Here is a 54,940-nt window from a genome sequence, read left to right on the forward strand (position 1 = left end):
AGCCTCCGAGGCGCCGGCCGCCGAGGGGGCCAGCTCGAACTTCAGCAGCTTCGCCGCCTTCTCGGGGTCGGTCTCGCCGGTGCCGTAGGAGGGGCACCACCGCGCCACCGGGCAGGCACCGCAGGCCGGCTTGCGGGCGTGGCAGGTCCGGCGGCCGTGGAAGATCACGACGTGGGAGAGCATCGTCCACTCCTTGCGGGGGATGAGCTTCCCGACGACCTCCTCGATCTTGACCGGGTCCTCCTCCTCGGTCCAGCCGAACCGGCGCACCAGCCGACCGAAGTGGGTGTCGACGGTGATGCCGGGGATGCCGAACGCGTTGCCGAGCACCACGTTGGCGGTCTTGCGGCCGACGCCCGGCAGGGTGACGAGGTCCTTCATGCGCGGGGGCACCTCGCCGTCGAACCGCTCGACGATGTCGGCCGCCAGCCGGATCACCGAGTTGGTCTTGGCGCGGTAGAACCCGGTCGGTTTGAGGATCGCCTCCATCTCCTCGCGGTCGGCGGCGGCGAGGTCGGCTGCCGTCGGGTACGTCGCGAAGAGGGTGGGGGTGACCTTGTTGACCATGACGTCGGTCGTCTGCGCCGACAGCACCGTCGCCACCAGGAGCTGGAGCGGGTTCTCGAAGTCGAGCTCGCAGTGGGCGTACGGGTAGTGCTCGTGCAGGGCGCGGTACATCCGGCGCGCACGCCGGGTCAGCGCAACCGGCGACTCCTCACGGACATCAGCAGACACCCGCCCAGCCTACGGGGCAACGCTGACAGTTCCCTGTCGGGCGGCATGGCACACTGTCGCCCGTGGACCAGGACGTGGTGAGGAAAGCCCCGCTGTTCGCCGCCCTCGATGACGAGGCCGCCGGCCGGCTCATGCAGTCGATGACCCAGCGGCACCTCGAGCGGGGGGACGTGCTCTTCCACGAGGGGGACCAGGGCGACCGGCTCTACGTCATCCGCGAGGGGAAGATCAAGCTCGGCCGCCGCAGCAGCGACGGACGCGAGAACCTCGTCGCGATCCTCGGCCCCGGCGAGATGTTCGGCGAGCTGAGCCTGTTCGACCCGGGCCCGCGCACCATGACCGCCACCGCCGTTGCCGAGACCCAGCTCATGGGCATCGGCCACGAGGACCTCTCCGGCCTCCTCTCCGGCCGCCCCGAGGTGGCCAAGGTCCTGCTCGCGGCCCTGGCCAAGCGGCTGCGCCGCACCAACGAGAACCTCGCCGACCTCGTCTTCACCGACGTCCCGGGCCGCGTCGCCAAGGCGCTGCTCGACCTCGCCAACCGGTTCGGGCGGCCGGTCGAGGACGGCATCCTCGTCTCGCACGACCTCACGCAGGAGGAGCTCGCCCAGCTCGTCGGCGCCTCCCGCGAGACCGTCAACAAGGCGTTGGCCGACTTCGCCAGCCGTGGCTGGCTCCGGCTCGAGGCTCGCGCCGTGCTGATCCAGGACGTCGAGCGCCTCAAGCGTCGCGCCCGCTGACCCTCGCTAACCGACCTTCTCCAGGTACTCCAGCTGGGCGGCCACGCTGAGGCGGGCCGCCGGCCACACCTCGCGGGGCACGGCGGCATACACGCGCTCCACCACGTCCTCGACGCCCTGGGCGCCGTCGGCGAGCGCCTGCCGCACCTGCTCGAGCCGCTCGCGGCGGTGCACCCGGTAGAACTCGACCATCGCCGAGGCGTCGGGCACGACCGGTCCGTGACCGGGGAGGATGGTGGTCACCTCGCCGCCGCCGGTGAGGGCGGCGATCCGCTCCAGTGACGCCAGGTATGCCGCGAGCTCGCCGTCGGGGTGCGCCACCACCGTGGTGCCCCGGCCGAGCACCGTGTCGCCGGTGAGCAGCGCGTGGTCGGCGGGCAGGGCGAAGGACAGCGAGTCGGAGGTGTGCCCGGGGGTCGCGACGACGCGCAGCTCGAGGCCGCCGGCGCGCAGCACGTCGCCGTCGCCCAGGTCGTCGTGGCCGCGCCCGACGGCTCGCGTGGGGGCACCGGTGAGCTCGGCGAACCGCCGTGCCGACTCGGCGTGGTCGAGGTGGCCGTGGGTCAGGACCGTCTGCACCACCCGGGCGCCGCGTTCCTCCACCAGGGCCAGCACCCGGCGCAGGTGGGCCTCGTCGAGTGGGCCCGGGTCGATGACGAGGGCCTCGGTGCTCCCGGGCTCGAGCAGCACCCAGGTGTTGGTGCCGTCGAGGGTCATCGGGCCGGGGTTGGGAGCGAGCACGCAGTGGGCGCGCTGGGTGACCTGGCCCCCTGACCAGTGCTCGGCGGCAGGCGGGGCGGTCACCGGGGCAGGTCCGCCCGCATGACCAGGCCGTCCGGGGTCTCGGTGAGCACCGGCGTCACGGCAGCGACAGGGGGCTGCTCGGCGATGAAGGCGGCCGCGCTCGCGGCGGCGGCGACCTCCTCGACGCAGACGACCGTGGGCGGCAGCATCAGCGCCTCTCCCCTGCGGTGCGCCTCCAGCAGGTCGGCCGCGGCCACCCAGTCGGCGACGTCGGCCTCGCTGGTCCGGTCGTCGGCCGCCTGCCCCTGAGGCACGGCCGCGGCGAAGAAGCGGGTGTCGTAGCGACGCGGCTCGAAGACGGGTGTGATCCAGTGCGCGCGGTAGGTCAGCAGGTCCGAGCGCAGCACCAGGTCGTGGGCGATGAGCACCTCGGCCAGCGAGTGCGACCGGTCGAGCAGGCCCTGGCGCTGCTCGTGCCAGTGCGGCGTCGCGACGTCGGCGAGCACGGTGTCGTCGGACGGGCCGGCCAGCAGCACGCCGCACTCCTCGAAGACCTCTCGCACCGCCGCCGTCACCAGCTCGCGTGCGGTCGCCTCGTCGGTCTGCAGCCGCTCGGCCCACTCCGCCGGGCTCGGACCCGCCCACGGCAGCCGCGGGTCGGCGTCGCGCGGGTCGACCCCACCGCCGGGGAACACCATGGTGCGCGGGGCGAAGGCCATGGCGGCCACCCGGCGGAGCATGAAGACCTCCAGCCCTGCCGCGCCGTCGCGCACGAACATGACGGTGGCGGCCGGCCGCGGACGCGCGGGCTCTCCACCGGCCTGCCAGGCGTCGGCGTGCTCGCGCAGCACCGACGCCACCGGGAAGTCCCGGATCACGGCAGGCTCCTGGGCGGCAGGGTCCTCAACGGTCCTCAGTCGTCGGCGAGGGCGACGATGATCTCCACCTCGACGGGGGCATCCATCGGCAGCACCGCGACACCGACAGCCGAGCGGGCGTGGATGCCCGCGTCGCCGAAGGCCTTGCCGAGCAGCTCGCTGGCGCCGTTGATGACGCCGGGCTGGCCGGTGAACGACGGGTCGCTGGCGACGAAGCCGACGACCTTGACGACCTGCGCCACCTTGTCGAGGTCACCCACGACGGACTTCACGGCGGCGATGGCGTTCAGCGCGCAGACCTGGGCCAGCTCGGCGGCCTTCTCCGGTGCGACCAGGCCTTCGCCGTGGCCGACCTTGCCGATCGCGGCGAGCTCGCCGTTCACCATCGGCAGCTGGCCGGAGGTGTAGACCCGGCGGCCGTCGGCGAGCGCCGGCACGTAGGCGGCGACGGGCGTGGCGACCTCCGGGACGGTCAGGCCGAGCTCCTTCAGGCGGTCCTCGACTGCACTCATGCTCAGGCCTTCTCTCGCTTGAGGTAGGCGACCAGGTTGCCGCCGTCGGGTCCGGTCAGGACCTGCACCAGCTCCCAGCCGTCCTCGCCCCACTGGTCGAGGATCTGCTTCGTCGCGTGGACGATGAGGGGCACGGTCGCGTACTCGTACTTCTTCATGGGCGCAGCGTAGCGACCTTCCCCCTGAGTGCTGACAGGCTGCGTGCTGACCGGCGCTGACAGGATGGCGGTATGGCCGACCCCCAGCCCCCGGCGCCTCCCGCACGCGACCCCGAGGCGGTCCTCGACCGGCCGGCTCCCCCGCCGGCCCGCACCACGGCATACGGCCTCGACCCCGCCCACGTCTATGACGTCCGCCTGCCCACGGGCGCGGCGAAGGACGTCACCGTCGTCGTCGTGCACGGCGGCTTCTGGCGCGCGGAGTACGACCGCACGCACGCCGCCTGCCAGGCGCAGGCCTTCGCCGACGCCGGCTGGCCGGTGGCGGTGGTCGAGTACCGACGGACCGGTATGCCGGGGGGCGGCTGGCCGGGGACCAGTGACGACATCGCGGCCGCCGTGGCGGCGGTGCGGGCCGATCCCGACCTGCCCGACCTCCTCGTGCTCGTGGGGCACTCCGCGGGCGGGCACCTCGTTGCGTGGGCGGCCGGCCAGCCGTGGGGCGCCGGCCTGGCCGGTGTGGTGAGCCTGGCCGGCGTGGTCGACCTGCGGGCGGCGTTCGAGATGCGGCTCGGCGACGGCGCCGTGGAGGCGTTCCTCGGCGGCACCCCCGCCGAGCGAGCCGAGGCGTATGCCGCGGCCGACCCCGCGCAGCACACCCCCGTGGCGCCGGTGGTGCTGGTGCACGGCGCGGACGACGACGTCGTGCCGCCGGCCGTCTCCCGCTCCTACCGCGAGAAGGTGGCCGCCCTGCCGGGGACGGGGCCGGACCGGCCGGTCACGCTGCGCGAGGTGGCCGACTGCGACCACTTCGCGCTGATCGACCCCGAGCACCCGGCCTTCGCCGAGGTCCTGGCTGCGGTCTCCGGCATCGCCTCCTAGGCTGGCGCCATGCCCCCCGCCGCCGCCCCCAGCCACGCCGGAGTGCGGCTGCACGTCGTGACCGGCAAGGGGGGAACCGGCAAGACGACCGTCGCCGCGGCCCTCGCCCTCGCGCTCACCCAGCAGGGCAAGCGGGTGCTGCTGGCCGAGGTGGAGGAGCGCCAGGGCATCTCGCAGACGTTCGACGTGCCGCCGATCGGGCACGAGGAGACCCGCATCCTGCACGAGCGCAACGGGGGCGAGCTCTACGGCCTGAGCGTCGACGTGCGCGAGTCGCTCATGGAGTACCTCCAGAAGTTCTACCGGCTCGGCCGCGCGGGCACCGTGCTCGAGAAGGTCGGCGCGGTCGACTTCGCCACGACCATCGCGCCGGGCCTGCGCGACGTCCTGCTCATCGGCAAGGTCTACGAGGCGGCCGGCCGACGTCAGGGCGGCCGCCACAAGGACCGCCCCGTCTACGACGCCGTGGTGCTCGACGCGCCGCCGACCGGCCGGGTCGTGCGCTTCCTCAACGTCAACGCCGAGGTGGCCGACGTGGCCAAGGTGGGCCCGATCCGCACGCAGGCCGACTCGATCACCCGCATGATGCGCAGCCACACGACCGCGGTGCACGTCGTCTCCCTCCTGGAGGAGATGCCCGTGCAGGAGACGGTCGACGCGCTCGCCGAGCTGCAGAAGGCCTCGCTGCCACTCGGTGCCATCGTCATCAACCAGGTGCACGCGCCGATGGTGGAGGAGAAGGAGCTGGCCTCCGTCGAGTCCGACCGCACCGGCGTCGCGGCCGCGGTGACCTCCGACCTGAAGTCGGTGTCGGTGCGCACCAGCGCCGCCATGGTGGCCGGGCTGCTGGAGCAGGCGGGCGAGCACGCCGAGCGGGTCGCCCTGCAGCAGGAGCAGGAGGCCATCCTGCTCGCCCAGGGCCGGCAGGTCTACCGGCTGCCGCTGCTCCCGGAGGGCACCGACGCCGGCGGGATCCGCGTGCTCGCCGACGCCCTCACCGAGCAGGGGATGATCTGATGCCTCCCAGGACGAGGGCGACCCAGGACCGGTCCACCGACCCCGCCGGAGCCGCCCGCCTCGACCTCGATGCGCTGCTGCGCGACCGCAGCACCCGCATCATCGTCTGCACGGGTGCGGGCGGCGTCGGCAAGACGACCGTCGCCGCGGCCCTCGGGCTGCGGGGAGCCGAGCTCGGCCGGCACGTGGTCGTGCTGACGATCGACCCGGCCCGGCGGCTGGCCCAGTCACTGGGGCTGACCGAGCTCGACAACACCCCTCGCCCGGTGGCCGGCTTCGACACCGGCTCGGGCGGCACGCTCGACGCCATGATGCTCGACATGAAGCGGACCTTCGACGAGGTCGTCGAGGCCCACGCCACGCCCGACAAGGCGGCCCAGATCCTGGCCAACCCCTTCTACCAGGCGGTCTCGAGCTCGTTCGCGGGCACGCAGGAGTACATGGCCATGGAGAAGCTCGGCCAGCTGCGCAGCCGCGCCGAGCGCGAGGGCAGCTGGGACCTCATCGTCGTCGACACCCCTCCGTCACGCTCGGCCCTCGACTTCCTCGACGCCCCGAAGCGGCTCGGCTCGTTCCTCGACGGCCGCTTCATCCGCCTGCTCATGGCCCCCGCCAAGGCGGGCGGCCGGGCCTACCTGAAGGTGTTCAGCTCCGGGGTCACCATGGCCACCACCGTGATGTCGAAGATCCTCGGCGGGCAGGTGCTCCAGGACGTGCAGACCTTCGTGGCCGCGCTCGACACCATGTTCGGCGGCTTCCGGGAGCGCGCCGACAAGACGTATGCCCTGCTGAAGAACCCCGAGACGGCCTTCGTGGTGGTCGCGGCGCCCGAGCGCGACGCGCTGCGGGAGGCCTCCTTCTTCGTCGACCGGCTCGACCAGGAGGGTATGCCGCTCGCCGGGGTCGTGCTCAACCGTGTGCAGCGCCTGTCGGCACCGACGCTGACGGGGGCGCGCGCGCTCGCCGCCGCCGAGCAGCTGGCGGAGACCGAGGGCGGGTCGGGGACGGCACCCCTGACCGAGGGCCTGCTCCGGCTGCACGCCAACCTGGCGGAGACCGCGGAGCGGCAGGAGGCGCTGGCGCGCCGGTTCACGGCCGGGCACCCCGGCATACCGGTGGTGGAGGTGCCGGCGGCAGCCCAGGACATCCACGACCTGGAGGGCCTGCGGGAGGTCGGTCAGGCGCTCACGGCGTCCTGACGCCACGCAGGTGAGGCGCTCACAGCGGCCTGACCTGCAGGAACGTCTGCGCGGGTCAGGCGCTGACGGCGCTCTGGTCGCCCTGGGCGGCGCGGGCCTGCGCGAAGAGGGTGGCCCAGGAGGCGATGTTCGGCCGACGCTTGAGGAGCGCACGACGCTCGCGCTCGGTCATCCCGCCCCACACACCGAACTCGGTGCGGTTGTCGAGGGCGTCGGCGAGGCACTCGGCGATGACCGGGCACCCCTGGCACACGATCTTGGCGGTCTGCTGGGCCGCACCCTGCACGAAGAGGGCGTCCGGGTCGGACTTGGCGCATCGGCCGAGCGGCGCCCAGTCCTCGACCCAGTGGGCCCCGAAGGCCACCGGACGGGCGGTGCGGGACGGCGCGATGGTCATGACGGTCCTCCAGTCAAACGGGGGCAAACTGCGCCGAACCGGTTGCTTATGTCCGACTCGGGCACGACTGACGATAGAAAAGTTCACGCCTGTGAAGACATGGCCCATTCGTGTAGTTCTGCGATGGCCAAACGGACTAGTCACACCTGACTACGCTCTGGCACAACCCTTTTGGGCCATGCGGCGTGGCCCGGGTGAGCACATCGGAGCCGTCCTCCGGCCCGAACCGGCATCTCCCGCGCAGGGGTGGTGCGGGGACGACCTCGGGTGGGGCGGGTCAGCGGCAGCGACAGGGCGGCGACGGCGCTGCGGGAGGGGCGGCGTGGCCGGCCGGGTCGCGAGAACGGGTCAAAGGGGCCTCGGCGGTTACCCTTGCCCCATGCAAGGACGTGCCTCGAACTTCGCGAACGTGCTCAGCCTGCTGGGGGCCTTCGTCGCCACCGCCATGGTGATGGGCCTGCTGGCGGCCGGCCTGGTGATCCCGGCCGTGGGCGCCACCGGCAGCGCGGCGAAGTCCGGCGTCCAGGCGTTCGACTCGCTCCCGGGGGAGTTCACGACCTCCCCGCTGGCGCAGCAGTCCAAGATCTACGACGCCCGCGGCGGGCTGATCACCACGCCGTACGACGAGAATCGCATCATCGTGCCGCTGAAGGCGATCTCCAAGACGATGCAGAACGCCCAGATCGCGATCGAGGACTCCCGCTTCCGCGAGCACGGCGGCGTCGACCCCCGCGGCATCACCCGGGCCCTGGTCTCGAACTTCAAGGGCGGCGACACCCAGGGCGCGTCCACCCTGACCCAGCAGTACGTCAAGATCACGCTGCAGGAGAACGCCCTGCGGAACAACGACAAGGCCGCCGCCCAGGCCGCGACCGCCAAGACGTACACCCGCAAGCTGCAGGAGCTGAAGTACGCGATCACGCTCGAGAAGCAGCTGACGAAGGACCAGATCCTCGAGGGTTACCTCAACCTCGTCTACTACGGCGACCAGGCCTACGGCGTCGAGGCCGCCGCGCAGCACTACTTCAGCACCAGCGCCGCCAAGCTGACCCTCTCGCAGTCGGCCCTGCTGGCCGGTCTGGTGCAGCAGCCGAGCAGGACGGACCCGATCCACAACCCCGAGCGCGCACAGGTGCGCCGCAACGTGGTGCTCGACCGGATGCACGAGCTCGGCATGGTCACCGACAAGGAGTGGAAGGCCGCCAAGGCCATCCCGGTGAAGAAGATGCTGAAGGTCAAGCCGGCGCAGAACACCTGCGGCCGCTCGACCCAGCCGTACTTCTGCGAGTACATCCTCGCCTACCTCAAGCAGCTGCCGGCACTGGGCAAGTCGGTTCCTGAGCGGATCAAGAAGATCAACCAGGGCGGCCTGACCATCCAGACCACGCTCGACCCCAAGGTCCAGGCGATGGCCCAGGCGCAGGTCGAGAAGAAGGTGCCCGTCGGCAACTCCGAGCGCATCGGCGCCGCCGCCAGCATCATCGAGCCGGGCACCGGCAAGGTCCTCGCGATGGTGCAGGCCTCGCGCTTCCCCACGACCGGGCAGAAGGGCAAGAAGTACACCCAGGTCAACTGGAACGTCGACCAGAAGTACGGCGGCACCAGCGGCGCCCAGTTCGGCTCGACGGCCAAGATGTTCGCCATCGTCACCGCCCTCGAGAACGGCATCCCCGTCAACGGCAAGATCCCCTCGAAGTACGCCACCCCGAAGCAGGCGGCGATCTACACGCCGTCCGAGATGAAGGGCAAGTGCGGCGCCGGATCCGCCTGGCCGGTCCGCAACGACGAGGCCATCGGCGGCAAGCCGCTGCCCTTCTCGCTGGCGACCCAGAAGTCCGTCAACACCGCATTCGCGTCCCTCGTGCTCAAGCTCGGCACCAACAAGGTGCACGACACCATGAACAAGATGGGCCTGCACCAGGGCACCGGCAAGGAGATCGAGTGCTACCCGGCGGCCGTCACGCTGGGCGCCAACGACACCACCCCGCTGACGCTCGCCTCGTCCTACGCGACGCTGGCCGCGGAGGGCAAGTACTGCACCCCGAACCCGATCCTGTCGATCACCACGAACGACAAGAAGCCCATCAAGCTGCCGACCGACAACTGCAAGCAGGTCATCAGCAAGGACGTCGCCAACGGCGCCACCAAGCTGCTCGAGGGCGTCATCCAGAAGGGCACCGGCACCCAGGCCAAGCTCGCGGGCGGCCGCCCCGCGGCAGGCAAGACCGGCACGACCGACAACCACGTGGAGTCGTGGTTCGTCGGCTACACCCCGCAGCTGGCCGGCGCTGTCTGGGTGGGCACGCCGTACAGCCAGAAGCGCATGAAGAACATCCGCCTCGGCAACGACTTCTACCCCGAGGTCTTCGGTGGCACCATCTCCGCACCCATCTGGAAGCAGCTGATGGACCGGGCCTCGCAGATCCTCGACAAGCCGAAGCGTGACTTCGACGAGGCGAGCAGCAAGGTCCTCGAGGGCGACATCATCGGCATCCCGAGCGTGAGCGGGATGTCGGTGCAGGACGCCACCAAGGCGCTCGAGGGCGCCGGATTCAAGGCGCAGGTCGCGGGCAACACCTACAGCAACATGTCGGCGGGCACGGTCGTCTACACGAACCCGAGCGGCCGGGCCGTGCGCGGCACCACGGTGGGGCTGTACGTCTCGACCGGCTACGTGCCGGCGCCGCCCCAGCCGACGTCGACCCCCAAGGCAACGTCCTCGCCCAAGCCGACCAAGACGACCACCAAGCCGAAGACCACGAAGACACCACCGCCGAAGAAGAAGACGGGCTGACGCCAGCCCCGGCCACACGGCATACCGAATGACACGAAGGGCCCCTCACCACCAGGTGAGGGGCCCTTCGTCGTCTCACACGTGCGTGTGCTCGCGCACCGGCGAGACGGTCTCGCTGGCCTGGCTCCGCTGCGGTCTGGGCAGGCGGAAACCGAGCCAGGCGATCAGCACGCCGACGAGCGTCATGACGACGGTCACGAGGATCTCGCCGCCGAACGTGCCATCGGCCAAGGCGGGCACGGCGTCCATGCCGTCCAGCACGGCCATGGCGAGGCCCAGCACCACGTTGGCCCACCGGTTGACCGCCCACGGCAGCGTGAACGTCAGAAAGGCCATCGCAAGCGGGACGAGCCAGAAGGCGGCCACCATGACCTCCATGGTGGTCGTGATCCTCTCGCCCTCGACAACACCGGCGCGGATGCCGTCGAGCACCTCCCCACCACCGGCGTAGAGGTAGAGGAGCATCGAGGCCGACATCATGACCGCGAGGGAGATCCACAACACCGAGATCTGGTGCTTGAGGTTCCTGGCATCCATGGTCATCACCTCATTCCCTGATGAGGGAGCCTCGGACGCCCTGAGCCGGTGCCCCGAACCTCCTTGCGTCCGGGTACTCCACCATCAGCGTCTCGCGCCGACGGGCGCACGACAGAGGCCTAGGACCCCGCTGGCACGGTGGATGCCGCGGAGGTTGAGCCCCGCCTACCGGCCCGAGAGCGCCGCCTTGACGGCGGCGGCCACGCGGCCGCCCTCGGCGCGACCGGCCACCAGGCCCTGCGCGGCCTTCATGACCTGGCCCATCTGCTGCATCCCGGTGGCGCCGGTCTCGGCGACCGCCTGCGCCACGAGGGCCTCCAGCTCGTCGTCGCCGAGCTGGGCCGGCAGGTAGCCCTCGAGCACCACGAGCTCGGCCTCCTCCGCCTCCGCCCGCTCGGGGTGGCCGGCGTCGCGGAACGCGGTGGCCGCCTCCTTGCGCTTCTTGGCCTCCTTGGCCAGCACCTTGAGCACCTCGTCGTCGCTCAGCTGGCGAGCCTCCTTGCCGGCGACCTCCTCGTTGGTGATCGAGGTCAGGGCCATGCGCAGGGTCGCCGAGCGGACCTTGTCACGGGCGCGCATCGCGTCGTGGAGGTCGTGCTGGACGGTGGCCTTGAGGGTCTGCTCGCTCATGCCCCCAGTCTGGCAGGCGCCTGCAACGGCGTTTTGCGAGGATGGGGCGCGATGAACCCCCTCCTCAAAGCCCTGGGCGGCCTGGCCGCGGTCGGTGTCGCCGGCGTCGGCTACGCCGGCCTCGTCGAGCGCAACGCCTACACGCTGCGCCGCTTCTCCGTGCCCGTGCTCCCGGCCGGCGCCGCTCCCCTGCGGGTGCTCTGCCTCTCGGACCTGCACCTCATGCCCAACCAGCGGCGCAAGGTCGAGTGGGTCCGGGGCCTCGCCGCCCTGGACCCCGACCTCGTCGTGAACACGGGCGACAACATCGCGCACCCCGACTCGGTGCCGCGGCTGCTGGAGGCCCTGGAGCCGCTTCTGGAGGTGCCCGGCGCCTTCGTCCTCGGCTCCAACGACTACTTCGCGCCGACGTTCAAGAACCCGGCGCTCTACCTCACCCCATGGCACCGCCGCGGCACCGGCTCCACCCCTCGCCTGCCCACGAGCGACCTCGTCTCGGGCCTCGTCGCCGGCGGGTGGGAGGACCTCACCAACCGCCGTGCCCGCGTCACCGTCGGCGGCCAGGACCTCGAGCTCGTCGGTGTCGACGACGCCCACCTCGACTACGACCGGTATGCCGTCGTGGCCGGTCCGGCGGACCCCTCGGCCGCGCTCACCATCGGGGTCACGCACGCGCCGTACCAGCGGGTCCTTGACGCCATGACGGCCGACGGTGCCGGCTTGGTGCTGGCCGGGCACACCCACGGCGGGCAGCTCGCCGTGCCCTTCTACGGCGCCCTGGTCACCAACTGCGACCTCGACACCGGCCGCGTCAAGGGGGTCTCCCGCTGGTGGCCCGGTGCCGGCCACACACCCTCGTCCTTCGCCCCGGACGACGCCTCCTGGCTGCACGTCTCAGCAGGACTGGGCACGTCGCCCTACGCGCCGGTGCGGTTCGCCTGCCGCCCGGAGGCGACGCTGCTGACCCTGACCTCCCGCTGACGCGGCGGGTGTGCCGGCGGCGCGCCGAGGGGCGATTGGGAGCCCACGGAGGTGGTGGGCTATCCTTCCTTGTCGCTGCTCATCGAGTGCCTCGAGCTCTCCCTGGGCAGCGATTGCCACGGGGTGTGGCGCAGCTTGGTAGCGCGCTTCGTTCGGGACGAAGAGGTCGCAGGTTCAAATCCTGTCACCCCGACCATTGCAAAACCGCAGGTCAGAGTAATGATGGTTGCCACTGCGACCACATCGCCAAGAGCGAAGACCACGCCTTGTGAGCCCATCACGAGCCCTGAGCCTTCTCGGCGGGCTCCCGGCCCTCTTCGACGGGCCGGCTGGCGTCTATCCGCTCGGCCTCCTCGAAGGCCTGCCAGCCCCTGCGCCATCAGGCAGGCAGCCCGCGTCACGCTGTCGTTCAGCAGGTCGACTGAACCATCACGTGCCGGCGTCAGCGCCTGAACACCTGTGTGGCAGCGGTCCACCGCCCTTCGGTGGGCCGCTGCCCGTGTGCCGCAGGATGCCGAGACCAGTCCGGTGGCTACTTGTTCCAGCCGCTGTTGTAGACATCCAGGCCGAACCGGTTCAGGCCCGAGGTCCCGGCGTAACCCAGGTATGGCAGCTTGAAGACCTCCTCCACGGAAGCCAGCAACGAGTAGTGGTTGTAGCTGGTCGTCGACCACGTGCCCCCCGTGACGTAGGGCGAGAGCACCACGGCTCCGATGCGCCCACCGCCAAGTCCGGTGATCCCGGGAAGGGCAGCATTGGGGCCGGGCCCTTCGCCGCAGCACGCGGAGGCGTCGGACTGCGGGCCGTCGGACTCGTCGGCGGTGATGACGAGCATCCCGTCGTTCTTGTAGGCCGGTGAGCTCAGGATCTTCGGCACCCAGGTCTGCAGCCAGGTGTTGACGCTGGTCAACCCGCCGGGCTCACCATCCACACAGGGGGCGTCGTGCCCGTCATGGCACAGGTTCGGGGTGATGTACGACAGGTTCGGCGTCGTCGACGCGGAGGCGAGGTCGCTGGAGAGTTGGCCGAGGTCGACCACGTGCTGGTCGCAGTCGGCCGCTCCGGTGATCGAGGAGAAGTACATGAACGGGTTGTGCCGTACGGCGTACTGGTCCCCGACCCTGGCCTTCTGGGTGTCGTCGACAGCGTTGAGGGCCGGGTGGCGACATGGTGTACCCATGTCCTCCATGTAGCCCTTCCACGTTGCGCCCCTGGCCATGAGCTGGTCGGTCAGGTTGGGCACCGACGTGGGGAAGACGCATCCCTGTCCGACCGCCTGACCTGGCGCCACCGTCCCAGTTTGGGCGAAGGCGGAGTAGACCTGACAGTCGCCCTGCATCTGGTCGTTCGGACCCTGCCCGGAGATCTGCGCCACGTAGTTGGGCTGCGAGTTGTGGGCGGTGCCGTAGTAGTTGTTCAGCAGCACGCCTTTGGACCTCAGGGTCTGCGCGAGGTAAGGAGCAGCGGAGTTGGCGCCCCAGGTGCTGTCGTAGCCCTTGTTCTCGATGTTGATCACGAACACGTGCTTGATCGGCGGAACGTACGCCGTGCTCGACGTTGCGGTCGGGGCGGCGGCATCGCTGGCCGCCGGGCGGATGAGGTCCGCCCCGAGTCCGATGATGCAGGCGATCATCAGCAGGGCAAGGACGTACCTGCTTCGGTTAGACATGCGGATCACGGCAAGCTCCATCCGTCGGCAATGGCCTTGGTCTTCAGGTCCCCCCACTCGGACTGTTCCGGACCGCTGGGTGCGCTCGGTGTGCACACGGCGGCGGCGAACGGGGGCAAGGCGAACGTGGGCGCGCTGAGGTTCGGCGTTGCTGAGAAGTCCAGTACTTCGGCGATGTTGCGCGCTCCAGAGTCACGTGGCGTCAGCGCCGACAGCCCCCACCGCCACTCGATCGCCTTGAGCACCGAGGTGTGGTCGTAGACGTTGTGTGCCACGTACCCGCGCCGCGCCCGGGGTGAGACGACCAGGGCCGGGACGCGGAATCCGCGCAGCGCGGTGCTGGAGCTGACATCCGCTGCCGTGGTGGGCGCCACGTGGTCGTAGAACCCGCCCCACTCGTCGAAGTTGACGACCAGCAGCGTGCGTGACCAGTTCGGACTGGTCGTGACAGCCGAGTAGACCTGGTTGAGGAACTGTTCGCCGGCCCGGATGTCGGCGTGAGGATGGTCATCGGAGGACGATCCCGAAGCCTCGTCCTGGAAGCGGGGGTCGATGAAGCTGACCGCCGGCAAGGTCCCCGCGGCCGCGTCCGAGAGGAACGTGGCGAACGGGTGGGCGATCGGAACGTACTTGGTGCCCCACAACGCCAAGAAGGGGATGTCCGAGTAGTAGTACTTCCCGCTCACCCCCGCCGCGGCCAGCCGGTCCCAAATGGTCGGCATGGTCGCCGTCACCGTTGAGTTGTGGATCCGGTCGGTCTGCCCAGCGTGCATGTAGAGCCGGTTGGGGTAGGTCTCGGCCATGACCGCGGAGAAGTAACGGTCACACATCGTCCAGGCAGGGGCCGCCTTGCCCAGGAAGCCGAGGTCCGCTTGTTCGTAGTAGCCGATCGGCAACGGGTCGTCCTCGCCGGCGCGCAGCCATCCGTCGCAGGCACCACCGTTGAGCTGGACCCGGCCGCCCTCGTAGGAGTGGTCGGGGTCCTGGTGCCCGCAGCTGGCGTACTCGGTCAGGTGGTAGGTCGAGTGCGCAGTCCCATACCTGTCCACGAAGCTCAGCCCGGCCTGCTTGCCGTCCGCACCAGGCAGCCAGCCCATGAAGTGGTCGAAGGAGCGGTTCTCCATCATGACGACCACCACGTGGTCGATGCCCGACGAACCAGGCGAGGGCAGCGAGGTCGCCGCCAACGCCTCCTGCGCCCGGGTCAGGACCGATCCACCGGTCAGCGCGGCCCCCATCACTGCCGCGGTCCCAAGAAATTGTCGCCGCGTCACATTCACGGGCAAGGACGCTAGAGGTAGCGCAAGCGGTTTGGCGAACTCCGGGCGCGATGTTCACCTCGCATTCAGGGCTACGAAAGATGACCCGCAGGTCGTTTGCTGGGAGTCCACCTCAGGCCCACATCGACTCGCACCGCGGCCCGGCCGCCCCATGCATCCAGTGCCCTACCCGGCCGAAACCTTCAGGCCGCGGGGGCCTCCGGCCCCGAGGCAGCGCCACGGTTCAGACCAGGACGCTGCTATCGCCTCAGTGCTCATCGCCTTCTACTGCGCTGAGGACGGCAGGGGCCGGCGCGTGCCTGAGCGCCGTAAGCCCCAGCCGTCACCGCTCCAATGGGTCGCCTCTTCGAACCCGTGGAGTTGGCTTCCGTACCGGCATCGCAGCCGGACACCTCCCAGCGCCGCGTCTTTGCCATCACTGCGCGGACCCGCGGGGGCACCTTCGCGAGCATCTCGGCCCAAGCCCGTCCACCACCGATACCTTCTGGTCCGTGGATGAGGACGAGCTCTTGGACACCCAATGGACGCCTGAGGCGCAGCAGGCCTACGAGAAGCGTGCCGAGGAACTGATCGAGGCCATACGAAACCACGTCGCCGCCAACATCACACGAACCGGTCGGCAGAAGGAGCTCGGGCCCTACTTCGAGTCTGCCGAGACCCTTGTGACCGTCGCGCGGGCCTTCGAGAACGCCGAGTTCAACTGGTGCGGCTCCTTCCCCCTCGGCCTCGGCATCGAAGATGACCTGGAGTCCGATGACGGGGACGAAGAGGAGGTCCCCGAGGGCCGCATGTTGTCCGTCTTCCGGCGTTGGGACCTCAACATCCTCGACGACGCTGCCGTGATCGCTGCCGGGCGCGCCGCGTACCTCAGGGCGTGGCCCGATGACACTGAGGAAGACGCCGCTCTCCGGGTCCAGGACGTGGAGATGGCGGCCGGCGAGATCATCCACGCCGACGGGATCGACGCCCTTAGCAGCACCGAGGGCCTGCAAGCCGTACGGGGCGCGACGACCATTCTCCAGCACGACGCCGAGGACTACGAGACCTTCGACGCCAACCCTTGGGGCGTCGTCAACGACGACTGACGACCTCCCCAGCTGCGAGCCCATCACGGGCCCTCAGACCCGCGAGACTCCTCTTGGGGCACCTAGGGCCGGTACCGGATTGCACTGTCCTGCAACGAAACCCGACACCCGGAAAATGCGGGGGCGCGTTCGGGACGAAGAGGTCGCAGGTTCAATCCTGTCACCCCGACCAGGTGATGCCTGCGGACATCGAGGACGCCCGAACCCACGGAAACGTGGGTTCGGGCGTTCGTCATTTCTGCGCGCAGGTCTGACATCCGGCCGTGGAGGCAGCCTCGGCCTCGACGTCACCTGCCCGGCCGTTCGGGACGCCGGTCGCGAAGCCCAGCCGCACTGCCCTCAGTGACGCGAGGAGCTCAGGGCTCGACGCCACCCGCTGCCGCGCCGCGGCGGGGTCGGCCCGGAACGTCTCGACCGCCTCGGCAGGGTCGCAGCAACCGCCCAGGGCTTCGACGCCGGCGGCAACCTGCTCGTCGGTCCACGCGTTCGCCGAGCTGCACACCCCCGTCTCGGGGAGGACGAGCTCGACCTCGTCGGCGGCCGCGTCATCACCAGCGAGGTGGGCGACGACGGAGCGCACCTGCTCGTTGCCCGTCGTGATCAGGAACGTCGGCGCCCTCCCGTAGGACTTCATGCCCACGACGAAGAAGCCGGGCTCGTTCTCGTGCGCCAGCTCCCGCCAACCGTGGGGCGCGACGGTGCCGCAGCTGTGCGCCTCGGGGGTGATGAGCGGGCCGAGGACGCGGGTGGACTGCAGCCCCGGGTCGAGGTCGAGCTGGAGCTCCTGGAGGGGGCCGAGGTCAGGACGGAAGCCGGTGGCGGCCGCGACGTTGTGCAGCCCCTGGACCACCCGCTCTCCCTCCGCGGTGTCCCCCACCACACTGACCGTGCCGGCGCCCGCGTCGACACGCAGCTCGCGCGTGGAGAACCCGGCCAGGTACTCCAGCGCACCGGACTCGACGAGGCCCTGGAGGTCGGAGCCAAGCCGGCCTCGATCCTGGAGCTGGTCGGCCTGCCCTCCCCCGAAGACCCGGCGGGCGCTGGTGCCGCGGATGGCCCAGACGATGCGAGTCCCAGGTTCCTCCTGCGCCAGCTGTGCGAGGGCCACGAGCGTGTTGGCGGCCGAGTGCCCCATCCCGACCACGAGGGTCGAGCGTCCGGCGAAGCGCGCCCGGTCCCTGCCGAGGACATCCGGCAGGGGGCCGACCAGGAACCCGGCCGCGCGGGCCTGCTCCTCCCCGAGCGCGGGCAGTCCCGAGGCGCCGAGGGGGTTGTGCTGGTGCCAGGTGCCCGAGGCGTCGATCACGGCACGGGCCAGCAGGTCGCCCACGGAGCCGTCGGGGTGGGCGACCCGCACGACGAAGGGCCGAGCGGCCCGGCCCACCGAGCGTGACCGGTCGAGGCCCTGACGCGAGACCGCCACGACCCGCGACCCGGTGCTCACCACGTCACCCAGGGCAGCGGCGAGCGGCTCGAGGTACTGGTCGACGATCTCGGCACCGGTCGGGGACTGCCGCCCTGTCGGACGCGTCCATCCGTCACGAGCCAACAGCCTCTCCGCCGCGGGGTCGACGATGTACTGCCACGGCGTGAAGGTGCGGATGTGCCCCCACTCGCGCATGGCGGCGCCGACCTCGTCACCGGCCTCGAGCACCAGCGCAGGCAGGCCACGCTCGGCCAGGTGGGCAGCGGCGGCGAGGCCGACCGGGCCAGCGCCGATGACGACGACGGGCAGCCGGTGCTCGGCACCACCCTCAGGGAAGAGCCCGCCAGTGGTGGTGGGTGCCGTGCTGGGTGCCATGGAGGTCTCCTTCGACTCATCCGAGAGGACGCTCGTCCCGTCGGGAACACCGGGGTATCGGTTCGACGTTCATCAAAACAGAACTTCGACATCCATGGAAGTATTTCTTCGAAGTTCTTCGAAACAGTGCTCCGACGACGATAGGCTCACCGCGTGGCCACGACGACTGACGCCCCCACCCGCCCCGAGCTGGCGGTGCTGACTGCGTGCTGCGCTCCGGCCCAGGCTGCCGTTGCCGACGGGAACGCCCAGGCGCTGGCAGACATGTTCAAGGCACTGGCCGATCCGGCACGCGTGAAGATCATGGCCATGCTGCTCAACGCCGAGGAGGTGTGCGCCTGTGACATCTCCGGCGGAATCGGCAAGAGTGCAGCCACGGCGAGCCACCACCTGAAGATCCTCAAGGACGCCGGGCTGGCCACGAGTGAGAAACGCGGGACCTGGGTCTACTACCGAGCAGTTCCACAGCGGCTGAACGCCCTCGTGGAGGCTCTTGCGCTGAGCCAGTGACCCCAGCCACGTTCGTGGACGTCGTCGTCATCGGCGCCGGGCAGGCAGGGCTGGCCACCGCGTTCTACCTGCGCCGCGCGGGGCTCACGCCCGGGTCCGGCTACGTCGTGCTGGACGCCGGCTCGCAGCCCGGTGGCGCATGGTCACACGTGTGGCCGTCGCTGCGGCTGTTCTCACCCCCGGAGTACTCCTCCCTTCCCGGCTGGCTCATGCCCCCGGCCCAGGCACCCGGCTTCCCTCCCGCTACGCACGTCGTGGAGTACCTGACCCGCTACGAGCAGCGGTACGACCTGCCGGTCCGCCATGGCGTGCGGGTCTCGCAGGTGCGACGGGCCGACGACGACCCCCACGGACGCCTCCTCGTGGACAGCGACGCCGGCACCTGGGCCGCGCGCGCCGTCGTGAGCGCCACCGGCACCTGGGGCCGCCCCTTCGTGCCCCACTACCCCGGCCAGGAGGACTTCGCCGGCCAGCAGCTGCACTCGGCCCGGTACAGCGGCCCCGAGGAGTTCACCGGACGCCGCGTCGTCATCGTCGGAGGCGGCAACACGGCCGCCCAGCTCCTCGCCGAGCTCTCCGAGGTGGCCGAGACCACCTGGGCCACCCTGCGACCTCCGAAGTTCCTGCCCGACGACGTCGACGGCCGGGCCCTGTTCAGGGTGGCCACCGCGCGGCGCCGGGCACTCGACGCCGGTGGACCCGACCCGGGCGGCGTCGCCAGCCTCGGCGACATCGTGATGGTCCCACCGGTGAAGGCGGCCCGTGACCGCGGCGACCTGGTCGCCGTGCCGATTTTCAGCCGGCTCACGGCCGCCGGCATCGTCTGGCCCGACGGCCGCTCGCAGGCCGCCGACGTCGTCCTGTGGTGCACCGGCTTCCGCCCGGACCTGGCCCACCTCTCGCCGCTGGGCCTGCGCGGTTCGAGCGGTCACATCACCACCGAGGGCACCCGGGCGTTGGGGGAACCGCGACTTCACCTGGTCGGCTACGGCGACTGGACGGGCCCTGGGTCGGCGACGCTGATCGGCGTGGGCCGCACCGCTCGCGAGGCGGTCAGCGAGGTCGTCGCCCGCATCCAGGGGCCGGCCTCGCCGGTCGGCGGCCACGTGTGAAGCCCCGCGGTCCTGGACGGGCGCCCTGAGGGCTCACACCGCGGTCAGGCAGAGACCGGGGTGACGCCCAGCTCACCGAGCAGGCCGAGGACGCGCCGCTTGATGTCGTCGCGGATCGGCCGCACCGACTCCACGCCCTTGCCCGCAGGGTCCTCGAGCTCCCAGTCCTCGTAGCGCTTGCCGGGGAAGATCGGGCAGGTGTCGCCGCAGCCCATCGTGATGACGACATCGGACTCCTTGACCGCCTCCGTGGTCAGGACCTTGGGCGTCTCCGCGGTGATGTCGATGCCCTCCTCGGCCATGGCCTGTACCGCCGACGGGTTGACCGACTCGGCCGGGGCCGAGCCTGCGGAGCGGACCTCCACGGCGCCGCCGGACAGGTGATGCAGGAAGGCGGCGGCCATCTGGGAACGGCCGGCGTTGTGGACGCAGACGAACAGGACGCTGGGCTTGTCGCTCATGGACGGGCCTTGTCTGGAGTCGTGGAAGGAGCGAAGCGGCGGCGAAGAGCCAGGCTGACGTAGACGAGACCGACGAGTGCGGGGACCTCGATCAGGGGACCCACCACGCCTGCCAGGGCTTGTCCCGACGCCGCCCCGAAGGTGGCGATCGCGACCGCGATGGCGAGCTCGAAGTTGTTGCCGGCCGCGGTGAAGGCCAAGGTCGTCGTCCGCTGGTAGCCCAGCCTCAGGGCAGCCCCCAGACCGAACCCGCCACCCCACATGATGGCGAAGTAAGCCAGCAGCGGAATGGCGATCCGGGCGACGTCCAGAGGATTGGACGTGATGGCCTCACCCTGCAGCGCGAACAGGATCACGATGGTGAACAGCAGCCCGTAGAGCGCCCAGGGGCCGATCCGGGGGAGGAACCGCTGCTCGTACCAGGCACGTCCCTTGGCCTTCTCGCCCAGTCGTCGGGTCAGGTAGCCGGCCACCAGGGGAACCCCCAGGAAGATCAGCACCGACCGCGCGATGTCCCAGGTGGAGACGTCCAGCGCGGCCTGCTCCAGGCCCAGCCAGCCGGGGAGCACCTCGAGGTAGAACCACCCCAGACCAGCGAAGGCTATGACCTGGAACACCGAGTTCAGCGCCACCAGGACGGCAGCAGCCTCTCGGTCGCCGCAGGCGAGGTCGTTCCAGATGATGACCATCGCGATGCAGCGCGCGAGCCCGACGATGATCAGGCCGGTGCGGTAGGCGGGCAGGTCGGGAAGGAAGACCCAGGCGAGGCTGAACATCAGCAGCGGACCGACGAGCCAGTTCAGCACCAGCGAACCCGTCATCATGCGACGGTCAGAGGTGACGGAGTCCAGCCGGTCGTACCTGACCTTGGCGAGGACCGGGTACATCATCACCAGCAGGCCGAGGGCGATGGGCAGCGAGACGCCGTCCACCTCGATCGCCGACAGCCCGTCCCCCAGTCCGGGCACCAGCCGCCCCAGGAGGAGGCCGGCGACCATGGCCGCACCGATCCACAACGGCAGGAACCGGTCCAGGGTGGACAGCTGCGACGTGACGGAGGAATGGGTGGCAGGACCGTGCGGACTGGTGTCGGTGCTCACCGAGGACCCTCCTGGAGACGGCCGGCGCCAGAAGGCGCCACCGGTTGGTTGACTGCTGTCCAGCTCCAGCCTTGCGCTTGCATCGACACCTGTCAACATAGACAATGATCCATGTCTGGAGGAGGAACCACTATGGCCGCCACCACCATCACGACAGCGCCGCGGGCCGTGACAGCCACTGCGTCGGCCACTGAGTCAGCCGCTGGGTCAACGGCCGAGCCAACCCCTGGGTCAGCATGCGGCGGAGCGGCGGCTCGCCCGATCGCTCGGGGCGAGGCGGAACGGCGAGCCACCCTCCTCAAGGCCGTGGCAGACCCCGCACGCCTGCAGCTGCTCTCGATCGTCAAGGGGTCCGAGCGCGGCGAGGCCTGCGTCTGTGACATGGCAGATGGCGTGGGACTGACCCAGCCGACGGTGAGCCACCACCTGAAGATCCTCGTGGAGGCCGGCCTGCTCGAGCGAGAGAAGCGCGGCACCTGGGCCTGGTTCGCACTGGTCCCGGAACGGCTTTCCGAGGTGGCCGGTTTCCTCGACTGAGCCAGCCATCCCGGCCCGGGCGAAGCCAAGGGCGGACGGCCCTGACCGGCGACCACCGTCGCCACCACCCTGATCCACCACCCTGATCCACCACCCTGAGATCCACCACCAGCTGGCGGTCGGAGGAACACCGATGGAGAAGCCCGACATCCGCGAAGAGGTCCGCGCCAGGTACGCCGAGGCGGCCCGGGCCGTCATCGCCCCGGACGGCCGCACCGCCCTGGCCATCGTCGACTCGGACCAGTGCTGCGCCCCTTCCCCGGCCACCGCAGGGGCGTCGTGCTGTGCCACCGAGGCGGACGAGACGCCCGTCTTCGGCCCTGAGCTCTACTCGGCACTGGACCGCGACGACCTGCCCGTGGAGGCGGTCGCAGCCAGCCTCGGCTGCGGGAACCCCCTGATGATCGCCGACCTCCACGAGGGCGAAGTGGTGCTCGACCTCGGCTCCGGCGGCGGCATCGATGTCCTGCTCTCCGCCAAGCGCGTCGGCGGAACCGGCCACGTGTACGGCCTCGACATGACCGAGGAGATGCTCGAGCTCGCCCGTGCCAACGCCGCCAAGGCCGGGGCCACCAACGCGGAGTTCCTCAAGGGCGTCATCGAGGACATCCCCCTACCGGCGGAGTCGGTCGACGTGGTCATCTCCAACTGCGTCGTCAACCTCTCCCCCGACAAGGCTGCCGTCTTTGCCGAGGTGTTCCGAGTCCTTCGACCCGGCGGGCGGATCGGCATCTCCGACGTGGTGGCCGAGGACGGCCTCAGCCCCGAGGACCGGGCCGCTCGGGGCTCTCTCGTCGGCTGCATCGCCGGCGCCCTCTCCCGCGCCGAGTACCTGCAGCTGCTCGGCGAAGCGGGCTTCGTGGGGGCCGAGGTCACCTTCACCCACCAAGCCGTCCCGCAGATGCACGGAGCAGTGGTGCGAGCACGCAAGCCCACGCAGGGCATCGACTGACCGGAGGCTGGTGGACTATGGACCCTGGTGACATCAGCGCGGAGATGAGCCGAGCGCGCGCCGACTTCCATGACCTGCTGGCGACCGCCACGGTGGGCGAGCTCCGGAGACCCTCGAACGGCACCAGGTGGACCAACGAGCAGCTCCTGTTCCACATGCTCTTCGGCTACCTGGTCGTGCGCGCGCTGCTCTTCCTCGTGCGGGGCTTCTCCCGGCTCCCTCCTGCGGCGTCCAGGACCTTCGCCGCGGTGCTCGACGCCGGCACCAAGCCCTTTCACGTCATCAACTACGCCGGCTCGCTCGGGGGTGCACGCGTGCTCGGCTACCGAGGGATGGACCGCTCGATGGACCGCGTCATCAGCTCCCTGCAGGCGTCGCTCGACGGCGAGCCGGAGACGTCCCTGCAGCGCGGCATGCACTTCCCGCACGGTTGGGACCCCTACTTCAAGGACTTCATGACGCTGCGCGACGTCTACCACTACGCCACCCAGCACTACGACCACCACCGGCGGCAGCTCACGCTCGACAAGGTCGTGGGCCAGTAGGCGCGATGGCCTCCCGCCACCCTCGCTGCACCACCACCCTCGACACACCGGCTCCCTTGATGCGCCCGCTCCGGTCAGCCCCCAGGCCGCATCAAGGGGCGCCGGCTCGTGGGGCGACCATCACAGAGGCCCTTCACCGAGTCGGTGAAGGGCCTCTCTTTCCAGCTGGCTGGTGCCGTCAGCTGGCGATGCTGCCGGTGCCGGGGGCCACGCCCGGCTGCTCGCCGAGCAGGGCGCGCCGCTCGTCGGCGTTCAGCCCACCCCACACACCGTGGCTCTCGCGCACCTCCAGCGCATGCTGCAGGCACGCGTCGACGACCGGGCAGCGGGCGCAGAACGCCTTCGCGGCCGCCTCACGCTGACGGCGCTTGGCACCGCGCTCGGACTGCGGGGAGAAGAACGTCTCCGGGTCGGCCTCGTTGCACGCCCCGTCGAACTGCCACTCATAGCTCTCGATGATCGGCATCGGGAGTCGCTTGATGTACGCCATGACGATCCTCTTCCAAAACTTCGGGTCCAGCACCCCACCGGCGCCGAACTGGTTCAAAACCTACTCAGAATGTTGTTCAGAACGCAAGACGTGTTGAACAGGTTATGCTGTTCCGCAGCCGGGTACCGTTACCGGACGAAATGGAGGAGGGTCGTGGACACCAAGGACCGACCAGAGGAGCGAACCGGAAGCCGGGATGCCGCTCACGAGGTGGCCCCCGCGTCCGGATCCACAACCATGACGACCACACCGAGCGACGACAGCAAGGGCCTTCCCATCCCGCACACGGCGCTGACGTGGAGTGTGGGCGGGGTCGCCGAACGCCTCGACCTGGCCCCCTCGACCCTGCGCACCTGGGACCGCCGCTACGGCATCGGCCCCTCCCAACGCACCGAGGGCGGCCACCGCCGCTACGACGAGGTCGACATCCAACGCGTGCGCCTGATGGCCCAGCTCACCGGCCGCGGCGTGCCCGCCGGCACCGCCGCCCGCGTCGCCACCTCCGTCGACGCCGCCGGCCTGGCCTCCGCCCTCGCGCCCAACACCCCCACCACCACCGGCGGCCACCCCGGCGCCCACTCCGCCGTCGAGGCCATCGTCTCCTCCGCCGCCGCCCTGGACGCCGACGGCCTGGCCCGCATCTACCAACGCGTCACCCGCGAGTCCGACCTGGTCTCCGCCTGGACCTCCGTCCTGGCCCCCGCCCTGCGCAAGATCGGCGAACGCTGGTCCGACGGCTCCCTCGGCGTGGACTCCGAACACCTCGCCTCCGAGCTGCTCGTCACCGAGCTGCGCTCCCTGACCCGCGCCAACCGCGCCCGCATCGGCGGCCGCCGCGAGGTCGTCCTCGCCAGCGCAGACGAGGAACAGCACTACCTGCCCCTGGTCGCCGTCGAAGCCGAGCTCTCCCTCCAAGGCATCGGCTGCCTCTTCCTCGGCCCCCGCGTCCCCGCCGAAGCCCTGATCGACCTCGTCGGCCGCTCCACCCCACCGGTGGTCTTCCTCTGGGCCTCCATCACCCGCCCCGCCACCGACCCCCTGTGGACCGCCCTGTCCTCCATCGAGCGCCCCCTGACCCTGGTCATCGGCGGACCCGGCTGGCCCGAGGACCTCACCACCACCTCACCCAACGTCACCCTGCGCCGCGCCGCCACCCTCGACCAGGCCTGCGAAGCCCTCACCACCGCCGTCCTCCCCGCAGGCTGAGACCCGCAGGCTGAGACCCGCAGGCTGGGCCCCTCAGGCTGAGCGACCCCAGGCCGCCGGACGCACACCGTGGCGGTCACGCGCCCGCCAGGTGGTTGGTGACCCAGTCGAGGGCACCGGGCATGAGGTAGCCCCAGGAGCCGAAGTTGTGCCCACCGCCGGGCACGTAGATGACGTGGGCCGTCATCGGCGCGTGCACCAGGGCTGCAAAGCGACGGGTGTCGGCGACGCCGCTCGGGCCGCGCTCGGCGGTGCCGATGGTCATCATGAGGGACACCGGCGGCACGGTCTGGTGGGTGACGAGCCACTCGGGGTTGTTGAGGTCGCGAAGCACCGAGGACCCACCCCACAGGTCGCCGGTCGTCCCGTCCTTGAGCGCGTGGTAGTAGCCGGAGAACGACACGGCCGTGGGGAACAGGTCGGACCGGGTCAGCGCCATCTTCGTGGCGCAGTAGCCGCCGGTGGAGGCACCGATCGCCGCCCAGCCGGTGGGCCGGACCCGCGCCAGCTGCTCGACGGCCGACGGCACGTCCTGTGTCAGGTAGGTCAGGGTCTGCGGGCCCCCGGGGACGTTGGTGCACTCGGTGTCGCGGGGTGGGGCGACCGTGGGGCGCAGCATGACGAGCACCGTCGGCTTCGCCCGGTGGGCGTCGATCTCCCTCAGCAGCACGTTGGGGTAGTGCAGGCGGAAGACCAGTGCCGTCGTCGTGCCGGGGTACCCGCTCAACACCTCCGCGACGGGGAAGAGGGTGTGCCGGTAGGCCGGTTGGAAGTACTGCGGCGGCAGCCACACCAGGGCAGGGGTGCTCAGTCCCGACCGGGCCCCCTGCACCGTGACGGCCTCGAGCCGGCCGCGGGAAGCCCACTGTGACGGGGGCGCCCACGCAGCAGCGAGCCGCGCCGAGTCACCGATGGTCTCGGCCCGCACCGCCTTGGGTATGCCGTGTCCCTTGAAGGCGAAGTGCAGGCCGGCGACGTGCAGCGCGGACGTTGAGGGCCCCGACGCTCCGGAGGCGCCCCCGGAGCCGCCGACGGTGACCACGGTCGGCTTGCTGTCCTTCCCCAACAGCTCCGCCCACGACCCGTAGAAGTAGCCGTAGTCGTTGACCACGGCCGCGACCAGCAGGAGCGCGGTGACCTGGGTGCCCAGGAGCAGCCCGAGCCGCTGGGCCAGCCGCAGAGCCGGGGCACCCCGCACGCGGGTCCAGAGCAGCATCGCCGCGACCACCGCCGCCGTGGTCAACGTCGCCAGCACCGCCACCAATGGCCAGCCGAGCAGGCTCATCGCGTCCTCCTGAGAGTCTTCCTCCTTGACGGTGCGCCTCCATCATGGGAGCCGTGTGGACGCTGCCTGAGTGTCCGCTGGGAAATCGGCAAGGGCCAGGATTCCCTTGTGATACCGGGACTTTCGGCCATGTCCGCGCTCTCACGGCGGCATACGGTGAAGGTGTCGGGGGATGAACGAGCCCCGGAAACCCCGGGGTGGGCACACGGCCTGCTGTGGTGGGACGTGGTCCGGCCGACGCAGCAGGGGGGTGAGCCCTCATTCCCAATGGGGAGGGACTCCTGATGCGTAGAGTCCTGACATTCCTGTCGGCCCTGCTCCTCGGTCTGAGCAGCCTGTTCCTGGCTCCGGTCATGGCATTGGCTCACCCTGCACCGGGTCCCGGGCCGATCAGTGGCTATGCGGCAGGTGACGCCGTGCTCGGAACTGGAGCATCGGCACAACACCTGACGTTCGCCATGGTCGACAGCAGCCACGGTGACCGGGGCACCATCTCGTACACCAACGCTGCTGCAGGCGTCGCCTACAACGCCAGTGTGATGGCCGTCGAGGCCACCAACAGTGGCGCACGCTTCGCCTACACCGTCCCGTCGACGGCACCCGCCTCCGTGCGGGGCCTCATCATCGTCTGGCAGGTCAAGGACAACTCGCCCGACACCGCGGCCTTCAAGGTTGCGGCTTCGACGAACCAGGCCCTTGACATGGTGGACCACGGCTTCATGCCGACCAACAGCTACACCGTCAGCAGCGGCGGGCTGGACACGGCATGGGCGTCCACCTACGGACAGAGGGGCTTCGCCCTGGGCAACGCCGCCTTCGGGACCTCGCCGAGCCAGCACCTCGCCTTCGTGGTGCTCGACTACGGCATGACCGGTGACACCGGGGTCGCGTTCTACGCGAACCTGACCTCGCCGCTCACCTACCAGGCGCCGACTCCTGTCGTGCGCGTCGACGGCCACTCGGCATGGTTCGCCTACACGATCCCTGCCGGCTCCTCGCTCGCTGGAACGAACGTGGCGTGGAAGGTCACCGACAACGCGCCTGACATGGTCGGCTTCTCGGTCGCCCCGTCGGCCAGCGCTGCCGCCATGATGGTGAACGCGGGCTTCTCGCCCACGAACGCCTACAACGTCAGCACTGGGGACATCGCCGTCGTACAGCTGCGGCCCGCGCCTCGGCTGCTCGGCCACGCCAGCGGTGACGTGTGGTTCGGCCCTCGTGGGGCCCGCCAGATGATGTCCTTCGCGGTCTACGACTACGCGTTCGCCCCTGACCGGGGTTCCGTCGCGTACCGCAACCTCAGCGCCGGCATCGCCTACCGGGCCTACGTCCACGACGTCCGGGTCACGCCTCACACGGCGTACTTCGACTACGTGGTCCCGACCGGTTCGCTCAAGGGCACGATCCTGGTCTGGAAGGTCTCCGACCACGGCAAGCGCCACGACCACGTCGGCTTCTCGGTCGCGTCGTCGCTCAGCGCAGCCCAGTCGATGGTTGAGCACGGCTTCACGCCGACCAACCAGTACACCGTGACGCGCGGCAACCTGACGGTTCACATGCCGTGAACCAAGGGGCTGCAACGCTCACATCGCTGCCCGCACCGGCCCAGGCCGGGGCGGGCAGCCCCTGTGTGCAGAGCCGGTATGCCGCGGCCGACCTTCGCGGCGGCACCGGCCCTGCGGCGTCAGAGGTCGACGACGCGGTTGTCGCCCTCGAACCGCTCGCCCGTCACCTTGGCCTTGACCAGGTTCACCACCTGGGTCACCTTGCTGCCCGGTGAGTCCCAGTACTCCGCGGTGTCGGCCGACACGTGCACCAGCACGTTGTCCGGGTTCTCGGGGCCGCCCTCGAGCCAGGCGTCGGTGAAGGTGTTCCAGTACTCGCGCAGGCGGTCCGCGTCGTCGACCACCTCGGCCGTGCCGGCCACCGAGACCCACGACGAGCTGCTCGAGTAGCCGACGTTGACGCGTGGGTCGTGCTGCAGGTTGCGCGTGTGCTCGGCCGAGCGCTCGGTGATGAACCAGATGTCGCCGTCCCAGTCGACGTCCTGGGTGGCCATCGGCCGGCTCACCAGGCGCCCCTGGGCGTCGGTGCTGGTCAGCATCGCCACCCGGATGTCCTTGACCAGGTCGGCCACCTTGGCGGCTGCCTCGTCCCTGCTGCTCGTCTGCTCGCTCATGCCACCACCCTCCGACAGGGCGGCCGAACCCGCATGCCGAGTGGGGACGGCTGTCGGGTCAGCCCCTGATCTCGGGGAAGTCCTCGTCGCGGAACTCCTCCGAGAGGCTGTGCCCGCCCTCGAACGCCTTCGCCTCGCGGTCACGCAGCTCGACCCGGCGGATCTTGCCCGAGATGGTCTTGGGCAGCTCGTAGAACTCGACCCGGCGCACCCGCAGGTAGGGGGCGAGGTTCTCGCGGGCGTGCCGCAGGATCTCGCGGGCGGTGTCGCGGTTCGGCTCCCAGCCCGGGGCGAGCGCGATGTAGGCCTTCGGGACCGCCAGCCGCGTCGGGTCCGGCGCCGGCACCACCGCAGCCTCGGCGACCGCCGGGTGCTCGATGAGGACGCTCTCGAGCTCGAAGGGCGAGACCTTGTAGTCGCTGGCCTTGAACACGTCGTCGGTGCGGCCGATGTAGGTGATGTAGCCCTCGGCGTCCCGCTGGGCGACGTCGCCGGTGTGGTACCACCCGCCGTGCATGGCCTCCTCCTGGCGCACCGGGTCGCCGAGGTAGCCGGTCATGAGGTTGACCGGGTGCTGGGAGAGGTCGAGCACGATCTCGCCCTCCTCGGCCGGTTCGCCGCTCAGCGGGTCGATGAGCGCCACGGGAACGCCGGGCATGGGGCGCCCCATCGAGCCGGGCTTGAGCCGCTCCCCCGCCACGTTGCCGATCTGCAGGGTGGTCTCGGTCTGGCCGTAGCCGTCGCGGATGGTCAGGCCCCAGGCCTTCTCGACCTGCGCGATGACCTCGGGGTTGAGCGGCTCACCGGCGCCGAGCAGCTCACGCAGCGACCCCGGTCCGCCGGCGAGGTCGGCCTGGATGAGCATGCGCCACACCGTCGGCGGCGCGCAGAAGGTCGTCACGCCGGCCCGGCGTATCTGGTCGAGCAGGGCGGCCGCGTCGAAGCGCGTGTAGTTGTAGACGAAGATCGTCGCCTCGGCGATCCACGGTGCGAAGAAGCACGACCACGCGTGCTTGGCCCAGCCCGGCGAGCTGATGGCGAGGTGCACGTCGCCCGGCCGCACCCCGATCCAGTACATCGTGCTCAGGTGGCCCACCGGGTACGACACCTGGGTGTGCTCGACCAGCTTGGGCTTCGACGTCGTCCCCGAGGTGAAGTACAGCAGCAGCGGGTCCGACGCCGCGGTGACGGTCTCGAACGGCCGGCCCTGCACGGCATACGCGTCGGAGTAGGTCTCCCAACCGGGGGCACCGCCCACAGCAACCCGCAGGTAGTCGCCGGGCACCTCCTCGAACTTCGCGGCGTCGGCCGTGTTGGCGACCACGGCCCGCGCCCCGCCGCGGTCCACCCGGTCGCGCAGGTCGGCCGAGCCGAGGGCGGCGGTGGTCGGCATGACCACGGCCCCGAGCTTGAAGACGGCGAGCATGGTCTCCCACAGCTGGACCTGGTTGCCGAGCATGAGGAGCACGTGGTCGCCCTTGCGGACGCCGAGCGACTCCAGCCACACCGCCACCTGGTCGGAGCGGGTGGCCATCTCGTCGAAGGTCAGCTTCGTCTCCGACCCGTCCTCCTCGACGATCCAGAGCGCACAGGCGTCGTTGCCGCGGGCGATGGCGTCGAACCAGTCCACGGCCCAGCTGAACCGCTCGCCCACGTCGGGCCAGCGGAACTCCGCGAGCGCGCGGTCGTGCTGGCCCTGCAGGGCCAGGAGCGCGTCCCGTGCCTGCCGGTATGCCGTGGTGCTGGCCTGCTCTGCCATTTCAGGTGCCCCTTCGCGTCCCACCGGCCGCGCCGAGCGCGGCGACCACTGTCGTGTCCGTCTCGCACCCTGCTGCACCGCGGCCGTCTCGGCAACCACCCCTCGCCGAATGGTCTCGGTGACCCGACGACCGGGGCTCAGGCCTGGCCGAGGTCGGCGAGCAGCTCCGTGAACCACGCGGTGGAGGTGTCGAACGCCTTGCCGCCCTTGATCCGGTCGAACTCCACCGCACGCAGCTCGTCGCCGCGCTCCTCGTCCTGCCCCACGACGCCGGACTCCCCGCGCAGCGCGGCGTCGACGGCGTGGTCGGTGCACCGCTTGATCAGGGCGAGGTCGGCGTCGTTCGAGGCCGCCGAGCGGGAGAAGTAGCCACTCTTCTGCACCAGCACCTTCTCGGCGCCGAGCTGGGCGGCGAACTGCTTGGCGAACCACTGGCCGGGGTTGATCTTGTCGATCTGCACGTGGCCGAACGGGTCGCGGGTGACCTGCTCGCCCGCGGCCTCCATGGCCTCGACCACCTCGTTGACGCCGGCTCCCTCGGAGAGGAAGAGGTTCACGCAGTCGTACTCGTCCATGACCGCACGCAGCCGCTTGGCCTCGGCTGCGATGTCGAACGGCCGCTCGGGCACGTAGACGCCGTGCACGTCCCAGCGGCGGGGGTCGTTCTCGAGCCAACCCGACCACTCCTGGGCCTTCACCCACTCGTGGTGCTCGCGGGCGGTCGCCGCAGCCAACCAGCCGCAGTGCCGGCCCATGACCTCGTGGACGATGAGCATGCGCGGGTTCGAGGTGTGCTCGGCGATGATGTTGCGGGCGAAGACGGCGCCCTGCTCGGCGGCCGTCCAGGCGCCGAGGGACTGCCGGATCGGGATGATGTCGTTGTCGATGGTCTTCGGCAGGCCGACGACCGTGAGCTCGTAGTCGTTCTGGTGCAGGTAGGCCGCGAGGTCGGCGGCGGTGCCGTTGGTGTCGTCACCGCCGATGGTGTGCAGCACGTCGACGCCGTCGCGCTCGAGCTGCTCGGCCGCCACGTGCAGGGGGTCCTGTCCCTCCTGCACCAGCCCCCGCTTCACGCAGTCCTCGACGTTGGTCAGCTTCACCCGGCTGTTGCCGATCGGGCTGCCACCGAACCGGTGCAGCAGGTGCGCCTCGGCGCGAACCTCGTCGGTGACCTCCACCGAGTCGCCGGTGAGCAGCCCGGCATACCCGTTGCGGTAGGCGATGATCCGCACGTCCGGGGCCACCTCGGTGTAGCGCTCGATCAGCCCCCCGACGGCCGAGGAGAGGCAGGGCGCGAGCCCGCCGGCGGTCAGCATGGCGACAGTACGCACGGTCATGGCCCTACTCTGCCGGGTCGCGCTGCGACCTGCCAGCGGCTCAGCGGATCGCCATCACCGCGCCGGAGCGCTCCCACCGCAGCACCGCCAGCAGGCCCCGGGTCGGGATGGAGACGCAGCCGGCCGTGCCGGCGCCCTTGTCGACGTGGAAGAAGATCGCCGAGCCCTTGCCGGGCACGCGTGCCTCGTTCCAGCCGATCACCTGCGCATAGTTGTATGCCGGCTGGTTCAGCAGCTTCTCCGCGCTCGCCCAGCGCCCGTTGGCCGGGGTGCGCTGGTGGGTGTTGTAGAGCGAGGAGGCGGGGTCGTCGACCCACACGTCGCGGCTGTCGACCCGCAGCCAGCTGCCGACCCGCAGGCCGGGGTCGGCGTAGGCGCCGAAGCCCCCACGGAGCGGGAACACCCCGGCGGGGGTCCTCATGTCGCCCTCGCGCTTGCTGTACGTGATCCCGTTGCGGCCGACGTGCCCGTAGTAGGGGCCGAGCTCGGTGGTGTAGCCGCCCGAGGTCCGCCGGCAGGCGCGCACGGTGGCGCTCGACCCGGCGGCCTCGACGAGCACGACCTGCGCCGCCGTGACCCCCGACGGCACCCGGCAGCGGTTGACTGGAGCGGCAGGCTTCGGAGCGATCGGCTTCGGAGCGGCGGTCGCCCGCCGGGTGGAGCGGCTCGCGGTCGGGGTGGCCGTCCGGGTGGTGGGGGCCTCCGGCTTCGGCTTCGGCCTGGTCGTGCTCGGTGAGGGCGTCGGGGTGCGGCTGGTCGTCGGGGTCGACAGGGTGCGACTGGTCGCGCTCGAGGTGCTCGCGCTCGGGGAGGAGGGCCGAGGGGCAGCCTGGTCGGCCCCGCCACAGGCGGTGAGGAGCAGGGCAGCCGCGCCAACCACGGAGGCCAGCCGCGCGGCATACCGGCTCGGGTGCGGGGAGGTGCTGGGGCGATGGGTCATGGAGTGCTCACCGGGCGTCGAAGTGCTGGTAGTCGGGCTGGGCCCACAGGCCGCCCCAGCGCAGGCCCTGGCTGGTGAAGGCGCGCACGGCGGGGCTGCTGCTGGAGGAGAACACGCCGGGCGCGGGGCTGCGGCGGCGGGCCCACCAGGGGTCGGGGTAGACGGTGCCGTCGGCGGCGAGGTAGGGGTTCTCGAAGTCGTTGACGTCGATGGCGGTGCCATAGGCGTGGTTGGACCAGCGCTTGGACGCCTCCTCGCCGCCGACGTAGCGGCAGTTGAAGGCGGAGGTGTTGTCGGCGTCCATCGCCGCGTAGTCGTTGGCGCCGGGACCCTTGGGGTTGCGGCCCCAGGTCGAGTCCATCGGGCGCATCTGGCGGACCCGGAAGCGCAGGTCGTAGAGGCGGGTGAACGCAGCCACGGCCTGGCCCGCGACGGTGCGGTTGACGACGAGGGCCCCGCGCGAGCGCTTGCCGTCGAAGCCCCAGAAGTTCACGGTGACGAGGCGCAGGCTGCTGCGGCCGACCGGGCAGCCCGGGGCCCACGAGTACCCCGCCATGCGGTTCCACAGTGCGTCCGGGACGGGGGCGACCACCGCGTTGGCGCCGCGACCCTCGGCAGGGTTGTTGCGCGGGAAGCGGACCGTCGGCTGCGGGCCGGTGGCCGGCACCGGGGCGAGCGCCTGCCCTTCGCCCGAGGCCGTGCCCTTCAGGCGGGTCGGCGTCGTGCCGGCCCTCGTCGGCGCGGCGGTGCGGGTCGTCGTGCGGGCTGCACTGCTGGGGGTCGGTCGTGACGTCGTCGTGCTCGGCGGCTCGGTCGTCGACGAGGCGGAGGCCGAGGAGGGCGTCGGGGCGGCGCTGGAGGCGGTCGCGCCGGGGCGTGCCTGGCCGGCGTCTCCCCCACAGCCGGCAAGCAGCACGGTCAGCAACGACGCCGATGCCAGGGCCACGGACGCGGGGCGCGGGCGGGACGTCATGGGGCACCATCGTGCCCGCCGGTCCCGGTCAGGCCAAATGCGTCCGGCGGCTGGTCGGGGCGGCCGGGCTCAGTTGTCGCTGCACGGGCGGGCGACGGTCGGCGTGGCCTGCTTCGGCCGCGGCGCCGGCGCCGGCACCTGGGCCAGCGGGGTCAGCCCGGTGAAGGCGTTGCCGATGACGACGTCGACCTTCGTGCCCGCGCGTCCGTCCTTCAGGAGGGTCGCCTTGGGGATGTGCTGCGCGACGATCTTGGCGGCGAGGTCCCCCTCCTCGCCGAAGCGGATCAGCGCCGTGCCCATCTGCAGGGTCTTCAGGGGGTCGTTCGAGACCTCCTTGACCTTGAAGCCGCGCTGCTTGAACTCCTTGGCGACCGTGCTCGCCAGGCCCTCGCGGAACGTCGTGTTGTAGACGTTCATGGTGATCTCGCGCGGCAGCGGGTCGAACCGCGGCGGCAGCGGCACAATCTCCTTGTAGCCCAGGCCCACGACGACGTCGACGCTCTTGCTCACGCGGCCGTCGTCCTGGAACAGCTCGGCGCCCGGGATCTGCTGCTGGACGAGCAGGGCCTGGTCGAGGAACTTCGGGCCGTAGTGGACGACCGCGGGCTGGGTGACGTACCAGGTCTCGGGGGCGTTGGAGATGCCGCCGATGGAGAACTTGCGCTGCGACAGGCCCTTGGCGACCGTGGCCGCCATGCCGTCCCGGCCGGTGGCGTTGAGCACGTTGACCGTGAACGAGCTCCGCTTCGGGGCCGGGACCACCTGCGGGCTGCACGCGGCCTTCGGCGGTGTCGGCGTCAGCCACCCCTGGGAGTAGGCGGCCGAGACGGTCGCGGTGCCGAGCAGCACGCCGGGCAGGGTGACGAAGATCAGGATCTGGCGGGTCCGGTGCTTGCGCCGGCGCTCCTCGGGCGAGGGTTCCTGCGTCAGGTCCTGCTCGGTCATCTGTGCCCCCTGGTGGTGCTGAAGTCCTTGCGACAAGTGTGCACTCCAGTCACACCAGTCACATGAGAAACAACACCGTTGTAACCATGTCTTCACTGACCCGTGGCACCGGCGTGACCGAAGGCCCGCAGGACCCATCGTAGGAAAGCCGTGGGACAACCGGCAGAGCCGTTCGCCCCATGGCGCCTACGCCAACGGCATTAGCCCGTTCAGGCCGACGCGTCGTCGGCGAGGTGCGGAGCGTTGACGGCGCGGTAGGCCAGCCACTTGCGGTCGAGGGCGTCCTCGACGTCGACCCCGTGGTGGCGCGCGAAGAGCAGCAGCATGGCCAGCACGTCGGCCACCTCTGCCTCGAGGTCCTGCCGGAGCTCACCCGCCGAGCGGCCCTTGTCACGGCCCTGCCCGGTGGCCTGGAGGTAGGCCTGGGTCAGCTCCCCGACCTCCTCCTGCAGCTTGAGCAGGAACCACGGTGAGGTCCGCTCGACGCCGAAGCGCGCGGCATACTGCTGCGAGATCTCCTCGACCTCGTCGCTCCAGCCGGAGAGGTCCACGTCAGCGCACCACCGCGAGGTCCTTGGCGACCAGCTCGGCCACCTGCACCGTGTTGAGCGCGGCGCCCTTGCGCAGGTTGTCGCTGCAGATGAACAGCTCGATGGTGTGCGGGAAGTCGAGCGACTGCCGCATCCGCCCGACGAAGGTCGGGTCGGAGCCGACGATGTCGGCGGGGGTGGGGAACTCGCGCTGGTCGGGCTCGTCGAGCACCACCACCGACGGCGCCTCGACCAGCGCCTGGCGGGCGTCGGCGACCTTGATCGGCCGGGCGAAGGTGGCATGCACCGCCATGGAGTGGCCCGTCACGACCGGCACCCGCACGCAGGTCGCCGAGACCTTGAGGTCGGGCAGGCCGAGGACCCGGCGCGCCTCGTGGCGCACGGACAGCTCCTCCGAGGTCCAGCCGTCCTCGACGGGCCAGCCGATCCACGGCACGACGTTCAGGGCCAGCGGGGCCACGAACGGTGACTCCTCGTCGAGGCGGTCGCTGAGGGCGGCGCGGATGTCGCTGGCCTGCTGGCCGAGGCCCCGCTGCCCCGCGACGGCCTCGAGCTCGTCGTGCAGACGCTCGATCCCGGCCTGCCCCACGGAGGAGGCGGCGTGGTAGGTGGAGACGACCAGCTCGGTCAGCTCCCAGCCGCTGTGGAGCGCTCCGAGGGCGTCGATCATGGTCAGGGTGGCGCACGCGGGGTTGGCGATGATGCCCCGCGGCCTGTTGCGCACCTGCGCCGGGTTGACCGCCGCGGCCACCAGGGGCACGTCGGGGGCGGTCCGGAAGGCGCTGCTGCTGTCGACGACCACTGCTCCCCGGTCGACGGCGATCGGCGCCCACTGCGCGGCCACGTCCTCCGGGACGTGGAACAGGGCCACGTCGACGCCGTCGAAGACGTCGTCGGTGAGCTCCTGCACGACCACGTCGCGGCCGCAGACGGTCAGCGTGCGGCCGACCGACCGTGGTGAGCCGACCAGGCGGATCTCACCCCAGACGTCGGCCCGGTGGCTGAGCACCCGCAGCATCACGGAGCCCACGGCACCGGTCGCTCCCACCACGGCCAGGGTCGGCCTGGCCTGCTGTGGGGACCGGGAGATCACCGCCCGGTGCCTCCGTAGACGACGGCTTCCCCGTCGGCGGAGTCCAGCCCGAACGCCGTGTGGACCGCCCGCACCGCGTCGTCGAGCACGTCGACGCGGGTGACGACGGAGATGCGGATCTCGGAGGTGGAGATCATCTCGATGTTGACGCCGGCGTCGGCGAGCGCCTTGAACAGGGTGGCGGACACGCCGGGGTGCGAGCGCATGCCCGCGCCCACCAGCGACAGCTTGCCGATCTGGTCGTCGTACTGGAGCTGGGCGAACCCGACCTGCTCCTGGATCTTCTTCAGCGCCTGCACGCCGGTCTGGCCGTCGCTCTTGGGCAGGGTGAACGAGATGTCGGTCAGGCCGGTGGCGGTGGCCGAGACGTTCTGCACGATCATGTCGATGTTGACCGCCGCGTCGGAGACGGCCTGGAAGATCTCGGCGGCCTTGCCCGGGCGGTCGGGCACCCCGACGACGGTGATCTTGGCCTCGCTGCGGTCGTGGGCGACCCCGGCGATGATCGGCGCTTCCATCTCGTTCCCTTCGTAGAGGTTCGGGATCACCCAGGTGCCCTCGCTGTAGGAGAACGAGGAGCGCACGTGGATGGGCATGTCGTAGCGGCGGGCGTACTCGACGCAGCGGTGCAGCAGGATCTTGGCACCGGAGGCGGCGAGCTCGAGCATCTCCTCCGTGGAGATGCGGTCGACCTTGCGCGCCGTCGGCACGATCCGCGGGTCGGCGGTGAAGACGCCGTCGACGTCGCTGTAGATCTCGCAGACGTCGGCCTTGAGGGCGGCGGCGAGCGCCACCGCGGTGGTGTCGGATCCACCCCGGCCGAGCGTGGTGATCTCCTTGGTGTCCTGGCTGACGCCCTGGAAGCCGGCGACGATCACGATGTGCCCGTCGGACAGGGCGCTGGTGATGCGGCCGGGCGTGACGTCGATGATGCGGGCCTTGCCGTGCACCTCGTCGGTGATGACGCCGGCCTGCGACCCGGTGAACGACCGGGCGGTGTGGCCGAGGTTGGCGATGGCCATGGCGACCAGTGCCATCGAGATGCGCTCGCCCGCGGTGAGCAGCATGTCCATCTCGCGGGCCGGCGGCAGCGGGCTGACCTCCTGGGCGAGGTCGAGCAGCTCGTCGGTCGTGTCACCCATCGCCGAGACGACGACGCACACGTCGTTGCCGGCCTTCCGGGTCTCCACGATCCGCCGGGCGACGCGCTTGATGCTCTCGGCGTCGGCCAGGGACGAACCACCGTACTTCTGGACGACAAGGCTCACTGACTGCTCCGGTTCGGGTGGGCGGCGGAGCGGCCAGTCTAACGACCGTCCTCCCTGTGAGACGCCCCTGCCGTATGCCGGACGGCCGGCTCCCAGCCTCGTGCCACCTCTCCCTGGCGCCGCGCCTCGCCGGTCGAGGTAAACACGCCGGAGAGCCCCGGCGTGTTTACCTCGACCGGGGATGGAGGGGGTAGCTGCCCCGCTACCCTGCGCAGATGCTGACCGAGGGGGGCCCGACCAGCGGCGGGAGGGGCATCGAGGTGGCCGGCGTGCGCCGCGCCTTCGGTGACGTGCTCGCCGTCGACGACATCAGCCTGACGGCCCGGCCGGGCGAGGTGACCGCGCTCATCGGCCCCAACGGCTCCGGCAAGACGACGTTGCTGCTGATGCTGGCGAGCCTGCTGGTGCCCGACCGCGGGACCGTCCGCATCGACGGGCACGACCCGGTCACCGCACCTGCGGAGGTCCGGGCCCGGATCGGCTGGATGCCCGACGGCTTCGGCACCTGGGACGCCCTCACGGTGCGCGAGGTGCTCGAGACGATCGCCGCGGCATACCGGATCCCGGCGCCGCAGGCGCGGGAGCGCGCGGAGGCGCTGCTGCACACCGTGCACCTCGCCGACCTCGCCGACCGGCGCGCCCGGGTGCTCTCGCGCGGACAGAAGCAGCGCCTCGGCCTGGCCCGGGCGCTGGTCAACGACCCCAGCGTGCTGCTGCTCGACGAGCCGGCGTCGGGCCTGGACCCGCGCAGCCGGATCGAGCTGCGCGACATCCTGCGGTCGCTGGCCGCGGAGGGCCGCACGGTGCTGGTCTCCAGCCACATCCTCACCGAGCTCCAGGAGGTCGCCGACCGGGCGGTCATCGTCGCTCGCGGCCGCAGCATCGAGACCCAGCAGCTCGACGGCGAGGCGGTGACGACCGCGCTGGCGAGCTGGCGCATCGACAGCCTCGACCCGCTGCGGCTCACCGAGTTCCTCACCTCGCGGCACGTGCCGGCGCAGCAGGTGCACGGCGGGATGGTCGAGGTCGAGGTGGCCGGCGAGGAGAACGCCGCCCGGCTGCTCACCGACCTCATCGGCGCGGGGGTTCGCGTCACCGCCTTCACGCCGACCCGGGGCGCCCTCGAGTCGGCCTACCTCGCAGCGACGGAGGACCGACAGTGAGCTGGCACGGGATCAGCACGGTCGCCCGCCTCGAGCTGCGCCAGCGCGCCCGGGCCTCGAAGTGGGTGGTGGTGCTCGCCATCTGGTTCGCGGTCATCGCCCTGGTGTCGGTGCTCAGCTACCTCGCGCTCAACGACCCCGACGCCCGGTCGGGCGCCGCGATGTACGACGTCGTCATCTTCTTCGTGCTGGGCCTGGGCATGCTCGTGGTGCCGTCACTGACCGCCACGTCGATCAACGGCGACCGCGAGCACGGGGTGCTGGCCACCCTCCAGACGACCCTGCTGACCTCGGCCGACCTGGTGCTCGGCAAGCTGCTCGCGGCGTGGGCCATCTCGGGCGCGTTCCTCGTCACCGCCCTGCCGTTCCTGGCCTGGGCGTGGGTCGAGGGCGGTGTCTCGGTGGGGCGGATCCTGCTGGCGGTCGTGGTGCTCCTGCTGGTCCTGGCGGTGGTCTGCGCCCTCGGCCTGATGTTCTCCACCCTGACCGCGCGGCCCGTCGCCTCGGCCGTGCTGACCTACCTTGCGCTCGGAGCCCTCGTCTTCGGCACCGTCATCGGGTTCGGCCTCTCCGCCTTCCTCGTCAACAAGGAGGAGACGGTGCGGGTCTACGGCATACCGAACGACTTCTTCGACCAGAACGAACCGACCTATGACGCGAACGGCAACTTCGTGCCGGGAGCCGAGCGCGTGCCCACGAAGGCAGACTGCGTCGAGCACGACGAGACGCGCAACGTGACGCACACCGAGCGCATCTGGTGGATGCTGCCGCTCAACCCCTTCGTCGTGGTCGCCGATGCCGCACCGTCCGAGCCGCCGGCGAACCCCGACCAGGGCATGGGGTTCACCCCCATGCGGTGGATCAGCGAGGGCTCCCGGGCGGCTCGGGTCGGCGAGACCACTGAGCTTCGCCAGGAGTGCTGGGTCGACGGCCCGGCGGGCCAGCAGCCGGTCGACCCGAACGCCGCTGCCGCCAAGGACGCCGCCGTGTGGCCGTTCGGGCTGGTCTTCCTGCTGCTGGCCGGTGGGGGCGCCACCGCAGTGGCCGAGCGTCGCCTGCGCACCCCGATCCGCCGCCTGCCGAACGGCACGCGCATCGCCTGAGCCACCCGCTGCGTGGCCAACGGCACCCGAGTCGCCTCCTGCACCCGCCACCGGCTCCCTCTGTTGCCGACGCCGCCCCGGGGGCACAGGCTGGCAGGGGCCGGTGCCCTGCCGGCCCCGACTCGAAGGGTGGACAGCATGACGACGCACAAGGTCGGTTACTTCGTCGGCAGCCTCTCGCAGGACTCCATCAACCGGACGCTCTCCAAGGCACTGGTCCGGCTCGCGCCGTCGCACATGGAGATGACCGAGCTCCCCATCGGCGACCTGCCGCTCTACAACCGCGACCTCGACGGCAGCTACCCGGCGGCCGCGCAGGCCCTCAAGGACGCGATCGCCGCGGTCGACGGGGTGCTCTTCGTGACACCGGAGTACAACCGGTCGATCCCCGGCGCCCTGAAGAACGCGATCGACTGGGCCAGCCGACCGTGGGGCCAGAACTCCTTCGCCCGCAAGCCCAGCGCGACGATCGGCGCCTCACCGGGTGCGATCGGCACCGCGGTGGGCCAGCAGCACCTCAAGAGCATCCTCAGCTTCTGCAACTCCCCACAGATGAACGCCATCGAGGCCTACATCCAGTTCAAGCCGGGCGTGTTCGGCGACGACGGGTCGGTCAGCGACGAGGGCACCGAGGACTTCCTGCGCACCTACATGCACGAGTTCAACGAGTTCATCGCGCGGGTGCTGCAGGTGCTGCCACCTGACGAGGACTGAGCAGGCCTCACGCGGGCCGCGTCGTCACGGGTGCAGCGCGTCGAACTCCGCGTCGGCCACGGTCTCCTCGTCAGCGTCGAGCCGCACGTGGCTGAGCAGCGACAGCAGCACCCGGAGCGCCCGGGCGCCGGCGTCGCCCCACGACTGCACGTAGCTGAACTGCCACCACCACAAGGCCTCGGTGGTGCGCCCCTCCGCGTGGTGGCGCAGCCCGTGGACCAGTGCCGAGGCGATCTCGGCCAGGTCGTTGGAGACCGAGCCGCGCACCACGTCGACGTCGAGAAGCGGGTCGACCACGTGGGTGTAGTCGTCGAGGCCCTCGAAGAGGTTGGCCACCCCGGTGCGCAGCGGGTCGATGTCGGCGTCCGGACCGGGGTCGGGCTCGTAGCGCTCGGCCGGGACGACGTCCTGGATGGCTCCCAGCCGGGCCCCCATCAGCAGCACCTGCGAGAGGGCGAGCAGGGTCATCGGCAGCGCGGCATCGGGAGCCGCACCGGAGGCGACCTCCGTCATGGTGTCGAGGAACGCCTGTGCCTCGCGCGCGGACTCGTCGGCCAGCAGGCCCAGATCGTCAGGCATCGAGCAGTCTCCTTCCCTCGAAGGCTCGGCCGAGAGTGACCTCGTCGGCGTACTCCAGGTCGCCCCCGACCGGGAGGCCGGAGGCGAGTCGCGTGACCCTCAGCCCCATCGGGCGCAGGAACCGGGCCAGGTAGCTCGCGGTGGCCTCGCCCTCGAGGTTCGGGTCGGTGGCGATGATGATCTCGGTGACCTCACCGGAGGCCAGCCGCGTCATGAGCTCCTTGATCCGCAGGTCGTCGGGGCCCACGCCCTCGATGGGGCTGATCGCCCCGCCGAGCACGTGGTAGCGGCCGCGGAACTCGCGGGTGCGCTCGATGGCGACGACGTCCTTGGGCTCCTCGACCACGCAGATCGCCGAGCCGTCGCGGCGCGAGTCGGCGCAGATGCGGCACTTCTCGCCCTCCGCGACGTTGCCGCAGACCTCGCAGAAGCGGACCTTCTCCTTGACCTCGACCAGCGCGGAGACCAGGCGGCGCACGTCGGCGGGGTCGGCCTGCAGCAGGTGGAACGCGATCCGCTGCGCGCTCTTGGGCCCGACGCCGGGAAGGCGGCCGAGCTCGTCGATCAGGTCCTGGACCACACCCTCGTACACACCCTGAGCCTATGCCCTCGCGCCCTCCTCGGCGGGCGCGGCGCGGGCTGGTTCACTGGGGCGATGACGTCCGTCCCCGTCACCCGGCGCCCCGGCCGCCGACGGCTCGCGCTCCGCACCGGCGCAGCCGCCCTGACCTTGGCTGCCCTCGCCGGGCTGGCCGGGTGCAGCGGCGCCGCGGAGCCGAAGCCCAGCAGCACCGGGTTGGAGGTCGTCCTGGAGGGCTGCCGGATCAACCGCTCCTCCGTGCCGGCCGGCGCGCACAGCGTGCGGGTGCTCGGAAGCGGGCGCGCGACGGTGACGGATCCGCAGGGTGCGGTCGTGCTCACCGCACCCGGTGGCGAGGAGGAACCCGCGGACCTCTCGCTGAGCAGGGGGACCTACGACGTGACGTGCGAGCCGGAGGGCGGCCGGCTCGGCGAGGCGCAGCTGAAGGTCAGCTGACGGCGCACGGCCAAGGCTGGGCGGCCACGGCCAGGGCGGCCACGGCTGGGCGGGCCAGGCCTTCGCCGCGAACGCTGGGGGCCCGCGGTCAGCTCTCCTCGATGACGCGGCCGCCGAGGATCCGCTCGATGACCGGTCGGCCGACCTCGCCGAGGCCCTCGATGTCCTCGTCGTCGTCGCTCGCGGCACTGTCATCGGCGACCCGGGCCTCCGGGGTGGCTGCAGGCCCCTCCGCCTCGACGACGGCCAGGGCCCGCTTGAGGTGCGACATCTGCGGCGGCGCCTCGCCGGGGGCCGCGCCCGGGTCCGCGGCCGGCGGCGGCTCGCTCGCCCAGGACGGAGCGCTGTCGGGTGCCGCTGACCTGTTGGCCCAGCTGTCGCCGGCCTCACCGGTATGCCGCGCGGCAGCTTCCAGCCCCGGGTCACCAGGGGTGGAAGGTGCCGGGGACGTCGCCCCGGGCCCGGTCTGGGAGGACGCCGGCTGTGCCGACGACGATGGGGCGGTGGCCGAAGGGGCCTGGCCGCCCGCACCGGCGGGGGTCTGCCCCTCGGGGACGGGCACGCACTCGACTCGGGCATCGACCCCGAGGACGTCGATGAGGGCCTGGCGGACCAGCTCGGTGTGCGGGCCCTGCCGGAAGCGCACCAGCAGCGCGGTGGGCGCGATGCCGAGCTCGAGGCGCGTGCCGTCGTAGCTCTGCACGTGGGCGTGGTCGGAGACCAGGGTCCAGGTGACCCGCTTGTTGCGCGAGAGCCAGGTGAGGACGTCAGGCCACGCGCGACGGATCGCAGCGGTGTCGATGCCACCGGCCGCCGGCGCGGGTGCCTCGGCCGGGGCGGCGGTCCGCTCGCGAGCCGACGCGGGGCGCTGCCCGGCAGGGGCGGTGGGCGCGGTCGCCTCGTGGTGGTCGGCACGCCCGTCAGGCGCGGAGCGCTCGGGGGCCCGCTGGGCTGGAACTGGCTGGGCCGGGGCCGGCCGGCCCGACTCCTGGGGATCCGGGTGCGGGGCCGAGGGCGAGGTCGCCCGGGCGGCGGCGCGGGCTGCGGCCGCTCCCGTCAGGCCACCCGCCTCGGCCGGGGCGTCGGAGAACTCCGGCTCCACCGTCGGCGCAGCGGCAGCCGGGGCCGTCGCAGCGACGGAGGGCGCGGTGGGCGGCGGAGCTGCCGCGACCTGGGGCGCCGGCGGCGCCGGACGAGTCCCGGTGCCGTGGCCGCCGGGGGCGGCGCCGGTGGGCACGCCTCCCACCTCGAGGCGACGCTCGATGCGGTCGAGCCGCGCGGCATACCCGCTCTCGCCGGAGGCGGCCGGGAGGAGCACGCGGGCACAGATCAGCTCGAGCTGCAGGCGCGGCGCGGTGGCGCCGGTCATCTCGGTGAGGCCGGCGTTGACGATGTCGGCGGCGCGCGACAGCGTGCCCTGGCCGAACGCCGCGGCCTGCTGGCGCATCCGCTCGACCTGGTCCTCGGGCAGCCCGCGCAGCACGGAGGCGGCGCCGTCGGGCACGGCGGCGACGACGATCAGGTCGCGCAGCCGCTCGAGGAGGTCTTCGACGAAGCGCCGCGGGTCGAGGCCGGTCTCGATGACGCGGTCGATCTGGGTGAAGACGCCCGCTCCGTCGCCGGCGGCGAAGGCGTCGATGATGGCGTCGAGCAGCTCGGCGTCGGTGAAGCCGAGCAGGGCGGCGGCGCCCTCATAGGTGAGCCCGTCGTCACCGGAGCCGGCGATGAGCTGGTCGAGCACCGAGAGCGAGTCACGCACCGAGCCGCCGCCGGCGCGGACGACGAACGACAGCACGCCGGGGGCGACCTTCACGCCCTCGGACGCGCAGAGCTGCTCCATGTAGGCCTGCAGCCGCTGCGGCGGCACGAGGCGGAACGGGTAGTGGTGGGTGCGGGAGCGGATGGTGCCGATGACCTTCTCGGGCTCGGTCGTCGCGAAGACGAACTTCACGTGCTCCGGCGGCTCCTCGACGATCTTGAGCAGGGCGTTGAAGCCCTGCGGCGTCACCATGTGCGCCTCGTCGATGATGTAGATCTTGTAGCGGCTCTGGGCCGGACCGTAGGACGCGCGCTCGCGCAGGTCGCGGGCGTCGTCGACGCCACCGTGGCTGGCCGCGTCGATCTCGATGACGTCGACCGTGCCGGAGCCGCCGCGGGCCAGGGCCACGCAGGAGTCGCAGGTGCCGCACGGCTCGGGGGTCGGCCCCTGCTCGCAGTTCAGACAACGGGCGAGGATGCGGGCGCTCGTGGTCTTGCCACAGCCGCGCGGACCCGAGAAGAGGTAGGCATGGTTGACCCGGCCGGTCCGCAGCGCCTGCATGAGCGGCTCCGTCACGTGCTCCTGCCCGATGACGTCGGCGAAGGTCTCGGGTCGGTAGCGGCGGTACAGGGCGGTGCTCACGTGGGAACCCTAACTGCCGCCGGGGACACCGCGGTATGCCGCGGACCGGCTTCCTGGCCCGGGGCCGAGCCGGAGAACAGGGACACCCCGCGTACCTGGAAGAGCTCGCCTACCCTTGCTGCATTCCTGCCCTGGGGGAGTTCGGTGAGGTACCACCACGCGGGGTGCCGCCGCCGAGTCTAGGGCCAGCCCGGGCGATCACCAAAGCAGGGTGCTGGGCCGTGGCTGCGAGGGCCCCTGACCGGATTGGGTCGATCGCACCACCCTCCGGTACTCTCCTCGGCGGAGGATTCGCATAGTGGCCTAGTGCGCACGATTGGAAATCGTGTTGGGATAAAACCCTCGGGGGTTCAAATCCCCCATCCTCCGCCAAACGAAAGAGACGGACCCCACGCTTTTCGGGGTCCGTCTCTTTCGTTTATCGAGCGCGCGGGAACCGTCGCGGCGGGGGAACGAGCGAGCGACGGTTCCCCCATCCTCCGCGGGTCGCGAAGCGACCCAAGCCGTCCCCCTCCAGCGCCACTTCCCTTTGGACTCCGCGAGTCCCCCGTTCAGCCCCTTCCTCGAACCTGAGCTCTTCGGCGAGCATGTCCGCGGCAGACGAGGGCATGCGGGAAAGCCGCACCGCCGAAGGACGCGGAGGAGTGGGGGCGAATGTCCATGGCAGCCGGCGAGACGCGCTCCACGCAGAGGTTCGCGAACTACCGGGCCGCGTGGCTCCCGGTGCTCCCACTGGTGGCCCTGGTGGGAGCCATGCTGTTCAGCGCGGATCCCGGGGTGGTGGCGCTGCTGCTCCTTGCCACCCTGGTGGCGATCGGCGTGGCGCTGCTGGTCGCGCTGTCGCCGGGGGTGTTCATCGACGGCGATCGGCTGGGTGTGCCAGGACGCGAAGGTCGTCGCCGCGCTCCGGGCGGTGAGGTCGACCTCCGCCGCCTCACCCGCGTGCGGTCGGTGAGCTACCAAGGTGGCCGGGTCTCCGGGCGAGGCCTGGCGCTGTTCCGCAACCAGCTCCTGCTCGAGGACAGCGACGGCGGCCAGGCGATGTTCTGGGCGTGGGGGTGGACTCCGAAGGCGGCGCTCCAAGACGCCTTGCGCCGCTCCGTCGTGTCCACCCGCGCCCGGATGGACCCGATGTCCTTCTGGCGGCTGGGGTTCACGAAGGGCGAGGCGCGGATCAGCCCCCTGCGACGTCTCCTCTAGCCGGTCATGCCGCCGGCCATCCACCGGCCGTGACGACGGCCCCCGGAGCGCGCTCCGGGGGCCGTCGTTCGGGTCGGCGTCAGGGGGTCGGCGTCAGTGGGCGCCGCTGAGCTGCTTCTCCTCGATCTCGGCCTCCCGGCGAGACTCCTCGATGTAGCCCTCCACCGTGGGGGTGTCGAGGCGCACCGAGTAGGCGAGCGCGTAGATCGCCGCGGAGAAGGCCAGCATGACGGGCAGCGCGGACCCGAAGTGGAGCCAGCCCTTCCCGCCGCCGTAGTCGCTCATCCACGAGAACAGCGCGAGGCCGAGAAGCCAGGGCACGTACCAGGAGCCGGCCTTCCAGTCCCAGCGGTGCGAGTCACCGCGACCGCGGTGCACGAGGTTCGTGACCGCGAGCAGCCCGAAGCCGATGAGCACGGCGAGGAAGAGCTTGAGGTTGGTCTGCCAGCCGGTCCAGTAGACGATCATGTTCGAGGACCAGAAGCCCAGGAACGGGATGACGTGCCCGCCGGGCAGCCTGAACGGCCGCTCCTGGTCCGGGATCTGGCGGCGCATCGCGGCGAGCACGAGGGGGCCCGACCCGAAGGACAGCACGGTCGCCGAGGTGATGAACCCGACCAGCTGCTGCCAGCTGGGGAACGGCAGGAACAGCACGAGCCCGACGACGAAGCTCAGCAGCATGCTGACGAGCGGCACGCCACGCGAGCTGGTGCGCCCCAGCGCCTCGGGCGCGTTGCCGTTCTTGGCCATCGCGTAGGAGATGCGCGAGGTGACCGTGATGTAGATCAGGCCGGTGTCCGCCGGTGAGACGACCGCATCGATGTAGAGCAGCACCGCGAGCCAGCTCAGGCCGAGGATGCTGGCCACTGCGGCGAGGGGGCCGAAATCGTCGGTGAAGTTGACGTTGGCCCAGCCCTTGGCGATGTTGTCGGGTGCCAGCGCGCCGATGAAGGCGACCTGCAGCAGGACGTAGATGAGGGCGGTCAGCAGCACCGAGCCGATCACGGCCAGCGGCACGTTCCGGCGCGGGTTGTCGGTCTCACCGGCCAGCTCGATGCCCTGCCGGAACCCCAGGTAGGAGAAGACGATCCCGGAGGTCGCGATGGCGGTGAAGACACCGTGCCAGCCGGCCGGCTTGAACCCCTGGGACGTGAAGTTCTCGCCGTGGAACTGCGTGAACAGGAACGACACGATCACGACCAGGATGATCGCGAGCTTCCACCAGACGAGGGCGTTGTTCACCCGGGCGAACCACTTGATGCCCACGTAGTTGATGACGACGAAGACCGCCATGGCCACGACGGCGAAGGTCAGGCCGAGCCCGGTCAGGGTGTGCACGGTGCTGCCATCGGCGACCGTGTGCTTCTCGGTGAAGGGGGCGTACTTCGTGGCGTACTGGAGCGCGCCCTCGACCTCGATGGGCGCGACGCTCATGCAGGCCACCCAGGTGATCCAGCCGGTGACGAAGCTCGCGAACGAGCCGAAGGCGATGTGCGGGAAGCGCACCACTCCACCCGACAGCGGGAACATCGTGCCGAGCTCGGCGTAGCAGAGCCCGATCAGCAGGATCATGACGCCGCCCAGCGCCCAGGAGATGACGGAGGCGGGGCCGGCGGCCTGCGACGCGTTCATGGCGCCGAAGAGCCAGCCGGAGCCGATGATCGACCCCACGCTCGCGAAGAGCAGCCCGATGCGTCCTACGTGCCGTCTGAGCTCGGGGGCTCCCTCTGCTTGTTCTCTTACCTGTGCCTCAGCGGACATGCCGTCCTCCTTGGTCGGGGGCCAAAAGACGCTCGACCGTACCGGGACCAAACGTGTCCCACCACCGCAAAGCACCACGGATGGTGCGAACGTGACCAGTGGGGCAGCGATGGCCTCAGCGGGCGAGCAGGTATGCCGGGTGCTCGGGCGCCGTGCCCGTCTCCGCCACGTGGGCGCCGATGGCCAGCGCACCGTCGAGTGCGCTCCCCGTCGCGGGCTGCAGCACCTGCCCCACCTCCCTGAGCCGCTCGTGCAGCGCCTCAGCCACCGGGGCCGCCCGCAGCAGGCCGCCCGTGCCAGTCAGCACCGGGGCCGCCAGACCCGAGGCAGCGGCCAGCAGCGACTCGGCGAGCGCCCTTCCGGCGCGCGCGCAGAGGTCGGCCGCCACCGGGTCCGCGGCTGCGGCGGCGGCGACGTCGGGGGCGAACGAGGCCAGCGCGTGGGGTGCGTCGGCGGTGGTCATCACCCGGCGCGGCCAGCCGTCGACGGGACCGAACCGGGCCTCCCCGGCGGCGAGGAGGTCCGGGGACCCGCCGGGCACACCGTCCCTGGCACGCAGGGCGGCGCTGAGGCCCTCGAGCCCGAGCCACGCCGCGGACCCGCGGTCACCGAGCACGTGCCCCCAGCCGTCGACCCGGTTCCAGTGGTCGGCGAAGTCGCTGCCGAAGGCCACCGCCCCGGTGCCGGCAGCCACGACCGCGCCCGGGCGCAGCCCCCCGATGGCCCCGACGAGGCTGGTCACGGCGTCGCTGGTCACCACCGTGCGAGAGGCGCCGAGCTCGGCGTGCACCTGCGCCAGCACCTCGGCGCGGTCGGCGAGGAACAGCAGGCCGCGCATCCCCCAGACCACGACGTCGGGCTCGGTGACCCCGGCGTCGGCGAGCAGCGACCGGGTGTCGGCGGCCAGCGCCGCCACGTCGATCCCCGCGGTGCCCACCCGCGCGCCGGTGCCGGCGAGCACCGGACCCGGCCCGTCGGCATACCGGCACTGCACCCGCAGGCCCGAGCCACCCACGTCCACCCCCACGACCACCGTCACGGCCGTGACCCGATCATGTCCGCTCCCTCATGGCAACCCTTATAAGTCTTGACTTATCTAAGCAGGCTCTGAAACATGGAGTCGTGCACGCGTTCGACGTCCTCGGCGACCCGGTGCGGCGCCGCATCCTCGAGCTGCTCGCCGACGGCGAGAAGCCCTCGGGGCGGCTCGCCGAGGTCATCCGCGCCGAGTTCGGCATCAGCCAGCCCGCCGTGTCGCAGCACCTGAAGGTGCTGCGCGACAACGGGTTCACTTCCGTGCGCGCCGACGGCGCCAGGCGCCTGTATGCCGTGCAGCCCGGCCCGCTCGAGGAGGTGGACGCGTGGGTGGCCCAGTTCCGCGGGTTCTGGGCCCAGCGCCTCGACGCCCTCGGCACCGAGCTCGCCCGCGGGCGACGCACGCGGCGCGACCGACCTGGACGAGCGCAGGAACAGCAGCCCACCCGCCAGACCCGACCACGAAGGAGCGCACCATGAACCTGAACGAACCCCTCACCCAGCTCGGGATGGTCGACCGCGAGGTCGCGACCCGCACGGTGGACGGGCGCGAGGCCAAGGCGACCGTGCTGCGGCAGACCTACGACGCCCCCATCGACGACGTGTGGGCGGCCTGCACCACCGCCGACCGCATCGGCCGCTGGCTGACACCGGTCTCCGGCGACCTGCGGCTCGGTGGCCGCTACCAGCTGCAGGGCAACGCCGGCGGCGTCGTCGAGACCTGCGAGCCGCCGCACCTGCTCGGCGTCACGTGGGAGTACGGCGGTGACGTCACGTGGGTCGAGGTGCGGCTGTCGCCGGCCGAGCACGGCGGCACCCACTTCGAGCTCCGTCACATCGCCCACGTCGACGAGGAGCGCTGGGCCGAGTTCGGCCCCGGAGCGGTCGGCATCGGCTGGGACATGGCGCTGTTCGGCCTCTCGCTGCACCTGTCGGGCAACGAGATGTCGGGCCCGGAGGAGGCCGCCGCCTGGACGGCCTCCGACGACGGCCGACTCTTCATGGGCACCAGCGGCGAACGCTGGCACGACGCCCACCTCGCCACCGGGGAGGACCCGGAGAAGGTGCGGGCGTGCGCCGACCGCACGATCGCGGCATACACGGCACAGCCGCCGGCCCGTGATGGAAACGCAGGCGGAGCTGCAGGCGCGGGCGCCGAGCGGGCCTGAGGAACGGGCTATTTCGTCATCCCGGCCGTCAGGCCGGCCACGATCTGCTTGGTGGCCAGCAGGAACAGCAGGATCAGCGGCACGGTCGTGATGACCAGCCCGGCGAAGACGGCCGAGTAGTTGGTGGCGTTCTCGCCGAAGAACGTGGTCAGGCCCACCGGCAGCGTGTACTTCTCCTCCCTGCGCAGCAGCACCAGGGGGAAGAGGAAGTCGTTCCAGATCGGCACGAAGCGGAACACCGCCACCGTCGCCACGGCAGGTCGGACCAGCGGCACCATGATCCGCACGAACGTCTGCCACGTGCTGGCGCCGTCGAGCTGGGCGGCCTCCTCGAGCTCCACCGGCAGCTGCCGGAAGAAGGTGGTCAGCACGAAGATCGAGAACGGCACCCCCGAGGCGCCGTACATCAGCACCAGGCCGAGCCGGGAGTCGATGAGCCCCATGCCGTCGAAGAGGTAGAAGATCGGCAGGATCGCCAGGTGGATCGGCAGCATCAGGCCGGAGAGGAACAGCGCCTCCAGCCACCGGAAGATCCGTGACCTCCCCCGGGCCAGCGCGTATGCCGCCATGGTCGCCACCACGGTCGACAGGGCGACCGCCCCACACGTCACGAGCAGGGAGTTGGCGAAGTAGGTGGCGAAGTTGCCGACCGTCCAGGCCTCCTTGTAGCTCGCCACCGACAGCGGCCACGGAGCTCCGAGCGGGTCGCTGATGAGGTCGGCGTTGGAGCGGAACGAGCTGGCCACCATGAGCAGCAGCGGCACCAGGGCGACCGCCGCGTAGCCCCACAGCAGCAGGCTGGCGGTGACGCCACCGACCGGCTTCTGCGAGCTGCGGGCACGAGAGCGCCGGCCGGCCGTGAGGGCGCCGGCGCGCAGGCCGGGCAGGGCGCTCATCCGGTGATCCTCCGCTCGTGGCGGCGCAGCACGGCCGTGGCCGCCAGCGCACCGCCGAAGATGATGATGAACAGCAAGGTGGCCATGGCCGACGACGTGCCGATGGCGTTGGCCGCCCCGGAGTCGAAGGCCGTCCGGTAGAACAGCAGCGAGATGAAGTCCGTGGCGCCGGCCGGGTTGCCGGTGGACCCGCCGAAGGCGTAGGGCAGCGCGAACGCCTCCATCGCGAAGATGAACGTCAGCACGCTGACCGTGCCGATCGCCGGCACCAGCAGCGGCAGGGTGATCCGGAAGAAGGCCTGCCGGTGGCTCGCGCCGTCGACCCGGGCCGCCTCGTTCAGCTCCTCCGGCACACCGCCGAGCGCGGCGCCGTAGAGCAGCACCGGGAAGCCGATCCACTGCCACACGCTCACGAGGATCACGACCCACAGCGCGGTGTCGGGGTCACCGAGCCACGGCAGCGCCCACGACTCGAGCCCGATCTTCGTCAGCAGCTGGTTCACCGGCCCGAAGGTGGGCGAGAGCAGCAGCGTCCACAGGTAGCCGATGACGATCGGGCTGACGAGGTACGGCATCGCGTAGAGCGTCTGCAGCATGCGCCGGGTGCGGGCCCGGCGGTGCAGCATCAGCGCCACGGTGAGCCCGATGGTGTTCTGGAACGCCATGGTGCCCAGGAAGAACAGCACGTTGTGCAGCAGCGCCCGGGGCATGTCGGTCTTGAACGGGGCCCGCGTGAACAGGGTCGTGAAGTGCTCGAACCCTGCGAAGCCCCCGCGCGTCGTGCCCTGCCAGTGGTAGAAGGCGTAGGAGAACGCCGTGACCATCGGGTAGAGCACGAACACCCCGAAGAGGATGAGCGCGGGGGCGACGAAGAGCAGGCCGGAGCGGCGACGCATGGTGGGAGAGGCTAGTGGTCCGGGAGGCTGGCCCGGGCTCAGGCGCCCGGCTTGAACCAGGTCTTGACGCCGGTGTCGAGGTCCTTGCTCACCGCCGCGGCGTCCTTCTTGCCCAGCAGCATCTCCTGGATGCCCTTGCCGAGCAGGTCGGTGCCGGTCGGGGTGCCGTACCGGAAGTCGGTCAGCAGCAGGTAGGGCGAGCCGTGCTTCTCGTAGTTGTCGGCGATCTGCTGGAGGATCTCGTCCTTGTTCTCCACACCGGGCACGGCCGAGATCTGCTTGACCTCGTCGGCGACCATCTGGCCGAACTCCTTGGTGGACATCCACTTCACGAGCTCGAGCGCCTGCTCCTGGTGCTTGGACTTCTTCGAGACGGCGAAGTTGCCGTCAGCCCAGCCGGCGGTCGTCGGCTGCGCACCGCTCGGGGCGCCGGCGGCCGGCGGGACCTCGAAGACACCGATCTGCATCTTCGGGTTGGCCTTCTGCAGGACGGCGAGGTCGAAGGAGCCACCGGGGTACATGGCGGCCTTCTCGGCTGAGAACAGGGTCTGCGCGTCGGTGGAGGCCACGCCCGCCACACTCTTGGGCATGTAGGGCTCGAGGTCCTTGAGCAGCTTCACCGAGGCGACCCACTGCGGGTCGGTGAAGCTCTTGTCGCCGGACTGCACGGCCTTCTGGAAGTCCGTCCCGCCGAAGGTCGCGGCCCCGATGATCTCGTGGACGATCGGGAGGGTCCAGTCATCCTTGGCGCCGACCGCGATCGGGACCACGCCGGCGTCCTTGAGCTTCTTGTTGGCCGCCATGAACTCGTCCCAGGTGGTGGGCGCCTTGAGGCCGTTCTTCTCGAAGAGGCCCTTGTTGTAGTACATCACCGTGGCCTGCTGGGCCAGCGGCACGGAGTAGAGCTTCCCGTCCTCCTTGCCCTTCGCGCTGGCGAGCACGTTCTCGTCCCAGCCGGTGAGGTCGACCTTGCCGTCGAGGGGCACGAGCGCGCCGGAGGCGATGGTGGCCTGGACCTGGCCGTAGGAGCGGACCTGCGGCACGTCCGGGCCGTCGGAGCCCGAGAGGCCGGTGGCCAGGATCTTGTTGTACTCGGTCGACTTGAACGGCTTGAAGTCGACGGTGACGTCCTTGTGCGACTTCTCGTAGACGTCGAAGATCTTGTTGTAGGCGGCCTCGTCCTCGACGCGCCAGGACCAGACGGTCAGCGTGGTCTTCCCCTTGTCGCCACCGCCGCCGGAGTCACCCCCGCTCGAGGGCGCGCAGGCCGAGAGGGCCACGGCGCTGCCGAGGGCGGCCAGCGCGACGTACTTCCAGGGGGTTCGGCGGGTCATGCGGATTCTCCTGTCGGGACATGGTTCGTGGTGTTCGAGCTGTTCGTGCGGATCGGGGTGGCGGGGCTGGCCGTGCCGGACGGGCGGGTCGGGCCGGTCGTGCCGTTCTGGGACTGCAGGGACTGGAGCGCCGCTGCCACCGACCCGCCGTGACCGGCGATGGCGGTCCGGGCCTGGGCCGCGTCGACGCCGGCGAGCATCGACAGCAGGGCGGGCTTGAGCTCGCCACCGGCCTGCTCGAGGGCGACCCGCGCCTCGTCCTCCCCCGCGCCGCTGGCCTCCTGGAGGATGCGCAGCACGCGCCCGCGGAGCTTGGCGTTGGTGGCGACGACGTCGACCATCAGGTTGGACCAGGTGCGACCGAGCCGGATCATCACCGCGGTCGAGAAGGTGTTGAGCACCAGCTTCTGCGCCGTGCCGGCCTTGAGGCGGGTGGAGCCGGTGATCGCCTCGGGGCCGGTGTTGACGGCGAGCAGGTGGTCGGCCAGGGGCGCGAGGGCGGCGTGCGGGTTGGCGGTGACGAGCGCGGTCACGGCCCCTCGCTCTCGAGCGCAGGTCAGCGCGCCGCCGACGAAGGGGGTGCGACCCGAGGCGGTCAGGCCGATGGCGATGTCGCCCGGGCGCAGAGCCCCGGCCTCGGCGCGCCCGAGGTCGACGTCGTCCTCGACGTTCTCGACCGCACGGAGCAGGGCCTCGGTGCCGCCGGCGTGGTGGGCCGTGAAGAGACCGGGCGGGGCGTTGAAGGTGGGCAGCAGCTCCGCCGCGTCGAGCACGGCCAGCCGACCCGAGGTGCCGGCGCCGAAGTAGTGCACCGCTCCCCCGGCGCGCAGCGACTCGACCGCGACGTCGACGAGGGCGGCGAGCGTCGGGAGCACCTCCGCGACGGCCGGGGCGACCTTGGCGTCCTCGCCGTTGATGACCTGGAGCACCTCCAGCGTCGAGAGCGTGTCGATGCCGGTGGTGCCCGGGTGGCGGTCCTCGGTGGGCGCGCTCACCCTGACGTCTCGTGTCACGCGGCCGAGGTTAGTTTCCCACCATCGCTACGTCAATGATGTGAACCAGTAACATTCTGGCCACGGTGGCCGTAACTGAGGGACGTCAGAGGATCCGGTGCCCCGACACGGCGTCGCGCGTCTCCTCCACGGCCTTGCGCGCCCGCTTGAGGTGTCGCTGGGCGACAGCGATGTAGAGGCAGTCCACCACGGTCAGGGCGGCGATGCGGCTGGCCGTCGCCCCGGAGCGCAAGCTCGTCTCGCGTGCGGCGGTGGTGAGGACGAGGTCGGCCGTCGCCGCCAGCCGGGACACGGGGAAGTTGGTGATCGCGATGGTCGTCGCGCCCCGCTTGCCGGCCGCCTCGAGCGCCTCGATCGTCTCCTTGGTCGTGCCGGAGTGGGAGATGCCGATGGCGACGTCCTTGCGGGCCAGCAGGGTGGCGCTCGTCAGGGCGATGTGCGGGTCGTTCCAGGCGAAGGCCATGGCCCCGATGCGGTGGAGCTTCTGCTGCAGGTCGGTGCCCACGATGGCGCTGGCGCCGATGCCGTAGATGTCGACCCGCTTGGCGCCTGCGACGGCGGACGCCGCCTCGGTGAGCGCCTGCCGGTCGAGCTGCTGCGCGGTCTCCTCGACCGCGCTGGCGTCGACGAACGCCACCTTGGCGATGATGTCGTCGATGGTGTCCTTGGCGCTGATGTCGGAGGTCTTGGCGGCGCTCACCCGCGGCTGGGCCGACTCCTCGGCCAGGGCCAGCCGCAGCTGCGGGTAGCCGGGCAGGCCCAGCCGCTTGCAGAACCGCAGGACCGTGGTCTCCGAGGTGTTCGCGGCGACCGCCAGCTCGCTGATGGTGAGGGCGGCGGCGGCGCGGGCGTCGGCGAGCACCTGCTCGGCCACCCGGTCCTCGGCCGGGGAGAGCGAGGGACGCAGGCCCCTCAGCCGGACGAGGAGAGGGGTGGGGGCGGCGGACACTGCGGCAGCGGCGCTGTCGGCTCGGGGCATGGTCCTACGCTACGGCCTGCCGGCTCACTGCTGCCCACCCTTCCGCGGAGAAGAGGCCGGAAGTCCTCTCCCCGTCGAGCAGCACGCCGCCGGCTCCCTGCGCGAGCACGTCGTCGACGTACACGCCGCGGCCGAGATAGGCACCGTCGGTGGTGTAGCGCCAGCGCAGCAGCTGCTCACCCGTGGGGAGGGCGGCACGCGCCTGCATCCAGTGCCGGGCACCGCTGCCGGAGACCGCCCCGTCGCTGTGCGTGACGTCGCCGCGGTCACGAACGTCGAACGGCAACGCCTGCCACGTCTTCCCGCCGTCGGCGGAGGTCTCCAGGTGAAGCAGGTCGGTCTCCTCGGTGTCGAGGAAGAGGTCGAAGGCGAGCCGGCC

Annotated in this window: 56 protein-coding genes, 2 tRNA genes and 1 other RNA gene (2 of these 59 only partly in view); 23 read left to right on the forward strand and 36 right to left on the reverse strand. The window is 71.1% G+C overall.

Annotated elements, in window-relative coordinates; all coding sequences use genetic code 11:
• Positions 1-678 carry the 5' portion of an endonuclease III gene (gene nth / locus BMW78_RS11305; protein WP_091759463.1) on the reverse strand. Its footprint begins 57 nt before the window's first position, so the window shows 678 of its 735 coding nt (coding positions 1-678); its start codon is at positions 676-678; its stop codon lies beyond the left edge, outside the window.
• A gap of 119 nt (positions 679-797) precedes the next feature.
• On the opposite strand from nth, the gene BMW78_RS11310 reads away from it, so the two are divergent.
• Positions 798-1,475, forward strand: coding sequence for a Crp/Fnr family transcriptional regulator (locus tag BMW78_RS11310; protein WP_281247078.1), 678 nt, complete (start codon positions 798-800; stop codon positions 1,473-1,475).
• 6 nt (positions 1,476-1,481) lie between these two features.
• Here BMW78_RS11310 and BMW78_RS11315 read toward each other — a convergent pair whose 3' ends face one another.
• The 4 genes from BMW78_RS11315 to sp36 are packed head-to-tail and all read right to left on the reverse strand — an operon-like array spanning position 1,482 to position 3,767.
• Positions 1,482-2,279, reverse strand: coding sequence for an MBL fold metallo-hydrolase (locus BMW78_RS11315; RefSeq protein WP_425439053.1), 798 nt, complete (start codon positions 2,277-2,279; stop codon positions 1,482-1,484).
• Positions 2,276-3,097 carry an NUDIX hydrolase gene (locus tag BMW78_RS11320; RefSeq protein ID WP_245735804.1) on the reverse strand — a complete coding sequence of 274 codons (822 nt, stop codon included), beginning with the start codon at positions 3,095-3,097 and terminating at the stop codon, positions 2,276-2,278. Before BMW78_RS11320 ends, BMW78_RS11315 begins: the two co-directional genes overlap by 4 nt.
• A gap of 35 nt (positions 3,098-3,132) precedes the next feature.
• Entirely contained in the window at positions 3,133-3,609 is a 477-nt protein-coding gene (locus BMW78_RS11325; protein ID WP_091759466.1) for a RidA family protein, read from the reverse strand.
• Between the two features lie 2 nt (positions 3,610-3,611).
• Positions 3,612-3,767 carry a Sp36 family protein gene (gene sp36 / locus BMW78_RS11330; RefSeq protein WP_091759469.1) on the reverse strand — a complete coding sequence of 52 codons (156 nt, stop codon included), beginning with the start codon at positions 3,765-3,767 and terminating at the stop codon, positions 3,612-3,614.
• A gap of 72 nt (positions 3,768-3,839) precedes the next feature.
• On the opposite strand from sp36, the gene BMW78_RS11335 reads away from it, so the two are divergent.
• Genes BMW78_RS11335 through bagB form a run of 3 tightly spaced genes read left to right on the forward strand, consistent with a single transcriptional unit; the run spans position 3,840 to position 6,865 of the window.
• Positions 3,840-4,649 (forward strand): alpha/beta hydrolase family protein, encoded by an 810-nt coding sequence (locus tag BMW78_RS11335; protein ID WP_091759473.1) that lies wholly within the window; start codon positions 3,840-3,842, stop codon positions 4,647-4,649.
• 9 nt (positions 4,650-4,658) lie between these two features.
• Positions 4,659-5,666 carry an ATPase BagA gene (gene bagA / locus BMW78_RS11340; protein ID WP_091759476.1) on the forward strand — a complete coding sequence of 336 codons (1,008 nt, stop codon included), beginning with the start codon at positions 4,659-4,661 and terminating at the stop codon, positions 5,664-5,666.
• The gene (gene bagB / locus BMW78_RS11345) at positions 5,666-6,865 is read left to right on the forward strand and encodes an ArsA family ATPase (RefSeq protein ID WP_091759480.1); all 1,200 of its coding nucleotides are present in this window, start codon (positions 5,666-5,668) and stop codon (positions 6,863-6,865) included. The genes bagA and bagB overlap by 1 nt, the downstream gene beginning before the upstream one ends.
• A 55-nt stretch (positions 6,866-6,920) precedes the next feature.
• Here bagB and BMW78_RS11350 read toward each other — a convergent pair whose 3' ends face one another.
• Entirely contained in the window at positions 6,921-7,262 is a 342-nt protein-coding gene (locus BMW78_RS11350) for a WhiB family transcriptional regulator (protein ID WP_091759483.1), read from the reverse strand.
• A gap of 379 nt (positions 7,263-7,641) precedes the next feature.
• On the opposite strand from BMW78_RS11350, the gene BMW78_RS11355 reads away from it, so the two are divergent.
• Positions 7,642-10,056 carry a penicillin-binding protein gene (locus BMW78_RS11355; protein WP_091759486.1) on the forward strand — a complete coding sequence of 805 codons (2,415 nt, stop codon included), beginning with the start codon at positions 7,642-7,644 and terminating at the stop codon, positions 10,054-10,056.
• Between the two features lie 75 nt (positions 10,057-10,131).
• Here the strand turns inward: BMW78_RS11355 and BMW78_RS11360 are convergent, their stop codons facing one another.
• On the reverse strand, positions 10,132-10,593 hold the full coding sequence (locus BMW78_RS11360) for a hypothetical protein (protein WP_143056227.1): 462 nt from the start codon (positions 10,591-10,593) through the stop codon (positions 10,132-10,134).
• A 165-nt stretch (positions 10,594-10,758) separates the two neighbouring features.
• On the reverse strand, positions 10,759-11,223 hold the full coding sequence (locus BMW78_RS11365; RefSeq protein WP_091759494.1) for a GatB/YqeY domain-containing protein: 465 nt from the start codon (positions 11,221-11,223) through the stop codon (positions 10,759-10,761).
• A 51-nt stretch (positions 11,224-11,274) separates the two neighbouring features.
• Between BMW78_RS11365 and BMW78_RS11370 the strand changes: the two genes are divergently transcribed.
• Positions 11,275-12,204, forward strand: a complete 930-nt coding sequence (locus tag BMW78_RS11370) for a metallophosphoesterase (protein WP_091759497.1) — start codon at positions 11,275-11,277, stop codon at positions 12,202-12,204.
• Positions 12,205-12,323: 119 nt separating this feature from the next.
• Positions 12,324-12,400: transfer RNA gene (locus BMW78_RS11375), tRNA-Pro, on the forward strand.
• A 336-nt stretch (positions 12,401-12,736) separates the two neighbouring features.
• On the opposite strand, the gene BMW78_RS11380 is transcribed toward BMW78_RS11375, so the two are convergent.
• Together BMW78_RS11380 and BMW78_RS11385 are read right to left on the reverse strand one after the other, a co-directional pair.
• Positions 12,737-13,873, reverse strand: coding sequence for an alkaline phosphatase family protein (locus BMW78_RS11380; RefSeq protein WP_091760061.1), 1,137 nt, complete (start codon positions 13,871-13,873; stop codon positions 12,737-12,739).
• A gap of 5 nt (positions 13,874-13,878) precedes the next feature.
• The gene (locus BMW78_RS11385) at positions 13,879-15,153 is read right to left on the reverse strand and encodes an alkaline phosphatase family protein (protein ID WP_342707729.1); all 1,275 of its coding nucleotides are present in this window, start codon (positions 15,151-15,153) and stop codon (positions 13,879-13,881) included.
• A 491-nt stretch (positions 15,154-15,644) separates the two neighbouring features.
• Here BMW78_RS11385 and BMW78_RS11390 point away from each other — a divergent pair, with 491 nt between their 5' ends.
• On the forward strand, positions 15,645-16,238 hold the full coding sequence (locus tag BMW78_RS11390) for a hypothetical protein (RefSeq protein WP_091759502.1): 594 nt from the start codon (positions 15,645-15,647) through the stop codon (positions 16,236-16,238).
• A gap of 232 nt (positions 16,239-16,470) precedes the next feature.
• On the opposite strand, the gene BMW78_RS11395 is transcribed toward BMW78_RS11390, so the two are convergent.
• The gene (locus BMW78_RS11395) at positions 16,471-18,039 is read right to left on the reverse strand and encodes an FAD-dependent oxidoreductase (protein WP_091759506.1); all 1,569 of its coding nucleotides are present in this window, start codon (positions 18,037-18,039) and stop codon (positions 16,471-16,473) included.
• Positions 18,040-18,192: 153 nt separating this feature from the next.
• Between BMW78_RS11395 and BMW78_RS11400 the strand changes: the two genes are divergently transcribed.
• Positions 18,193-18,549: an ArsR/SmtB family transcription factor gene (locus BMW78_RS11400; protein ID WP_245735805.1), complete on the forward strand. Its 357-nt coding sequence runs from the start codon at positions 18,193-18,195 to the stop codon at positions 18,547-18,549.
• Entirely contained in the window at positions 18,546-19,661 is a 1,116-nt protein-coding gene (locus tag BMW78_RS11405) for an ArsO family NAD(P)H-dependent flavin-containing monooxygenase (protein WP_091759509.1), read from the forward strand. Before BMW78_RS11400 ends, BMW78_RS11405 begins: the two co-directional genes overlap by 4 nt.
• A gap of 44 nt (positions 19,662-19,705) precedes the next feature.
• Here BMW78_RS11405 and BMW78_RS11410 read toward each other — a convergent pair whose 3' ends face one another.
• Both BMW78_RS11410 and arsB read right to left on the reverse strand, forming a co-directional pair.
• Entirely contained in the window at positions 19,706-20,122 is a 417-nt protein-coding gene (locus BMW78_RS11410; RefSeq protein ID WP_091759512.1) for an arsenate reductase ArsC, read from the reverse strand.
• A complete protein-coding gene (arsB, locus tag BMW78_RS11415) occupies positions 20,119-21,222 on the reverse strand; it encodes an ACR3 family arsenite efflux transporter (protein WP_281247079.1) in 1,104 nt (367 codons plus the stop codon). Before arsB ends, BMW78_RS11410 begins: the two co-directional genes overlap by 4 nt.
• Before the next feature lie 132 nt (positions 21,223-21,354).
• Here arsB and BMW78_RS11420 point away from each other — a divergent pair, with 132 nt between their 5' ends.
• From BMW78_RS11420 to BMW78_RS11430, 3 genes are all read left to right on the forward strand, one after another.
• Positions 21,355-21,759, forward strand: a complete 405-nt coding sequence (locus tag BMW78_RS11420) for an ArsR/SmtB family transcription factor (RefSeq protein WP_091759518.1) — start codon at positions 21,355-21,357, stop codon at positions 21,757-21,759.
• Positions 21,760-21,892: 133 nt separating this feature from the next.
• Positions 21,893-22,711 carry an arsenite methyltransferase gene (gene arsM, locus BMW78_RS11425; RefSeq protein ID WP_091759521.1) on the forward strand — a complete coding sequence of 273 codons (819 nt, stop codon included), beginning with the start codon at positions 21,893-21,895 and terminating at the stop codon, positions 22,709-22,711.
• 17 nt (positions 22,712-22,728) lie between these two features.
• On the forward strand, positions 22,729-23,256 hold the full coding sequence (locus tag BMW78_RS11430) for a DinB family protein (RefSeq protein ID WP_091759524.1): 528 nt from the start codon (positions 22,729-22,731) through the stop codon (positions 23,254-23,256).
• Positions 23,257-23,434: 178 nt separating this feature from the next.
• Here the strand turns inward: BMW78_RS11430 and BMW78_RS11435 are convergent, their stop codons facing one another.
• A complete protein-coding gene (locus BMW78_RS11435; RefSeq protein WP_091759527.1) occupies positions 23,435-23,746 on the reverse strand; it encodes a WhiB family transcriptional regulator in 312 nt (103 codons plus the stop codon).
• Between the two features lie 237 nt (positions 23,747-23,983).
• Here BMW78_RS11435 and BMW78_RS11440 point away from each other — a divergent pair, with 237 nt between their 5' ends.
• Positions 23,984-24,952, forward strand: a complete 969-nt coding sequence (locus BMW78_RS11440; RefSeq protein ID WP_177180359.1) for a MerR family transcriptional regulator — start codon at positions 23,984-23,986, stop codon at positions 24,950-24,952.
• 76 nt (positions 24,953-25,028) lie between these two features.
• On the opposite strand, the gene BMW78_RS11445 is transcribed toward BMW78_RS11440, so the two are convergent.
• On the reverse strand, positions 25,029-26,237 hold the full coding sequence (locus BMW78_RS11445; RefSeq protein ID WP_091759532.1) for an alpha/beta hydrolase: 1,209 nt from the start codon (positions 26,235-26,237) through the stop codon (positions 25,029-25,031).
• A gap of 458 nt (positions 26,238-26,695) precedes the next feature.
• On the opposite strand from BMW78_RS11445, the gene BMW78_RS11450 reads away from it, so the two are divergent.
• Positions 26,696-27,802 carry a hypothetical protein gene (locus tag BMW78_RS11450; protein WP_091759535.1) on the forward strand — a complete coding sequence of 369 codons (1,107 nt, stop codon included), beginning with the start codon at positions 26,696-26,698 and terminating at the stop codon, positions 27,800-27,802.
• 119 nt (positions 27,803-27,921) lie between these two features.
• Here the strand turns inward: BMW78_RS11450 and BMW78_RS11455 are convergent, their stop codons facing one another.
• From BMW78_RS11455 to BMW78_RS11495, 9 genes are all read right to left on the reverse strand, one after another.
• A complete protein-coding gene (locus tag BMW78_RS11455) occupies positions 27,922-28,416 on the reverse strand; it encodes a pyridoxamine 5'-phosphate oxidase family protein (protein WP_091759538.1) in 495 nt (164 codons plus the stop codon).
• Positions 28,417-28,474: 58 nt separating this feature from the next.
• A complete protein-coding gene (locus BMW78_RS11460; protein WP_091759541.1) occupies positions 28,475-30,175 on the reverse strand; it encodes an AMP-binding protein in 1,701 nt (566 codons plus the stop codon).
• Positions 30,176-30,312: 137 nt separating this feature from the next.
• Positions 30,313-31,512 carry a pyrophosphate--fructose-6-phosphate 1-phosphotransferase gene (locus BMW78_RS11465; RefSeq protein ID WP_091759544.1) on the reverse strand — a complete coding sequence of 400 codons (1,200 nt, stop codon included), beginning with the start codon at positions 31,510-31,512 and terminating at the stop codon, positions 30,313-30,315.
• A 40-nt stretch (positions 31,513-31,552) separates the two neighbouring features.
• The gene (locus BMW78_RS11470; RefSeq protein ID WP_091759546.1) at positions 31,553-32,452 is read right to left on the reverse strand and encodes a L,D-transpeptidase family protein; all 900 of its coding nucleotides are present in this window, start codon (positions 32,450-32,452) and stop codon (positions 31,553-31,555) included.
• Positions 32,453-32,459: 7 nt separating this feature from the next.
• Complete coding sequence (locus BMW78_RS11475) at positions 32,460-33,425, reverse strand: M15 family metallopeptidase (RefSeq protein ID WP_091759549.1); 966 nt, start codon at positions 33,423-33,425, stop codon at positions 32,460-32,462.
• Positions 33,426-33,494: 69 nt separating this feature from the next.
• Positions 33,495-34,370 carry a LytR C-terminal domain-containing protein gene (locus BMW78_RS11480; RefSeq protein ID WP_177180360.1) on the reverse strand — a complete coding sequence of 292 codons (876 nt, stop codon included), beginning with the start codon at positions 34,368-34,370 and terminating at the stop codon, positions 33,495-33,497.
• Positions 34,371-34,579: 209 nt separating this feature from the next.
• Positions 34,580-34,921: a MazG nucleotide pyrophosphohydrolase domain-containing protein gene (locus BMW78_RS11485; RefSeq protein WP_143056229.1), complete on the reverse strand. Its 342-nt coding sequence runs from the start codon at positions 34,919-34,921 to the stop codon at positions 34,580-34,582.
• A 1-nt stretch (position 34,922) separates the two neighbouring features.
• The gene (locus tag BMW78_RS11490) at positions 34,923-36,014 is read right to left on the reverse strand and encodes an aspartate-semialdehyde dehydrogenase (protein ID WP_342707730.1); all 1,092 of its coding nucleotides are present in this window, start codon (positions 36,012-36,014) and stop codon (positions 34,923-34,925) included.
• Complete coding sequence (locus BMW78_RS11495) at positions 36,011-37,282, reverse strand: aspartate kinase (RefSeq protein WP_091759554.1); 1,272 nt, start codon at positions 37,280-37,282, stop codon at positions 36,011-36,013. Before BMW78_RS11495 ends, BMW78_RS11490 begins: the two co-directional genes overlap by 4 nt.
• Before the next feature lie 215 nt (positions 37,283-37,497).
• On the opposite strand from BMW78_RS11495, the gene BMW78_RS11500 reads away from it, so the two are divergent.
• The 3 genes from BMW78_RS11500 to BMW78_RS11510 all read left to right on the forward strand — a co-directional run bounded on the left by BMW78_RS11500 (position 37,498) and on the right by BMW78_RS11510 (position 40,262).
• Complete coding sequence (locus BMW78_RS11500; protein WP_091759557.1) at positions 37,498-38,445, forward strand: ABC transporter ATP-binding protein; 948 nt, start codon at positions 37,498-37,500, stop codon at positions 38,443-38,445.
• Complete coding sequence (locus BMW78_RS11505; protein ID WP_091759560.1) at positions 38,442-39,548, forward strand: ABC transporter permease; 1,107 nt, start codon at positions 38,442-38,444, stop codon at positions 39,546-39,548. Before BMW78_RS11500 ends, BMW78_RS11505 begins: the two co-directional genes overlap by 4 nt.
• 138 nt (positions 39,549-39,686) lie before the next feature.
• A complete protein-coding gene (locus tag BMW78_RS11510; protein ID WP_091759562.1) occupies positions 39,687-40,262 on the forward strand; it encodes an NADPH-dependent FMN reductase in 576 nt (191 codons plus the stop codon).
• Positions 40,263-40,286: 24 nt separating this feature from the next.
• On the opposite strand, the gene BMW78_RS11515 is transcribed toward BMW78_RS11510, so the two are convergent.
• The gene (locus BMW78_RS11515) at positions 40,287-40,841 is read right to left on the reverse strand and encodes a DUF5063 domain-containing protein (RefSeq protein ID WP_091759564.1); all 555 of its coding nucleotides are present in this window, start codon (positions 40,839-40,841) and stop codon (positions 40,287-40,289) included.
• Positions 40,834-41,433 carry a recombination mediator RecR gene (gene recR / locus BMW78_RS11520; RefSeq protein WP_091759567.1) on the reverse strand — a complete coding sequence of 200 codons (600 nt, stop codon included), beginning with the start codon at positions 41,431-41,433 and terminating at the stop codon, positions 40,834-40,836. Before recR ends, BMW78_RS11515 begins: the two co-directional genes overlap by 8 nt.
• A gap of 63 nt (positions 41,434-41,496) precedes the next feature.
• On the opposite strand from recR, the gene BMW78_RS11525 reads away from it, so the two are divergent.
• Positions 41,497-41,877: a hypothetical protein gene (locus BMW78_RS11525; protein WP_091759569.1), complete on the forward strand. Its 381-nt coding sequence runs from the start codon at positions 41,497-41,499 to the stop codon at positions 41,875-41,877.
• An 88-nt stretch (positions 41,878-41,965) separates the two neighbouring features.
• Here BMW78_RS11525 and BMW78_RS11530 read toward each other — a convergent pair whose 3' ends face one another.
• Together BMW78_RS11530 and ffs are read right to left on the reverse strand one after the other, a co-directional pair.
• Complete coding sequence (locus BMW78_RS11530; RefSeq protein ID WP_091759571.1) at positions 41,966-44,278, reverse strand: DNA polymerase III subunit gamma and tau; 2,313 nt, start codon at positions 44,276-44,278, stop codon at positions 41,966-41,968.
• Positions 44,279-44,351: 73 nt separating this feature from the next.
• Positions 44,352-44,450: signal recognition particle sRNA small type (ffs, locus tag BMW78_RS11535), an RNA gene on the reverse strand.
• A gap of 112 nt (positions 44,451-44,562) precedes the next feature.
• Between ffs and BMW78_RS11540 the strand changes: the two genes are divergently transcribed.
• Both BMW78_RS11540 and BMW78_RS20465 read left to right on the forward strand, forming a co-directional pair.
• Positions 44,563-44,650 (forward strand) — tRNA-Ser (locus BMW78_RS11540).
• A gap of 282 nt (positions 44,651-44,932) precedes the next feature.
• A complete protein-coding gene (locus BMW78_RS20465; RefSeq protein ID WP_143056230.1) occupies positions 44,933-45,478 on the forward strand; it encodes a hypothetical protein in 546 nt (181 codons plus the stop codon).
• A gap of 93 nt (positions 45,479-45,571) precedes the next feature.
• On the opposite strand, the gene BMW78_RS11555 is transcribed toward BMW78_RS20465, so the two are convergent.
• On the reverse strand, positions 45,572-47,239 hold the full coding sequence (locus tag BMW78_RS11555) for an APC family permease (RefSeq protein ID WP_091759579.1): 1,668 nt from the start codon (positions 47,237-47,239) through the stop codon (positions 45,572-45,574).
• 115 nt (positions 47,240-47,354) lie between these two features.
• Complete coding sequence (locus BMW78_RS11560) at positions 47,355-48,278, reverse strand: BadF/BadG/BcrA/BcrD ATPase family protein (protein WP_091759582.1); 924 nt, start codon at positions 48,276-48,278, stop codon at positions 47,355-47,357.
• Between the two features lie 83 nt (positions 48,279-48,361).
• On the opposite strand from BMW78_RS11560, the gene BMW78_RS11565 reads away from it, so the two are divergent.
• Together BMW78_RS11565 and BMW78_RS11570 are read left to right on the forward strand one after the other, a co-directional pair.
• A complete protein-coding gene (locus BMW78_RS11565; RefSeq protein WP_091759585.1) occupies positions 48,362-48,754 on the forward strand; it encodes an ArsR/SmtB family transcription factor in 393 nt (130 codons plus the stop codon).
• Entirely contained in the window at positions 48,751-49,443 is a 693-nt protein-coding gene (locus tag BMW78_RS11570) for an SRPBCC family protein (protein ID WP_177180361.1), read from the forward strand. The genes BMW78_RS11565 and BMW78_RS11570 overlap by 4 nt, the downstream gene beginning before the upstream one ends.
• A gap of 8 nt (positions 49,444-49,451) precedes the next feature.
• Here the strand turns inward: BMW78_RS11570 and BMW78_RS11575 are convergent, their stop codons facing one another.
• The 6 genes from BMW78_RS11575 to BMW78_RS11600 form a co-directional block, all read right to left on the reverse strand.
• The gene (locus tag BMW78_RS11575; RefSeq protein WP_091759588.1) at positions 49,452-50,339 is read right to left on the reverse strand and encodes a carbohydrate ABC transporter permease; all 888 of its coding nucleotides are present in this window, start codon (positions 50,337-50,339) and stop codon (positions 49,452-49,454) included.
• Entirely contained in the window at positions 50,336-51,235 is a 900-nt protein-coding gene (locus BMW78_RS11580; protein WP_091759591.1) for a carbohydrate ABC transporter permease, read from the reverse strand. The genes BMW78_RS11575 and BMW78_RS11580 overlap by 4 nt, the downstream gene beginning before the upstream one ends.
• A 38-nt stretch (positions 51,236-51,273) precedes the next feature.
• Positions 51,274-52,569, reverse strand: coding sequence for an ABC transporter substrate-binding protein (locus BMW78_RS11585; RefSeq protein WP_091759594.1), 1,296 nt, complete (start codon positions 52,567-52,569; stop codon positions 51,274-51,276).
• A complete protein-coding gene (locus BMW78_RS11590; protein WP_091759599.1) occupies positions 52,566-53,582 on the reverse strand; it encodes an N-acetylmuramic acid 6-phosphate etherase in 1,017 nt (338 codons plus the stop codon). The genes BMW78_RS11585 and BMW78_RS11590 overlap by 4 nt, the downstream gene beginning before the upstream one ends.
• A gap of 85 nt (positions 53,583-53,667) precedes the next feature.
• Positions 53,668-54,561: a MurR/RpiR family transcriptional regulator gene (locus BMW78_RS11595; protein WP_091759602.1), complete on the reverse strand. Its 894-nt coding sequence runs from the start codon at positions 54,559-54,561 to the stop codon at positions 53,668-53,670.
• A 4-nt stretch (positions 54,562-54,565) separates the two neighbouring features.
• Positions 54,566-54,940, reverse strand: partial view of a serine hydrolase domain-containing protein gene (locus BMW78_RS11600; protein ID WP_245735806.1) — the end only. It continues 1,299 nt past the right edge of the window; 375 of the gene's 1,674 nt are visible here — the last part of the coding sequence; the start codon falls outside the window, past its right edge; its stop codon occupies positions 54,566-54,568.

The organism is Pedococcus cremeus (assembly GCF_900111375.1).
GTDB classification, from domain to species: domain Bacteria; phylum Actinomycetota; class Actinomycetes; order Actinomycetales; family Dermatophilaceae; genus Pedococcus_A; species Pedococcus_A cremeus.

What these genes read in the sequence shown, in the direction of transcription:
- BMW78_RS11335 (WP_091759473.1), top strand. Translation starts at nt 3,840, where the DNA reads ATGGCCGACCCCCAGCCCCCGGCGCCTCCCGCACGCGACCCCGAGGCG.
- BMW78_RS11465 (WP_091759544.1), bottom strand. Translation starts at nt 31,512, where the DNA reads ATGACCGTGCGTACTGTCGCCATGCTGACCGCCGGCGGGCTCGCGCCC.
- BMW78_RS11595 (WP_091759602.1), bottom strand. Translation starts at nt 54,561, where the DNA reads ATGCCCCGAGCCGACAGCGCCGCTGCCGCAGTGTCCGCCGCCCCCACC.
- BMW78_RS11395 (WP_091759506.1), bottom strand. Translation starts at nt 18,039, where the DNA reads ATGGCACCCAGCACGGCACCCACCACCACTGGCGGGCTCTTCCCTGAG.
- BMW78_RS11380 (WP_091760061.1), bottom strand. Translation starts at nt 13,873, where the DNA reads ATGTCTAACCGAAGCAGGTACGTCCTTGCCCTGCTGATGATCGCCTGC.
- BMW78_RS11360 (WP_143056227.1), bottom strand. Translation starts at nt 10,593, where the DNA reads ATGGATGCCAGGAACCTCAAGCACCAGATCTCGGTGTTGTGGATCTCC.
- bagA (WP_091759476.1), top strand. Translation starts at nt 4,659, where the DNA reads ATGCCCCCCGCCGCCGCCCCCAGCCACGCCGGAGTGCGGCTGCACGTC.
- BMW78_RS11440 (WP_177180359.1), top strand. Translation starts at nt 23,984, where the DNA reads ATGACGACCACACCGAGCGACGACAGCAAGGGCCTTCCCATCCCGCAC.
- BMW78_RS11350 (WP_091759483.1), bottom strand. Translation starts at nt 7,262, where the DNA reads ATGACCATCGCGCCGTCCCGCACCGCCCGTCCGGTGGCCTTCGGGGCC.
- BMW78_RS11410 (WP_091759512.1), bottom strand. Translation starts at nt 20,122, where the DNA reads ATGAGCGACAAGCCCAGCGTCCTGTTCGTCTGCGTCCACAACGCCGGC.
- BMW78_RS11515 (WP_091759564.1), bottom strand. Translation starts at nt 40,841, where the DNA reads ATGCCTGACGATCTGGGCCTGCTGGCCGACGAGTCCGCGCGCGAGGCA.
- arsM (WP_091759521.1), top strand. Translation starts at nt 21,893, where the DNA reads ATGGAGAAGCCCGACATCCGCGAAGAGGTCCGCGCCAGGTACGCCGAG.
- BMW78_RS11480 (WP_177180360.1), bottom strand. Translation starts at nt 34,370, where the DNA reads ATGACCGAGCAGGACCTGACGCAGGAACCCTCGCCCGAGGAGCGCCGG.
- sp36 (WP_091759469.1), bottom strand. Translation starts at nt 3,767, where the DNA reads ATGAAGAAGTACGAGTACGCGACCGTGCCCCTCATCGTCCACGCGACG.
- BMW78_RS11510 (WP_091759562.1), top strand. Translation starts at nt 39,687, where the DNA reads ATGACGACGCACAAGGTCGGTTACTTCGTCGGCAGCCTCTCGCAGGAC.
- BMW78_RS11355 (WP_091759486.1), top strand. Translation starts at nt 7,642, where the DNA reads ATGCAAGGACGTGCCTCGAACTTCGCGAACGTGCTCAGCCTGCTGGGG.
- BMW78_RS11500 (WP_091759557.1), top strand. Translation starts at nt 37,498, where the DNA reads ATGCTGACCGAGGGGGGCCCGACCAGCGGCGGGAGGGGCATCGAGGTG.
- BMW78_RS11555 (WP_091759579.1), bottom strand. Translation starts at nt 47,239, where the DNA reads ATGTCCGCTGAGGCACAGGTAAGAGAACAAGCAGAGGGAGCCCCCGAG.
- BMW78_RS11430 (WP_091759524.1), top strand. Translation starts at nt 22,729, where the DNA reads ATGGACCCTGGTGACATCAGCGCGGAGATGAGCCGAGCGCGCGCCGAC.
- BMW78_RS11325 (WP_091759466.1), bottom strand. Translation starts at nt 3,609, where the DNA reads ATGAGTGCAGTCGAGGACCGCCTGAAGGAGCTCGGCCTGACCGTCCCG.
- BMW78_RS11475 (WP_091759549.1), bottom strand. Translation starts at nt 33,425, where the DNA reads ATGACGTCCCGCCCGCGCCCCGCGTCCGTGGCCCTGGCATCGGCGTCG.
- BMW78_RS11570 (WP_177180361.1), top strand. Translation starts at nt 48,751, where the DNA reads ATGAACCTGAACGAACCCCTCACCCAGCTCGGGATGGTCGACCGCGAG.
- BMW78_RS11470 (WP_091759546.1), bottom strand. Translation starts at nt 32,452, where the DNA reads ATGACCCATCGCCCCAGCACCTCCCCGCACCCGAGCCGGTATGCCGCG.
- BMW78_RS11445 (WP_091759532.1), bottom strand. Translation starts at nt 26,237, where the DNA reads ATGAGCCTGCTCGGCTGGCCATTGGTGGCGGTGCTGGCGACGTTGACC.
- BMW78_RS20465 (WP_143056230.1), top strand. Translation starts at nt 44,933, where the DNA reads ATGTCCATGGCAGCCGGCGAGACGCGCTCCACGCAGAGGTTCGCGAAC.
- BMW78_RS11580 (WP_091759591.1), bottom strand. Translation starts at nt 51,235, where the DNA reads ATGCGTCGCCGCTCCGGCCTGCTCTTCGTCGCCCCCGCGCTCATCCTC.
- BMW78_RS11460 (WP_091759541.1), bottom strand. Translation starts at nt 30,175, where the DNA reads ATGGCAGAGCAGGCCAGCACCACGGCATACCGGCAGGCACGGGACGCG.
- BMW78_RS11585 (WP_091759594.1), bottom strand. Translation starts at nt 52,569, where the DNA reads ATGACCCGCCGAACCCCCTGGAAGTACGTCGCGCTGGCCGCCCTCGGC.
- BMW78_RS11450 (WP_091759535.1), top strand. Translation starts at nt 26,696, where the DNA reads ATGGTCGACAGCAGCCACGGTGACCGGGGCACCATCTCGTACACCAAC.
- BMW78_RS11575 (WP_091759588.1), bottom strand. Translation starts at nt 50,339, where the DNA reads ATGAGCGCCCTGCCCGGCCTGCGCGCCGGCGCCCTCACGGCCGGCCGG.
- BMW78_RS11525 (WP_091759569.1), top strand. Translation starts at nt 41,497, where the DNA reads ATGACGTCCGTCCCCGTCACCCGGCGCCCCGGCCGCCGACGGCTCGCG.
- BMW78_RS11420 (WP_091759518.1), top strand. Translation starts at nt 21,355, where the DNA reads ATGGCCGCCACCACCATCACGACAGCGCCGCGGGCCGTGACAGCCACT.
- BMW78_RS11365 (WP_091759494.1), bottom strand. Translation starts at nt 11,223, where the DNA reads ATGAGCGAGCAGACCCTCAAGGCCACCGTCCAGCACGACCTCCACGAC.
- BMW78_RS11435 (WP_091759527.1), bottom strand. Translation starts at nt 23,746, where the DNA reads ATGGCGTACATCAAGCGACTCCCGATGCCGATCATCGAGAGCTATGAG.
- BMW78_RS11370 (WP_091759497.1), top strand. Translation starts at nt 11,275, where the DNA reads ATGAACCCCCTCCTCAAAGCCCTGGGCGGCCTGGCCGCGGTCGGTGTC.
- BMW78_RS11455 (WP_091759538.1), bottom strand. Translation starts at nt 28,416, where the DNA reads ATGAGCGAGCAGACGAGCAGCAGGGACGAGGCAGCCGCCAAGGTGGCC.
- bagB (WP_091759480.1), top strand. Translation starts at nt 5,666, where the DNA reads ATGCCTCCCAGGACGAGGGCGACCCAGGACCGGTCCACCGACCCCGCC.